This window comes from Micromonospora sp. CPCC 206061 (assembly GCF_036906915.1).
Taxonomy (GTDB): Bacteria; Actinomycetota; Actinomycetes; order Mycobacteriales; family Micromonosporaceae; genus Phytohabitans.
Window position 1 is genome coordinate 1 of record NZ_JBAKHX010000064.1, and the last position, 49,604, is coordinate 49,604.

Here is a 49,604-nt window from a genome sequence, read left to right on the forward strand (position 1 = left end):
CGCTCGGCGGGACGCGGTCGCGGCGGGCGGTCGCGGCGGGCGGCGAGGTGCGGCGGCCGCGGCGCGGCGGCGAGGTGCGGTCGCGCCGGTGGCGGCGGTTGGGGTGCGGCGGTTGGGGTGCGGGTGGGTCTAGGACCTTGTCACCGTCGCGGCCACCGCGGTGGCTACGGCTGGGGAGACGCGGGGGTCGAAGACGCTGGGGACGATAACCGTGGGGTTGATCTTTTCCTCACCCACTACGTCGGCGATGGCGCGGGCTGCCGCGAGGGCCATCTCCTCGGTGAACTCGGTCGCGTGGGCGTCCAGCATGCCCCGGAAGACGCCGGGGAACGCGAGCACGTTGTTGATCTGGTTCGGCTGGTCGGAGCGGCCGGTCGCCACGACCGCGGCGTGCTTGCGGGCCTCCCGCGGGTCGACCTCGGGATCGGGGTTGGCCAGGGCGAACACGATCGCGCCGGGCGCCATCGCGGCGATGTCGTCGCCGGTGAGCAGGTTGGGCGCGCTGACGCCGATGAACACGTCCGCGCCGCGCATCGCGCCGGGCAGGTCGCCCGAGTACCCCTCCTTGTTGGTGTTTTCGGCCAGCCACCGCCAGGACGGGGTTAGGTCCGGCATACCGAGGTGAAGGGCGCCCTTCCGGTCGTACGCGATGATGTCGCCGACCCCCTGCCGCAACAGCAGCTTCATGATCGCGGTGCCGGCGGCGCCGGCTCCGGAGACGACCACCCGCACGTCTTCGAGGCGCTTGCCCACGACGCGCAGCGCGTTCGTCAGCGCGGCCAGCACGCAGATCGCGGTGCCGTGCTGGTCGTCGTGGAAGACCGGGATGTCGAGCAGCTCGCGCAGCCGTGCCTCGATCTCGAAGCAGCGCGGCGCCGCGATGTCTTCCAGGTTGATCCCGCCGTACGCGGGCGCGATCGCCTGCACGATCCGCACGATCTCGTCGGTGTCCTGGGTGTCGAGCACCACCGGCCACGCGTCGACCCCGCCGAACCGCTTGAACAGGGCAGCCTTGCCCTCCATGACCGGTAGCGAGGCGGCCGGTCCGATGTTGCCAAGGCCCAGTACGGCGGTGCCGTCGGTCACCACGGCGACCGTGTTGCGCTTGATGGTGAGGCGGCGCGCGTCTTCCGGGTTTTCGGCGATGGCCAGGCAGACCCGGGCCACGCCGGGGGTGTACGCCCGGGACAGCTCGTCGCGGTTGCGGAGCGCGACCTTCGGGGTGACTTCGATCTTGCCGCCGAGGTGCAGCAGGAACGTGCGGTCCGAGACCTTGTGCACGGTGACGCCGGGCAGCACCTCGAGCGCCTTTACCACCTGATCGGCGTGGCCGGAGTCGGCCGTGTCACAGGTGAGGTCTACGGTGACCCGGACGTGGTCGGAGTCGACGACGTCGAGCGCGGTGACGATCGCGCCTGCCTCCCCGACACAGGTGGTCAGCCGTCCGATCGACGAGGCGTCGGCGGTGACGCTGACCCGGATGGTGATGGAGAAACCTGCGCTGGGCAGGCGGGTTGTCGGCACGCTGTTCATTGTTACCAGCGCCCGTTAAGCAGGTGCGATCCGGGGACCGGCGTGCCACCATTGACGGGTCGGACCAGACCAAACGGACAGGAGACAGGCTTGCCGGACTTCGTTCTATCCAGCGATGACGCCACGACGGGTGAGCTGGAGCTGGAAGATCGGCACGCACTGCGCCGGGTCGCCGGGCTTTCGACCGAACTCACCGATGTCACCGAGGTCGAATACCGCCAGCTGCGGCTGGAGCGGGTCGTGCTGGTCGGCGTCTGGACCGAGGGCACCATGACCGACGCGGAAAACTCGCTCGTCGAGTTGGCCGCGCTCGCCGAGACGGCCGGCTCTCAGGTGCTCGAAGGGCTGATCCAGCGGCGTTCGCGTCCCGACCCCGCCACCTACGTCGGCCGGGGCAAGGTCGACGAGCTGGGCACGGTGGTCGAGTCGACCGGCGCCGACACGGTGATCTGCGACGGCGAGCTCTCCCCGTCCCAGCTGCGCAATCTGGAGCAGCGCACCAAGGTCAAGGTGATCGACCGCACCGCGCTGATCCTCGACATCTTCGCCCAGCACGCCAAGAGCAAGGAGGGCAAGGCGCAGGTCGAGCTGGCTCAGCTCGAATACCTGCTGCCGCGCCTGCGCGGTTGGGGTGAGGCGCTGTCGCGGCAGACCGGCGGCAGCGGGCGTGGCGGCGGCGCCGGTGGCGGCGTGGGCCTGCGTGGTCCCGGTGAGACCAAGCTCGAGACCGACCGGCGGCGCATCCGCATGCGCATCTCCCGGCTGCGCCGGGAGATCAAGGGCATGCGCACGGTGCGCCGGACCATGCGCGCCGGCCGCGCGAAAAACCTGGTGCCCGCGGTCGCGATCGCCGGATACACCAACGCGGGTAAGTCCAGCCTGCTCAACAGGCTGACCGGCGCTGGCGTACTGGTCGAAGACGCGCTCTTCGCCACCCTCGACCCGACCACGCGGCGGGCGGAGACCGGCGACGGGCGGGTCTACACGCTCGCCGACACGGTCGGTTTCGTCCGGCACCTGCCGCACCAGATCGTCGAGGCGTTCCGTTCGACCCTGGAGGAGGTGGCCGACGCCGACCTGGTCGTGCACGTGGTCGACGGCGCCGACCCCGATCCCGAGGGGCAGGTGCGGGCGGTGCGGGAGGTGCTGGCCGAGGTCGGCGCCGACAAGCTGCCCGAGCTCCTGGTCGTCAACAAGATCGACGCGGCCGACGAAGAGACGCTGCTGCGACTGAAGCGCACCTGGCCCGAGGCGGTCTTCGTCTCGGCCCGGCGGGGCACCGGCATCGACGAGCTGCGCGCCACGATCGAGGGACGCCTGCCGCGACCGGCCGTCGAGGTGCGGGCCACCGTGCCGTACGACCGGGGTGACCTGGTCGCGCGGGTGCACCGCAGGGGCGAGGTGCTCGGCACCGAGCACACCGGCGCGGGCACCGAGCTGCACGTGCGGGTCGACGAGGCGCTGGCGGCGGAGTTGGCTCCCTACGCTCACGCCGGGTGACTGATCAAATCGGCTACCCGGCGGTAGGCGTCGACATGCGACACTGAACGGATGCGTCGTGTGGTTGCGTGCAGCCTGGCTGCCCTTGGCCTGGTGGGACTCAGTTTGGTGGCTTCGGCCACTCCCGCGTTGGCCGCCGGTAAGAAGGTCTGCACCATCGCGGACAGCAAGCTCGACGAGCTGTCCGGGTTGATCGCGACCTCCAAGGGCTACATCGTCATCAACGACAGCAGCGAGCAGGCCAGCCGCAAGCGCATCTTCTACCTCGGCAGCAAGTGCGCGGTCACGAAGAGCGTGCAGTACAGCGGCGCCGGGCCGCGTGACACCGAAGACCTGGCGGTGTCGCCGGACGGCAAGACGCTGTGGGTCGCGGACATCGGCGACAACCCCGACAGCACCGAGCGGCGGTCGAACGTCGGGCTGTGGAGCATGCCGATCGACGGCTCCAAGAAGCCGACCCTCCACCGGCTCAGCTACCCGGACGGCAAGCACGACGCCGAGGCGCTGCTGATGAACGGCGACGGCACCCCGATCATCATCACGAAGACCGGTGGCAAGGCGGGCCTCTACAGCCCTGCGGCGGGTGCCATGAAGGCCAACAACGAGACGCCGGTCGCGATGACCAAGGTGGGCGAGGTCACGCTGCCGAAGACCACGACCGACAACCCGTTCGGCGCGATCGGGCGGCTGATGGTCACGGGCGCGGCCCGCTCGCCCGACGGCAGCAAGGTCGCGCTGCGCACCTACGCCGACGCGTTCGAGTACGAGGTGTCGGGCGGTGACGTGGTCAAGGCGCTCACCAGCGGCGAGCCGCGGGTGACGGCGCTCGTCAGCGACCAGTTCGGTGAGGCGCTGGCATACAGCGCGGACGGCAAGAGCTTCCTCACGGTCTCCGACCTGGGCGAGCTCGACTCCGATGTGGACAACAACGTGTATCAGTACACGCCGTCCACGGCTGCGCCCAAGGCGACCACCGCGGCCACGGTGGGTGGCGCCGACAATGCGGCCAACTCCCGGTCATGGATCGACGAGCTGACGCTGAAAGACATCACGTACATGATCGGCGCGGTGGGTGTGCTCGGCGCGCTACTCGTGGGCGCCGGGGTCTTCGGCATCCTGCGGGCCCGCGGCCGGCCGCCCGCCGGCCCGGCTGGCGCCAAGGGCAAGAAGAAGGGCGGTCCTGATCCGACCGTGGGGCGGCAGCCGGTGCCCGGGGCGAGCAGCGCGGTGTCCGCGGTGGGTGCCGACCGGCCGTACGCGGGCAGCGGGTACGACGACTACGACCGGCAGAACGTCCGGCCGGACCGGCCCGCCGACGACTACCAGCCGGCGGGCCAGGTTTACGGCTCGCGACCCGGCGGTGGCTCCGGAGGTTCGGGGGGCGTTTACGGCACCCCCCGACCGAACGTCTACGGCGGCCCGCCGAGCCAGAACGGCTATCCGGAAAGCCGCCCGTACTAGGGTCGCCTTCGGGTCCAGCTAGGAGCCGTGGCGACCATCTATTTGACTCGGCGGAGCACTGCTACGACGCGACCCAGGATCGTGGCGTCGTCGCCGGGGATCGGGTCGAATGCCGGGTTTTGCGGCATCAGCCACACATGTCCGTCGCGGCGGCGGTAGGTCTTCACGGTCGCCTCGCCCTCGATCATCGCGGCCACGATGTCACCCGCGTTGGCGGTCGGCTGCTGCCGGACGACCACCCAGTCGCCGTCGCAGATGGCCGCGTCGAGCATCGAGTCGCCCTTGACTTGGAGCATGAAGACCTCGCCCTCGCCGACGAGCTCGCGCGGCAGCGGGAAGATGTCTTCGACAGCCTGCTCGGCGAGGATCGGGCCACCGGCGGCGATCCGGCCCAGCATCGGCACGTACGCCGGCGCGGGGCGCTGCGCCCGAGCCGTCTCGTCGTCCATGAGGTCGCTCGGTGGCCGCACGTCGACGGCGCGCGGCCTGTTGGGGTCGCGCCGCAGGAAGCCCTTACGCTCCAGCTCCTTCAGCTGGTAGGCGACGCTCGACGGGGACACCAGCCCCACCGCCTCGCCGATCTCGCGGACGCTGGGCGGGTACCCGTACCTCTCCACCCAGTCGCGGATGAACTCGAGGATCCGGCGTTGCCGGGCCGTGAGGTCGGCGTTGACGAGGTCGGGGAAGGAGCTGACCACGGGCGTGACGGCGCGCAACTGCGGCTGCTCACCGGTGCGCGACCGCGCCGAACTTCGCCGCCGGCCTGCGGGCGCCGGAGCCGCTGCCTTGGCGGCCTTCTGCTGCTGCGGTTGCCGGCTGCTCCGGTCGTTGGTCGCCACGGGTCCGTCCTCCCTCTCGTCGGTATGTCCCGCCGGCGCGTTGCCTCGGTATTGCCTCATGGTTCCAGCGGTTGCCTCACGGTATAGCTGAGATCGGTTAGTTTCAAACATCTGTACGACCTCACCCCGGCGTGTCGCGTCGCTGGGCTCGACATCGCACGCGTGTTCTGATACCAATCGTACGTCCGTTCTATCGAACTTCTGTTCGATCTTGGGGGTCGATATGCACGCGGTGGGGGTACACACGCAGGTCAAGCCCAGGCTGCGGCTGACCCGGCGAGGTCGGCTCGTGCTCTTCGCCTTGTTCCTTCTGCTCTCGGCGGGCGTCATCGTGCTCGGCGCCACCGCCTCCCGCGCGGCCGATCCGCCCGCGGCGACCGTCACGATGGTCGTCCAGGAGGGTGACACCCTTTGGTCGATCGCCGGCCGGTACTTCCCGGATCGCGATCCGGTCGCCGCCGTGGAGACCATCCGCCGCGTCAACCGCCTCGACGGCTACGACGTCTACGCGGGCCAGGAGCTCGCCCTTCCGCACCGCCGGTAGTCACCTCGACACGCCTGTGTCGGATGTGCCGGTCAACTTGCGCCGGCGCCTCCGCTGGCATACCGTCGACCCCTAGATGTAGTAGTTACAGGGGTGTAAGTCCTCCACAGGTTGGGTTTAACTACCCACAGGTTTTCCACACGTAACGCGCAGCGTTGTCCACAGGCACAGGACGGCGGTGCTCGTTTTGCGTGCCCGGAAACTGTCGGTGGGTGGGCCTAGCCTGTGGACATGGAAGGGGGGTGTGTCGATGCGGTGCCCATACTGCCGACACGCTGACTCCCGGGTCGTCGACTCGCGTGAGGCCGACGACGGCCAGCTGATCCGCCGCCGCCGGTCGTGTCCGGCATGTGGCAAGCGGTTCACGACCGTCGAAGAGGCGGTGCTCGCCGTTGTCAAGCGGAGCGGGGTGACCGAGCCGTTCAGCCGGACGAAGATCATGGGTGGGGTCCGCAAGGCGTGCCAGGGTCGCCCGGTCGACGACGATGCGCTCGCGCTTCTCGCGCAGAAGGTCGAGGAGTCCGTCCGGGCTCGCGGCGCGGCCGAGATCCCCAGCCACGACGTGGGCCTGGCGATCCTGGGGCCGCTGCGCGAGCTCGACGAGGTGGCCTACCTGCGTTTCGCGAGTGTCTACCGGTCGTTCGAGTCACTGAGCGATTTCGAGCGTGAGATCTCCGCGCTACGGGCGTCGCGCGACGACGCCAGCCAGGTGGAGGAGTCCGCTACATCCGCTTAGTACGTGTTTTTGATCTAGCTGTGGTTCGAGGGGGCATGTGAGATGTCGGGGGAAGGCGTGACAGCAGGCAAGGGGCGGTCAACCGCGCGCGGAGCGTCGCCGGTTGGGCTCAAGGTCGAGCGCGTGTGGACCACCGAGGGTGTCCACCCGTACGACGAGGTCGCCTGGGAGCGGCGCGACGTCGTGATGACGAACTGGCGGGACGGCTCGATCAACTTCGAGCAGAAGGGCGTGGAGTTCCCGGAGTTCTGGAGCGTCAACGCGGCCAACATCGTCACGACCAAGTACTTCCGCGGTGCGGTCGGCACACCGCAGCGGGAGTGGTCCCTGCGGCAGCTCATCGACCGGGTGGTGAAGACGTACCGGGCGGCGGGGGAGCAGCACGGCTACTTCGCCAGCTCCGCTGACGCCGAGGTGTTCGAGCACGAGCTGACCTGGATGCTCATGCACCAGGTGTTCAGCTTCAACTCGCCGGTGTGGTTCAACGTCGGCACCGCGTCGCCGCAGCAGGTCAGCGCGTGTTTCATCCTCGCCGTCGACGACTCGATGGACTCGATCCTCGAGTGGTACAAGGAAGAGGGCCTGATCTTCAAGGGCGGGTCCGGCTCCGGGGTCAACCTGTCGCGCATCCGCTCCTCGAAGGAGCTGCTCTCCAGCGGCGGCACCGCCTCCGGCCCGGTGAGCTTCATGCGCGGCGCCGATGCGAGCGCCGGCACCATCAAGTCCGGTGGCGCCACCCGCCGGGCGGCCAAGATGGTCATCCTCGACGTCGACCACCCCGACATCGAGGAGTTCGTGGTCACCAAGGCGCGCGAGGAAGACAAGATCCGCGCCCTGCGCGACGCGGGCTTCGACATGGACCTCGGCGGTAAGGACATCGTCAGCGTCCAGTACCAGAACGCCAACAACTCGGTGCGGGTCTCCGACGAGTTCATGCGGGCCGTCGAGCAGAACGGCCCGTTCGACCTGCGGGCGCGGCTCGACGGTTCGGTCGTCGAGACCATCGAGGCGGAGAAGCTGTTCCACGCCATCGCGCAGGCAGCGTGGGAGTGCGCCGACCCGGGCCTGCAGTACGACGACACCATCAACGACTGGCACACCTGCCCCGAGACCGGCCGCATCACCGCGTCCAACCCCTGCTCGGAGTACCTTCACCTCGACAACTCCTCCTGCAACCTGGCCTCGCTCAACCTGCTGAAGTTCCTGCGGGCCGACGGCGGGTTCGAGGTGGAGAAGTTCGTCCGGTCCGTCGAGTTCGTCATCACCGCGATGGACATCTCGATCTGCTTCGCCGACTTCCCGACGCAGAAGATCGGCGAGACCACGCGGGCATACCGTCAGCTCGGCATCGGCTACGCCAACCTCGGCGCGCTGCTGATGGCCACCGGCCTGCCGTACGACTCGGACGGCGGCCGCTCCGTCGCCGCGGCGATCACCTCGCTGATGACCGGCACCGCCTACCGCCGCTCCGCCGAGCTTGCCGGCGTTGTCGGGGCGTACGACGGGTACGCGCGCAACGCCGAGCCGCACAAGCGGGTCATGCGTAAGCACGCCGCCGCCAACGATGCCATCAAGCCGACCGGCGCGGTCGCCACCGCCATCGTCCGCGAGGCCACCAAGCAGTGGCAGCAGGGCAACAAGATCGGCGACAAGAACGGCTGGCGCAACTCGCAGGCCTCGGTGCTGGCACCGACCGGCACGATCGGCCTGATGATGGACTGCGACACCACCGGTGTCGAGCCCGACCTGGCGCTGGTCAAGTTCAAGAAGCTGGTCGGCGGCGGCTCGATGCAGATCGTCAACCAGACCGTGCCGCGGGCGCTGCGCTCCATCGGATACCCGGAGGAGCAGGTCGAGGCGATCGTCGAGTTCATCGCGGAGCACGGCCACGTCGTCGACGCGCCGGGGCTCAAGTCCGAGCACTACGCGGTCTTCGACTGCGCGATGGGCGAGCGCTCGATCGCGCCGATGGGACACGTGCGGATGATGGCGGCGGTGCAGCCGTTCATCTCCGGCGCGATCTCCAAGACCGTCAACATGCCCGAGTCCGCCACCGTCGAAGACGTCCAGAAGATCTACTTCGAAGGCTGGAAGCTCGGCCTCAAGGCGCTGGCCATCTACCGCGACAACTGCAAGGTCGGCCAGCCGCTGTCGGTCGCCAAGAAGCCGGCCGCCGCTGTCGAGGTCGCGGCCGCGCCCGAGCCGGTCGTCGAGTATCGGCCGGTGCGCAAGCGGCTGCCGAAGAAGCGCCCCTCCGAGACGGTCTCCTTCTCGGTCGGCGGTGCCGAGGGCTACCTCACCGCCTCGTCGTACCCCGACGACGGCCTCGGAGAGGTCTTCCTCAAGATGTCGAAGCAGGGCTCCACGCTGGCCGGCGTGATGGACGCCTTCTCGGTGGCCATCTCGATAGGGCTTCAGTACGGCGTGCCGCTGGAGACGTACGTCAGCAAGTTCACCAACATGCGGTTCGAGCCGGCGGGCATGACCGACGACCCCGACATCCGCATGGCCGCCTCGGTGATGGACTACATCTTCCGGCGGTTGGCGCTCGACTTCCTGCCGTACGAGCGCCGTGCCGAGCTGGGGATCTTCACCGCCAAGGAGCGGGCCGCGCAGATCGCCGCCGAGGCGGAGGCCAGCCTCGACCTGGCCGGCATGGCGGCGTCCGCCCCGGTGTCGGCACCGGTCGTGTCGTCCACGGCTGCCGAGCCCACCGAAGCACCAGCGGCCGCCAAGCCGGTGGCCAACGTGGGTTCGTCGACCGAGCTTCTTGAGGCCGTGATCGGCAAGGCGGCCGACGCGCCGCTGTGCTTCACCTGCGGCACCAAGATGCGCCCCGCCGGCAGCTGCTACGTCTGCGAGGGCTGCGGCTCGACAAGCGGCTGCAGCTAGCAGGTCGGCGCCAGCTCCGCCCGTCATCCCGTCGATCAAGGGCAAACGCACATGGTTGGATCTCTAAGCCACGTGCGTTTGCCCTTGACAGACGGATCAAGCCTCGGCGCGCTCGACGGCCTTGGCCAGCTCGACCAGCTTCACCGACAGCTCCTCGGCGGTGGCCTTCGGCTCGTCTCTCACACACGTGTACCGCAGGGTGATCAGCCGCTTGTCACCGGTCAGCCACCCCACCTCGGCGGTTGGCCCGGTCTTGCCGGCCGCTGTCCGGGCCGTCCGGTACGCGGCCTTGCCCAGCCCCTTGACCGTCTTCGCACCGTCCGGTGCGATCTCCGAGGTGAACGTCGCCGCATCCGCGGCGGTCTCCGTCACCGACAGCATCAGGTCCGGGTGCGGCGCGCCGTTCGCCTGCACCACGCAGGTGGCCGTGTCCTTGTGCGCGCTGGCGGCCGCGACGTCGAACCGGGTGCCCAGCACCTCTTCGATCGCGCCGTAGTCGAGCAGCCCGCACACGCCGCCCGCCGAGGCGGCCGGAAACGTCGCGACAGCGGGTGCCGGAGCCGGCGGGGTGGTCACCTCCGCCTCGTCGCCGCACCCGGCGGCCGCCACCAGCAGCAACCCCGCGCCGAATCTACGCGCAGCCATACGCACGGCGGACACCCTAGATGCTCAACGCGGCACGCGAAAGCCCGGCAGCTCAGCGACGATGTGCTTGGCGATCTCCAGCGAGCTGGTCGCGGCCGGCGACGGGGCGTTCAACACGTGCACCTGCCGGTCGCGAGCCACGATGAGGAAGTCGTCGACGAGCGCGCCGTCGGGCGCGATGGCCTGCGCGCGCACCCCGGCCGCGCTCGGCTCCAGGTCCGCGGCGGTCACATCTGGTACCAGCCGAGCCAGGCTCTCCGCGAACCGCTGGCGCGACAGCGAGCGGCGCACCTCGGTGAGCCCGTACCGGAGGTGCTTGCGAGCCAGCCGCCACAGTCCTGAGTAGACGGCGAAGTCGGCGACGTCGCGCGGGTTGACCCTGCCCCACGAGTACCCTTCCCGGGCGAGCGCGAGCACCGCGTTCGGGCCGGCGTGGACGCTGCCGTCGATCATCCGCGTCAGATGCACGCCCAGAAACGGAAACTGCGGGTCCGGCACCGGATAGATCAGCCCGCGCACCAGGGCACGCCGGTCGGGGCGCAGCTCGAAGTACTCTCCGCGGAACGGGACGATCCGGGCCGGCGGGTCGATGCCGGCGAGTCGCGCCACCCGGTCGGCGTGCAGGCCGGCGCAGTTGACCAGGACGTCGGCGACGAGCTCGCCGGTGGTGGTCTGAACGACCTGGGTGCCGCCGCGGTTGACGATGCCGGTGACCCGCGCGCCGAACCGGATCTCCGCGCCCGCCTTCTCCACCAGCGCGGCCAGTGTCGCGCACACCGCCGTGAAGTCGACGATGCCGGTCGACGCCACATGCATCGCCTCGACGCAGCGCACGTGCGGCTCGTAGTCGGCGGCCTCGGCCGGGCCGACCAGCCGCACGGGCAGCCCGTTCGCGGTGGCGCGCTCGTGCAGAGCCCGCAGGCGCGGCAGCTCGGACTCCTCGGTCGCCACGATCAGCTTGCCGCACACCCGCACCGGGATGCCGTGCTCGGTGCAAAAATCGACCATCGACTGGCTGCCCGCGCGGCAGAGCTTGGCCTTGAGGCTGCCCGGCTTGTAGTACACGCCGGCGTGGATCACCCCGGAGTTGTGCCCGGTCTGGTGCGCCGCGACCCTGTGCTCCTTTTCGAGCACGGTGACCTGGGCGTCCGGGTGGTCCAGAGTGATCCGGTGTGCGGTCGCCAGCCCCACGATCCCGGCCCCGACCACCACAAACTTCGCCATGCGCCGGACCCTACCCGCCTCGCTAGACCCCCAACATCATCTGTCACCTGCCCGACCCCGACTCCCTCCCCGCGGCCTACGCGTCGTCGTCGGCGTATGGGCAGTGGCGGCAGCCGCGGCCGCAGCAGGTGCCGCGCCGGGTCAGGAACGCGGCCGTCAGCACGAACAGCCCCGTCTGGGGATCCAGATAGCCGGCCTCGTCCGCAGCCAGCGCACGGTCGTGGGCGGCGATGATCTCGCGACGGCGCGGGTGGTCCGGCGGGAGCCGCGACGGATGCGGCTCCCGCAGACGATCCCTCACGTGCTGGAGGCTACCCGCCGTTGGCCCTCGCGGTGCCGGCTACCGCCGCCAGCATGAGCGCACCCCCGACCACCGCGGTGACGGTGAGCCGCTCCCCGAAGGCGCAGACGGCGATGGCGGCGGCCGTGACCGGTTCGAGCAGGGCGACGACCGAGGCGGTGGTGGCTCGCACCACAGCCAGCCCGGCGAAGAACAGCCCGTACGCGAGCGCCGTCGGCACCGCGCCCAGGTACAGCAGCCAGCCGACCGACTCCGCCAGTCCGGTGCCGGACGGCACCACCCCCTCGGCGAGCGCCAATGGCAGCAGGCACAGCCCACCGATGACGAACCCGACCAGCGCGGTCCGGTACGGGTCGCTGGCGGTGCCGGTGGCTCTGGTCATGAGCGTCACCGCCGCGTACCCGACGGCCGACACCAACGCCAGCCCGATTCCGAGCCAAGGGCGCGGTCCGACCGCGCCCATGCCGCCGGTGAGCAGCACCAGCCCGACCAGGCCCAGCACGACGGCGGCGGTGCCACCGCGCCCGAGGCGCTCACCGGTCGTGAGGCGGCCGCCGATCGCGATGAGGATAGGACCCGCGCCGAGCGTCACGATCGTCCCGACTGCGAGGCCGGCGTACGCGATCGCGCCGAAGAAGGCGGTGTGATAGACCGCGAGCCCGATGCCGGTGAGCACGAGCACCGGCCGCCGCTCCGGAAGGCGGCGAGGTCCTCGGCGGACGGCGAGCAGCGCGGCGAGGATGGCGCCGCCGATGACGAAGCGCCAGTACGAGACGGCGACGGGACCGAGACCGCTGGTGCGGTACAGGAACACCGCCGCGGCGGCACCGGTGCCCCAGCTCGTCGCGGCGACGGAAATGAAGAAAAGACCACGTGCGGGCACGATGAGACTCCACTGTGGATGGTTGACAGGGCCGCGGAAGCGGGCGACAACCATCGACCGCCGGACCTGGATCGGTCCGGCGGTGTGGGTCAGTGGAGACGCCGCCCGCTCAGCGAGCGGGTGGCGAAAGCACGATACGAAGCACGCCGAAACGCTAGCGGCATCCCGACCGCGCCGTCATCCGAGTTTGGGCGACGCGTCAGGACCCGTCGGCCCAGTACTGGTTCAGGCGGGCGACGGCGTCGACGTACCTAGCGTTCGCGGCGATCAAGGGCCCTGAGGGGGAGGGTGTGGCGTGCGCCCGTGGCTGGGGGCGTTAGCGGGCGGCTACGAAGACTCGGGACGCCACCTCGCGGGGGAGGCGGATCTTGTCGCCGGAGCGGTCGATGGTGACGCCGTCGCGCTCCTGCGCCACCGTCACCGTCACGCCCGGGTCGACGCCCGCGGCGTGCAGCTGCCGCAGCACCTCGGCGTCGGTCTGCACGCTCTCGCAGATGCGACGCACGGTCACCTGACCGGTGAGGCCGGGAAAGGCCAGGTTGCGCTCGACGTCGTCGGCGACGGAGAGGGACTCGGGCACGTTACCGAGCTCTTCCAGACCGGGGATCGGGTTGCCATACGGCGAGCGGGTCGGCCGGTTGAGCAGCTCGTAGACCTTTTTCTCCACCGAGTCGCTCATCACGTGCTCCCACCGGCAGGCCTCCTCGTGCGCCTGCTCGTAGGGCATGCCGATGACGTTGACCAGCAACAGCTCGGCCAGGCGGTGCTTGCGCATGACCGAGACCGCGTACTTGCGGCCGGCGTCGGTCAGGAGCAGGTGCCGGTCGCCCTCGACCGTGAGCAATCCGTCGCGCTCCATCCGGGCCACGGTCTGGCTCACGGTGGGACCACTCTGGTGCAGCCGCTCGGCGATGCGCGCGCGCAGCGGTGTCACACCCTCTTCTTCCAGCTCGAGGATGGTCTTCAGGTACATCTCGGTGGTATCAATAAGGTCGTTCACGACGTTTGCCCTCCCGTCACACGATGCTACCCTGCGCGACCGGCACCCTGCGGTCCCGCAGGTGACCGCGGGCACACTGGTTGCCATGACTCTCGTTGACGTGCCGGCGCTCGCCGCGGAGATCGCTGACCAGAAAAAGCCAACGCTACTTGATCTCCGTTGGCACCTGTCCGGCCCGGTCGGTCGAGACGAGTACGCCAAGGGACACCTGCCCGGCGCGGTCTTCGTCGATCTCGACAAAGAGCTGTGCGGCGCGCCCGGTCCGGGCCGGCACCCGCTGCCCGACCCGGACACCCTGCAGGGGGTGCTCCGCGCCGCCGGCGTCCGCACGGGTCACCCGGTCGTGGTGTACGACGCCGGCGACGGCCTGCCCGCGGCCCGCGCCTGGTGGACGCTGCGCTGGGCCGGCCACGAGGCGGTCCGGGTGCTCGACGGCGGCTACGCTGCGTGGATCGCCGCCGGCCAGCCCGTCACGACCGAGGTGCCGGCGCCGGCGCCGGGCGACATCACCGTTCGGCCGGGCGGCCTGCCCGTGCTCGACGCCGACGGTGCCGCGGCGCTCGCCGCCGAGGGCGTGCTCATCGACGTCCGGGCGGCGCCGCGTTACCGGGGGGAGGTCGAGCCGATCGACCCGGTCGCCGGCCACATCCCGGGCGCGGTGAACCTGCCGGCCACCGACCACGTCGACCCGGACGGCCGGTTCCGTGCCGCCGACGCCCTCCGGTCGCGGTTCGTCGAGACCGGTCTCGCCGATGGTGTACCGGTGGGCGCCTACTGCGGATCGGGCGTGACCGCCGCTCACACCGTCCTGGCACTGCACCTGACCGGCCGCACCGACGCGGCGCTCTACGTGGGCTCCTGGAGCGACTGGATCACCGACCCCTCCCGCCCCATAGCGTGATTGATCTCCTGACCGCCCTGACCCGGCTGCACCGCAGGCGGGGTGAGATCGCCCGCATCCCGATCCCCGGGGCGCGGGCATACCTGGTCAGCGACCCGGACGCGATCCAGGACGCGCTGACCCGGACCCAGCGCGAGTACGCCAAAGGCGTCGGCTCGAAAGGACTGGAGCCGCTGAAACGGGTGCTCGGTCAGGGCCTGCTCACCAGCCCGCCCGACCTGCACCGCCAGCAGCGCCGACTGATCCAGCCGCTCTTCCACGGCGGGCGGGTCGCCGGTTGGGCGGATACGTTCACCACGCTCGCCGAGGCGGCCAGTGCCTCGTGGCGTGACGGCGAGGTGCGTGATCTGCACCGCGACATGACCGAGTTGACCCTCGCGATCGTGGCGCGGACGGTCTTCGACGTGTCCGTCGACGCCGGCGCGATCACGACGATCAGCCGCGCTATCGGCCGCAACCAGCGGGCGCTGCGCCGCGAGGTCCTCCCCGGCGGCCGGCTGCTCGACCGGCTGCCGCTGCCCGCGACCCGCCGGTGGCGCGAGGACAGCGAAGCGGTCGACGCGGTGGTGCGTGCACTGATCGACGCCAAGCGCGCCGAGCCCGGTGACGACCTGCTCAGCCTGCTGCTCGCCACCGGCATGCCGGACAGCCAGGTGCGCGACGAGGCGATGACCCTGCTGCTCGCCGGGCACGAGACGACCGCCAACGCGCTCGCGTGGACGTTCCACCTGCTGTCCCGGTACCCGATGGAGCAGGACCGGATCGCGGACGGCGACCCGGATTTCACCACCGCGGTGGTCCGCGAGGCGCTGCGCCTGTATCCGCCGGCCTGGGCGATCTGGCGCCGCCTGGTCACGGACCGCGAGGTGTGCGGGCGGCGGCTGCCGGCCGGGTCGACCTTGATCCTCAGCCCGTGGGTCGTGCACCGCGACCCGCGCTGGTGGCCCGAGCCGGACGCGTTCCGTCCGGAGCGCTGGCTCGGTGGCGAGCCGCCCCGTCGGTACACGTACTTCCCGTTCGGCAGTGGGCCGCGGCAGTGCGTCGGCAACGGGTTCGCCGAGTTGGAGGCGGTCCGCGTGACCGGTGCGATCTGCCGGCGCTGGCGGCTCACGCCCGCGCCCGGCGCGCCGCCTGTCGTGCCGCAGCCGCTGGTCACGCTGCGCCCGCGGCACGGGGTGGCCCTCACGGTGCGCGTGCGACGATGACCGTCATGGCGGACGGCACGGTCGTGGTGTGGGACGAGACCCTGCTCGGGTACGACATGGGCGACCATCCGCTCGACCCGGTGCGCGTCGAGTTGACCATGGCGCTCGCCCGCGAACTGGGCGTGCTCGACCGGCCCGGCGTCCGCGTCGTCGCGCCCACGCCGGCCGGCGACGCCGCGCTGACCCGGGTGCACCGCCCGGACTACCTCGACGCGGTCCGTGCCGCCCCCGACGACCCGTTCTTCTCCGGTTGGGGGCTCAACACGCCCGACAATCCGGTGTTCGACGACATGCACGCGGCGAGCGCGCTGATCTGCGGCGCCACGCTGGCGGCCGCCGAGGCGGTGTGGCGCGGCGAGGCCCGCCGCGGCGTCAACATCGCCGGCGGCCTCCACCACGCGATGCCCGCGCGGGCGGCGGGCTTCTGCGTGTACAACGATCCGGCCGTCGCCATCGCCCGGCTGCTCGACCTCGGTGCCGAGCGGATCGCGTACATCGACATCGACGTGCATCACGGCGATGGCGTGCAGGTGATCTTCTACGACGATCCGCGGGTACTAACGGTCAGCCTGCACGAGACCCCGCTGGCCCTGTTTCCCGGCACCGGGTTTCCGGAGGAGACGGGCGGGCCCGGTGCCGAGGGCAGCTCGGTCAACGTGGCGCTGCCTCCGGGCACCGGCGACGCGGGCTGGCTGCGCGCGTTCCACGCGGTGGTGCCGTCGGTCGTGCGGGCGTTCCGGCCACAGGTGCTCTTCACCCAGTGCGGCGCCGACAGCCACCGCCTCGACCCGCTGGCCGACCTGCGGCTGTCGGTCGACGGTCAGCGCGCAGCCCACCTGGCGCTGCGGGCGCTGGCCGACGATCTGTGCGACGGTCGTTGGGTGGCCACCGGCGGCGGCGGATACGCGCTGGTCGAGGTCGTGCCCCGGACCTGGACGCATCTGCTGGCGGCGGCCACCGGCGAGCCGATCGCACCGGCCACGCTCACCCCGCTCGGCTGGCGCGACCTGGCACACGAGCGGTGTCCCCGGCGCGACATCCCGCTGCGGATGACCGACGACGCCGACACCTCGCACCGGCCGTGGCAGCCGGAAGGGGAGCCGGACGCCGTCGACAGGGCGATCATGGGGACCCGACGTGCGGTGTTTCCGCTGCTGGGCCTCGACCCGTACGACCCGAGAGACTGAGGCCGCACTCGGCCTGGCCTTATTCGACTTCGATCGTGCCGTACTCCGGCTCTCCCACCCGGTCGAGCACCTGGATCGTGACGCCGGTCGGTGTCGAGCGCACCTCGGTGAGCGCGAAGCGGGTGGGCGTACGCCCCTCGGCCAGCAGCCGCCTGCCGTTACCCAGAACCACCGGCGCCACGATGAGTCGCAGGGTGTCGACCAGGCCGGCATCGAGCAGCGACTGCACGAGCGCGCCGCTGCCGTGCAGCTGAAGTTCCCTCCCGGGCTGCTTCTTCAGCTCGGTCACCGCGGCCACCACATCACCGCTCAGGATCTGGCTGTTGTGCCAGTCCGCGCTGGGCAGCGAGGCGGAGGCGACGTACTTGGGCAGCGTGTTGAGCTTCGCCGCCACCACGTCGTTCGGGTCGGTCGAGTTGGGCCAGCTCGCCGCGAAGATCTCGTACGTGTTCCGGCCCAGCAGGAACGCGTCGACCTCGCCGAACACCGAATCGATGAAGGTGCCCAGCTCACCCTCGAAGAACGGGACGAGCCAGCCGCCCTGCGTGAAACCTCCGCTCCCGTCCTCCTCGGGGGCGCCCGGCCCCTGGTAGACGCCGTCGAGGGTCAGGAACATCTGCGCTGTCAGTCTCATGCCAGTTAGACGTACCAGCCGGTCGGAACTCATCGCAGCTGTATTGACGCGATGATGGAGGGGTGACCCAGCCCGCAAGCGACCGGTCCGCCGATGTGCTCCTCCGGGACGGGATGGCCGTCCACCTCAGGCAGATCCGTCCGGACGACGCGGCGGGCATCGTCGCGATGCACTCGCGGTTTTCCGAGCGCACCCGCTACCTGCGGTACTTCTCGCCGTACCCGCGCATCCCCGAGCGCGACCTGCAGCGGTTCGTCAACGTCGACCACGAGGCGCGGGAGGCGTTCGTGGTCTCGTCGGGCGATCGCATCCTGGCGGTCGGCCGGTACGAGCGGCTCGGGCCGGACGCGGCCGACGCCGAGGTCGCGTTCGTGGTCGAAGACGCGTACCAGGGGAGGGGGGTCGGCTCGGTGCTGCTGGAGCACCTGGCGGCGGCCGCCCGCGACGCCGGCATCACCCGCTTCGTCGCCGAGGTGCTGCCCGAAAACGGCGCCATGCTGAGGGTCTTCGCCGACGCGGGTTACCAGGTGCAGCGCGAGTACGCCGACGGCGTCGTGCACCTGACCTTCCCGATCGCGCCCACCGAGCGCTCGCTGGAAGTGCAGTGGCGCCGGGAGCAGCGCACCGAGGCCCGGTCGATCGCGCGGCTGCTCGCACCGCGCGGCGTCGCCGTCTACGGTGCCAGCTCCAGCGGCCACGGCATCGGCGCGGCCCTCCTCGGCCACCTGCGCGACGGCGGGTTCACCGGCGCCGTGTACCCGATCCACCCGACCGCCGCCTCCGTGGCCGGACTGCCCGCGCTCCGCACCGCCCGCGACGCCAGCCAGCAGGGCGACGTCGACCTGGCGGTGGTCGCGGTGCCGCCGGAGGCGGTGCCCGACGTGGTCGCCGACGCGGCCGCCGCCGGGGTGCACGGCCTCGTCGTGGTCTCGGCCGGCTTCGCCGAGACCGGCGCCCCCGAGGGCGCTGCCGCGCAGCGCCTTCTCATCCGCGCCGCACACAGCGCCGGCATGCGCGTCGTCGGCCCCAACTGCCTGGGGGTGGCAAACACCGATCCTCGAGTACGCCTGAACGCCACGCTCGCCCCGAGGCTGCCGCTGCCTGGGCGTGCCGGCTTCTTCAGCCAGTCGGGCGCGCTGGGGGTGGCGCTGCTGGCCGAGGCGCACCGCCGCGGGCTGGGGCTGTCGAGCTTCGTCTCCGCCGGCAACCGGGCCGACGTCTCCGGCAACGACCTGCTCCAGTACTGGGAGGACGATCCCGGCACGGACGTGATCCTGCTGTACCTGGAGAGCTTTGGTAACCCCCGCAAGTTCGCGCGGCTGGCCCGGCGCATCGGCCGCACCAAGCCGATCGTGGCGCTCGCGTCTCCCGCCCGCCCCGCAGACCATCGCGGGCCGGATCGGGGCGCGGTGACGGCGCTGTTCGCGCAGGCCGGTGTGGTGCGGGTGGACACGGTGGCGGAGCTGTTCGACGTGGGTGTGCTGCTCGCGAGCCAGCCGCTGCCCGCGGGTCGCCGGGTGGGCGTCGTCGGCAACTCGCCGGCTCTCACCGTGCTCGCTGCGGCGGCGTGCCGCGACGCCGGCCTCGCAGTCGGGGCCGGCTATCCGCGCGACGTGGGACCGTTGGCGAGCGCGCACGACTTCGGCGACGTCCTGGCCGACGCGGCGACCGACCGCGATGTCGACGCGCTGGTGGTGGTCGTCGCGCCGCCGCTGCCCGGCCAGCTCTCCGACGAAGACACCGACTTTGCCGCCGCGCTGGCCAGCGTCGCGCTCGCCGGAGACAAGCCGACCGTGGCGACGTCCCTGGTCGACAGGCTGCCCGCCGGGGTGCCGGCGTACCCGTCGGTGGAGGAGGCGGTGCGGGCGCTTGGGCGGGTGTGCGGGTACGCCGACTGGCTCCGGCAGCCACCCGGCATCGTGCCCACGATCTCCACAGTGGAGTCTCCCGATCTCCTTGCCGCGTATGGCATCGACGTGGTGCCGACGGTGCCGGCCGACTCGGCTCGGGCCGCTGTGGCGGCCGCCGACGTGCTCGGGTACCCGGTGGCGCTGAAGGCGGCCGGCGAGGCGCTGCGGCATCGGCTCGACCTCGGCGCGGTGCGGCTCGGGCTCGCGGACGCTGCGGCGGTCGCAGCGGTGTACGAGGAGATGGCGGGGCCGTTCGGTGCCGGGGTGCTCGTGCAGCCAATGGTGCCGCCGGGCGTGGCGTGCGTGGTGGAGATGGTCGAAGACCCGGTGTTCGGGCCCGTGGTGGGCTTCGGGCTGGGTGGCGTCGCCACCGACCTGCTCGGCGACCGTGCCTGGCGGGCTGCTCCGCTCACCGACCGCGACGCCGCGGCCCTGGTCGACGAGCCGCGTGCGGCGCCGCTCCTGCACGGCTACCGTGGCGCCGGCCAGGTCGACCGGACCGCCCTGGCCGACCTGCTCGTGAGGGTCGGCCGGCTGGTCGACGAGCAGCCCCAGGTGCGCGCGCTGCGCCTCAACCCGGTGCTCGCGCGCCCGGACGGCCTCTCCGTCCTGCACGCCGAGATCCGCTACGGCGCCCCGACCCCCCGCCCCGACGAGGCTCCCCGCCGCCTCTAACCCCGCCCGTCGCACCCGCCCGCCCTCTCCTCGTCGATCAAGGGCAAACGCACGTAGTTCGATCTCCTTTTCGCGTGCATTTGCCCTTGATCGACGCAGATCCCCTTGATCAACGTCGTTGAGTTCGGCGATCTGGCGCCGCGTCAAGGTGCGGGTGTCGCAGATCGCGGCGGCCGGCTGGCCCGCGAAGGAGATCGCGCGCGAGCTGCGCCCATGATATGGGACGGAAATCTCTGATAGTGGGAACGGGCGTATGGTCGAGCGCATGGTTTACACGCATGGGCATCACGAGGCGGTGCTGCGGTCGCACCGGTGGCGTACGGCGGAGAACTCGGCGGGCTACCTGCTCGGCGAGTTGCGGCCGGGGATGTCCCTGCTCGACGTGGGCTGCGGTCCGGGCACGATCACCCTCGACCTCGCCGCGCGCGTGGCACCCGGCCGCGTCGTCGGCATCGACGCCGCCCCGGACGCGCTGGCGGCCGCGCCGCAAGCGGCCACAGTGGACTTTCAGGCTGGTGACGTCTACGCCCTCGCGTTCCCCGACGGCGCCTTCGACGTGGTGCACGCCCATCAGGTGCTCCAGCATCTCGCCGAACCCGTCGCGGCGCTGCGGGAGATGCGGCGGGTCTGCCAGCCGGGCGGGTTCGTGGCCGCGCGCGACGCCGACTACGCGGCCATGACCTGGTACCCGGAGATCCCCGCCCTCGGCGAGTGGCTGGCCCTGTACCGCCAGGTGGCCCGGCACAACGGCGGCGAGCCGGACGCGGGCCGCAAGCTGCTGTCGTGGGCGCGTGAAGCGGGCTTCACCGATGTGCGGGCCACCGCTTCGGCTTGGTGCTTCGCCGCCCCGGAAGACCGGGCGTGGTGGAGCCAGAGCTGGGCGGACCGAGTGTCCAAGTCGGCGTTTGGCGCGACGGCGCTCGCGGCGGGGTACGCCACGGAGGCGGATCTGGCGCGGATCGTAGACGCGTGGCGGGAATGGGGCGCCGTGGAGGACAGCTGGTTCGCCGTCCTCCACGGGGAAGTCCTCTGCCGCACCTGACGCCGCGGGTCAGCTGGCGTACGTCTCCAGGCGCTTGGAACGCGACGGGTGGCGCAGCTTCAGCAGCGTGACCTTTTCGATCTGGCGGATGCGCTCGCGGGACAGGCCGAACTCGCGGCCCACCTCGTCGAGCGTGCGCTGCCGGCCGTCGTCGAGGCCGAAGCGGAGCCGGATCACGGCCTGCTCACGCTGGGACAGTGTGGACAGTACGATCTCGACCTCGTTGCGAAGCTCGCCCTGCGTCACGCTGTCGCCGGGCTCCTGGCGCGGGTCGACGGCCGCGACGAAGTCGCCGAGGGCGCTCTCGCCGTCTTCGCCGACCGCCTGGTCGAGACTGACGGGCTCCCGGTCGTACGAGATCAGCTCGATCACCTGGAACTCCGGCACGCCCATCGCCTGCGCGATCTCGGCGATCGAGGGCTCGCGGCCCAGTGACGTGCTGAGGTCGCGCCGGGCGCGGACCATCCGGTTGACCTGCTCCACCATGTGGACGGGGATGCGGATGGTGCGGGCCTGGTCGGCCATGGCTCGGGTGATGGCTTGGCGGATCCACCAGGTGGCGTAGGTGGAGAACTTGTAGCCCTTGGTGTAGTCGAACTTTTCGACGGCGCGGATGAGGCCGAGGTTGCCTTCTTGGATGAGGTCGAGGAAGGCCATGCCCCGCCCGGTGTACCGCTTGGCGATGCTGACCACGAGCCGCAGGTTGGCCTCCAGCAGGTGGTCCTTCGCGGCGCGCCCCTCCGCGGCCACGACAACGAGGTCAGCCGCCGCCTCGTGCGAAGGCGAGGGTGAGGCCAGCTTCTCCTCGGCGAACAGTCCCGCCTCGATCCGCTTGGCAAGCTCGACTTCCTGCACGGCCGTCAGCAGTTTGGTGCGGCCGATACCGTTCAGGTACGCGCGGACGAGATCCGCGGAAACGCCACGCTCGTCGGTGGCGTCGAGGTCGGCATCGAGACAGAGCTCGTTGTCGTTCATGTGCAGGACCACCTTAAGTCGCCTCCCCGCGTCGACAAGTGGCACGCGTCCCAGTCGCCGAGTGGCGCTGGTGAGAAAAGCTTGGCGGTTACCGCGTGAAGCGGCGGTGAGGAGAACGCCTGGGTGGCACTAATCCGGTAGTCTGTTCGCCCTCTTTGAGAAAAAGAGGCTAAATGTCGAGCAGAATCGTCCGCGGACCCACGTTGACGCTTTCGACCAGCATGTGCGCCCGGAAGCGTCCCGTCGCCACCTTCGCGCCCCGTGCCCGCAGCGCCTCGGCAAAGGCCGTGACCAGCGGCTCGGCCACCTCAGCCGGCGCGGCGGCGATCCAGGTGGGCCGGCGACCCTTGCGCGCGTCGCCATACAGTGTGAACTGGCTCACTACGAGGATCGGTGCCCCTACGTCCGAAGCCGACTTTTCGTCGTCGAGGATTCGCAGCTCCCACACCTTGCGGGCCATCGTGTCGGCGATAGCAGGGGTGTCCGAGTGGGTCACGCCGAGCAGCACCAGCAGCCCGTCGTCGATCGCGCCGACCACTTCGCCGTCGACCGTAACGCTCGCGCGGCTCACCGTCTGCACAACGGCCCGCATCAGTCCTCCACCGGTCGCAGGATCTCGCGCTCCACCAGGTGCGCCACGATCGGCACCGCCGCCTCCGCCAGTTCCGCCTCCTCGACCTCGTGCGCCATCGCCAGTACCGCGATCGCCTCGCGCAACGGCACCTCGCCGTCGCACGCCCCGACGAGGGCGAGCACGAGCGGATCGGTCTGTTCGGTCCAGCGCAACCCGTGCGGCATCGCGAGCACCTGGCGGTCGACCGCCCAACCCTCCTCGCCGATGGTCGCCTCCTGGCGCAACTGCAGGCCGTCCGCCGCCCGGTACCGAGCTGAGAGCAGCGCGCCCGCGTCGCGTACGCGAAGCCAGTCCTGACGGTCGAACCAGGCCGCGACGTGCCGTCCCAGCAGGCCCTCGACCTGCTGGCGCAGGTCTTCGACGCGCACCACCGGGTCGGCCGCGCCGCCGCGCCGGACAGTGACCAACCCGAAGCCGACGGCTTCGATCTTCTGCGCGTCGAACCAGTCCAGCCACGCCGCCTTGCGCGCCGGGTCGGCGGCCTCGCCGGCGTCGGTCAGCCACAGGTCTACATAGGACATCGGGTCGGCCACCTCACGTTGGATCACCCACGCGTCCAGCCCGGTGCCCGCGAACCAGCCCGCCACCCGGTCGCCCCAGTCTTCGCCAGCCACGTGCGCCCAGTTCGCCAGGTACTGCATCGTGCCGCCCTCGGTGAGCAGCGCGGGCGCGGCGGCGGCCAGCTCCGCGCAGACGCCGTCGCCAGCGCGACCGGAGTCGCGGTAGGTGAAGGCATCATCGCCAGAAAAGCCGGGACCGACCACGAACGGCGGGTTGCTGACCACAAGGTCGAAGCGGCGCCCCGCCACCGGCGCGGTCAGGTCGCCCGGCAGCAGCTCCCACGAAAGGCCGTTGAGCGCCGCGTTGGTCGCCGCGAACCACAGTGCGCGCCTGCTCAGGTCGGTCGCCGTGACGGCGCCCGCGTGCCGTGACAGGTGCAGCGCCTGTACGCCACAGCCGGTGCCCAGGTCGAGCGCGGTGCCGACCGGACGGCGCACCGTGGCGCCCGCCAGGGTGCTCGACGCGCCGCCCACGCCCAGCACGTGGTCGTGCGCGACCGGCTGCCCCGGGTGGGCGTCGGCTGGCAGGTCGGCCAGCACCCACCAGTCGCCGTACGCCTCCAGGTCCAGGCCCTGCCGCAGCCCGTCCGGCGCCTCGACGAGCAGGCCTGCGGTCAGCGCGGCCGAAAGCGGCAGCGGCGCGAGCGCGTCCCGCACGGCGGCGACCGGCTCGGTCTGCCCGCACACGAACAGCCGGATCAGGGTGCCCAGCGGGTCACGGTCGGCCGTGGCGCGCAGGGCGGCCCGGTAGTCGTTGCGCGCGACCGCGGCCGTGGCGGCCTGGCCGAGCCGCGCGGCGATGCCGCTGGAGGTGTATCCCGCGAGTGCCTCGCGGAGCTGTGCGATCCCGGAAGCCGTGAACATCACGCCATCCTGAAGTCGGCGAAGTCGAATCCGGGCGCCACCACACAGCTCACCAGCACCGGCTCGTCACCGGCGGGCGCCGCGGCCTGCCACACGCCGCCCGGCACCAGGGCCTGCGGGCGCTGGCCGGCGGCCACGTCGTCGCCCAGCAGCACCGTCTCGCGGTCGCGTAGGCGCAGCTCCAGCGGCCCGCCCGAGTGCCACAGCCACAGCTCGTCCGAGCGCACCACGTGCCACCGCGACTCCTCACCGGGGTTGAGGAGGAAGTAGATCGCGGTCGCGGCCCGGCGCGGCCCCTCGTACCCGTCCGGCGTGAACGCGTGCTCGCTGCGCCATGTCTCGCGGTACCAGCCGCCCTCCGGGTGGGGTGCGAGGTCGAGTTGCTCCGCCAGGGCGGGGCGTGGTGGTGTGGTCATGCGCTCATTTTGCCTCTGGCATGGTCAAGCCTTGGCGGCGTGGCGCAAGATCCGGTCATCACCGTCCTGAACATCGCCGCGACCGTCGCGGTTCGACGTGGTCACCCATAGCGCGCCGTCGGGCGCGACCGCGACGGTGCGCAGCCGACCATATCGCCCCTCGAGCTCCGCGCGCGGCTCACCCGCCGCGCCATTTTCCAGCGGTACCGTCCAGAGCCGCTCGCCCCGCAGCGCCGCCACGTAGAGGGTGTCGCCCGTGATGGCCGCGCCGGACGGCGACGCCTCGTCGGTCGACCAGGTGACGATCGGATTGGTGTACCGGCCGCCGTCCGTGTCGCCGTTGCCCTCCACCTCGGGCCAGCCGTAGTTGTTGCCCGCCTCGATGAGGTTGACCTCGTCGAGCCGGTTCTGGCCGAACTCGGTCGCGTAGAGCCGCCCCGCCGAGTCCCACGCCAGCCCCTGCACGTTGCGGTGACCGAGGCTGTAAACCGGCGAGCCGGCACGCGGGTTGCCCGGCGCGGGCTCGCCCTCGGGCGTGAGGCGCAGGATCTTGCCGCTCGGGTTGTCGGCGTCCTGCGACGAGCTTCTCTGCGCGGCGTCGCCGGTGCCCACGTACAACATGCCGTCCGGCCCGAAGGCGATCCGCCCTCCATTGTGGTTGGACGCCTTCGCGATGCCGTCGAACACCACCGAGGGATCGCCGCCGTCCAGCCGGAACCGCACGATCCGGTTGTCCGACTCGCCCGTGAAGTACGCGTACACGTACCGGTCGGTGGCGTAGGCAGGCGACACGGCGAGCCCCAGCAGCCCGCCCTCGCCGACCGCCGAGACTCCCCGCACCCGGTACACCTCCCGAGCCGCGCCGCCGCCCGGCGACACCCGGAGCACCCGGCCGGTCTCACGCTCGGCCACCAGCGCGTTGCCGTCCGGCAGGAACGCGAGCCCCCACGGCACCTCGATGTCGCTGGCCACCTGCTGCGGCGCCGCCAGATCGGGTGCCCCACGGGGGCTGCTGGTCGCGCCGGTCGACGTGGTCGGGGTGGGCACCGGGCTGGCTGGCGGTGGTGCCGCGTCGTCCCCGTCACCGCACGCGGTCAACGCGACCGCCAAGCCAAACGCCGTCATCGCCGTCTTCATCCGCACCGCTCTATCCAAGCAGGCTCGACCGAAAGACGGCGAAAAATCACGCTCGCCCGATGGCGTACCCCTGGCCGCGCAGCCGCCGCGCCCAGCCCGCCACGGTGTGCCGCGGCACCCCGAAGTGCTCCGCCACACCGGTGATCGTGCCGGCGGTCTGGTAGGCGGCCATCACCTCGTCGGGCTCGGGCATCCGCCGGTACGCGCGGGTGTCACTCTGCGCGGTCTTGCGCGTACGGCGCTCGGTGGTCTCCGGTGCGGCCTTGCGGCCCCGCCGCGCCTTTCGCTCCACGGGCTCGGCTTGCGCGGCGGCTCGTCGCCGGCGGGGCTGCGCCGCCGCCTTCCGTCCGCGCGGGCGGCGAATGGGCTCCGGCGCCTGCTCGACCACATCCGCCTGTTCGGGAATGAGCGGGGTGGGTTCGGCGGGCGCCGCTGGCGCGCCGGGCGTCAGGGCGGGCGTCGGCACGGTCGCGGTCAGCGCTCGCACCAGCAGGTCGAGGTCGAGGGGCGGCAGGTCGGCGGGGGCGAGCCCGCCGCCGCTCGCGGCCCGCACGGTGAGTTCGATGATCCGCGTCTGGCCGGTGGACGCGTCCACGCGGACAGTGGTGTGCGCGGCGTCCGCGCCGCCGTCGTTGTCGGGGGAGATGGTGATGACGTACCTACTCACGAAAAGCCTCCTGTCGGGGCCGGGCAGCCGCGCACCCCCGCCCTGCGGCGCTCCGCCAATCAGCGTGAGACTACCGGTCGATCATCGAATGTGGACCCTCGCGGTCCTGCTTTTGAATGGGGCCCCCTGCCGCTCGGGCTGCGGTTAGATGGGAAGCATGACGCTCACCCTGCCAATCGACGCGGAGGCCAACAAGCTGCTGCGGCGCAGCCCGCTCGCGCTGCTCATCGGCATGGTCCTCGACCAGCAGATCACGTTCGAGAAGGCGTTCTCGTCGCCCTACGAGTTGGTGCGGCGGCTCGGACATGAGCCCACCGCCCAGGAACTCGCCGACTTCGACCTCGACGCGCTGACTGTCATCTTCGCCACCCCGCCCGCGCTGCACCGCTTCCCCAAGGCGATGGCAGCCCGGGTACAGGAGGTGTGCCAGGTTTTGGTGGAGAAGTACGACGGCGATGCCGAAAAGCTGTGGTCGGGAGCCGACAGCGGCAAGGAACTGTTTCGGCGCATGACGGAGTTGCCCGGGTTCGGCAAGCAGAAGTCGCAGATCTTCGTGGCGCTGCTGGGCAAGCGCTTCGGCGTCACGCCGAAGGGATGGCGCGCGGCCGCGGGGGAGTACGGGGGCGAGGGCGTGCACCGCTCGGTGGCCGACATCGTCGACAACGACTCGCTCGTCAAGGTCCGCGAGCACAAGCAGCAGATGAAGGCCGCCGCCAAGGCCAAGAAGGGTTGAGCCGACCCTCAGGCCGCTGTCGGGTGGGCGAGCGCTGCTATCGCGCGCCGCACGTCGGCCAGCGAGACCGTCGCCGAGTCGTCGAGATCCGCCAGCCCGGCCTCGATCCACTGGCGCATCAGCGTGGTCACCCCGATGCCGCGCGCCTCGGCCGCCTCGCGCACCCGCTCGTACGTCTCGACGGGCAGTCGCACTGACCGGCTGACCATTGGCACGTCGGTGTCGGGCACCGGCAACTCGGCCGCCTGTCCGTCGCTGACGAGATCGTCGCCGCCTTCGTGAAACCTCTTGATGGCGTCGTGCCTGCTCATCGCACCCACCCCTGTAGCACTTCGTCGTACCGCTTGGACTCGGCGTCGGTCAGGTCGCGCGCGGAGAGGATGTCCCAGTCGTTGTCGGCGTGGTCGGCCTCGGCCAGCAGGATCGCCAGTCGACGGCCCTTCCTCGTCACCGCGTAGACGACCATCGCGTCGTCGCCCAGGTGCCGGATGACCCGGCGCGTGCTGCGTAGCGCCTCCCAGACCTCGCCGGGAGCCACCTCGTAGAGACGCAGGTTGCTCAGGCTCTCGTCGGTGAAGCTGAACCTGCTCCCCACGCGATCGAGCGTACCACGCGCGTAACACGCAGGCTGGGGTGCGACTATGGAAGGGTGGCGAAGCGACGGAGCGAACGGCCCATCCTGATCACCGACGCCGCCCGCAGCCAGGACGACCAACTGCGTAGCCGCCAGCGGCGGTATCTGCTGATGATGACCATCCGAGCGGTCTGCCTGGTGATCGGAGCGGTGCTCGTCGGCACCCGGGCGCCGCTGCTGTGGCTGTGGCTGCCGCTCTGCCTGCTCGGCATGGTGCTGATCCCATGGCTGGCGGTGATCCTGGCCAACGACCGGCCACCGCAGGACAAGCACCGGCTGCGCAACCGCTCGCACCCGACCCCCACCGAAGAAGCACCGCAGGCCCTCCCCACCCAACGCACCATCGACGCCGACGACTAACCCCGCGCCGCTTCGGTCGGAAGGGGTGGGCGGGCGCCTACCACTGCCACGGCGGCGGCGCCGTGCGCTGCCGCGGCGAGCAGTGCCTCGGCCGGGGAGGCACCGGATAGCCAGGCTGACAGCAGGCCGGCGGCGAAGGCGTCGCCGGCGCCGGTCGCGTCGATCACGGGGACGGGGTGGCCGGGGGCGGCAACCACGTCCGGGTCGGCCCACACCGCGCCGTCGGGGCCCCGTTTCACCACCGCCACCCGTGCCACCTCGGCGAGCGTCCTCGCCTGGACGGTCGCCTCGCCGGGGCCGGCTAGTACGGCGGCTTCGTCGGCGTTGGCCAAGAGCAGGTCGACACCCCGTACCCAGTCGAGGAAGGCGGTGGCGCGCCGCAACGGGGCCGCGGACGCCGCGTCGACGCTCGCGGTGATACCGCGTTCGCGCGCGGCGGCCAGGGCGCGCAAGCCGGCGTCGCGCGACGCCGGATCCAGCAACGTGTATCCGGACACGTGCACGTGCCGGGCCGCTGGCACGCCGGCCAGTGCGGCGTCGATGTCGGCGGGGGACAGGAGCAGGTTCGCGCCGCGGTCGGTGATCATCGTGCGTTCGCCGTCGCGGGTCAGCACGATGACGGTGCCGGTGGCGGCGTGATCGTGTCCGCGTACCAGGCAATGGACTCCGGTGGCGGTGAGCTCGGCGACGCGAGCCCGACCCGCCTCGTCGTCGCCCGCCGCCGCGACCAGGGTGACCGGCGTGCCCTGCGCGGCCAGCCACGCGGCGGTGTTGGCGGCCTGGCCGCCGCCGGTGAAGCGCACCGCGGCCGGAGTGTCCGAACCGGTGGCCAGCGGCCCGTCGAGCACCGCCACCACGTCGGTGACCAGGTCGCCGACGACGACGATCATCTGGCGGCCGCGGCCACCGCGATGCGGGCGGCGAGTTCGGCGTTGCGCAGGATGATCCGCACGTTGACGGCGAGGCTCTCGCCGTGGGTGGCGGAGTGGAAGTGGGACAGCAGGAACGGGGTCACCGCCTTGCCGGTCACGCCTTCCCGCTCCAGCAGGGCCAGGCCGTCGGCGAGCGTGCGGTCGTGCAGGTCGGGGTCGAGCTGCTGGTCGGGCGGGAGCGGGTTGGCGACCACGGTGCCGCCGCTGTGCACACCGTGGGCGAGACCGGCGGCGATGACGTCGGCCACCTCCTCGGGCGAGTCGACCGACCAGTCGACCTCGAAGCCGGAGTCGGTGATGAAGAATCCCGGGAACCGCCGCGTGCCGTAGCCGAGCACGGTCACGCCGAGCGATTCGAGTCGCTCGAGGGTGGCGCCGACGTCGAGGATCGACTTCACGCCCGCGCAAACCACCACGATCGGCGTGCGCGCGAGGGTCACCAGGTCGGCTGACTCGTCGAACGTCTGCGCCGCCTCGCGGTGCACACCGCCGAGCCCGCCGGTCGCGAAGATGGGTATCCCGGCGGCGACGGCAACGGCGCTGGTCGCGGCCACGGTCGTGGCCCCGTCGGCGCCCGCGGCGGCGGCGACCGCGATATCGCGTACCGAGAGTTTCGCCACACTGTCGGCGCTCGCGAGGTGCGACAGCTCCTCGTCATTGAGGCCGACGGTCAGCCGCCCAGCCACCATCCCGATCGTGGCCGGCACCGCGCCGGCTGCCCGTACCGCCGACTCGATCTCCCGGGCCACCCGCAGGTTGTCGGGCTTCGGGAGCCCGTGCGAAACGATCGTGCTCTCGAGTGCGACGATTGGGCGGCGGTCGCGGCGGGCATTCGCCACCTCGGCCCCGTAGGCGATGTCGAAGTCTCTCACGATCTTTACGGTATGCCGTTCGAATGGACCCGTTGGCCGTGAGGTGGGAAACTAGAGGGCTGGAGGTGTTACTCGACGTGAGCACACAGGTTCTCGAGCGTCCGGAACTCAAGGACGCCGACACTGGTCCTGAGATGTTCCACTACGTTCGCAAGGAAAAGATCGCCGAGAGTGCGGTCATGGGAACGTTCGTGGTGGCCCTCTGCGGCGAGACCTTCCCGGTGACCAAGGCGGCCAAACCGGGCTCGCCCGTCTGCCCGCAGTGCAAGGAGATCTACGAGTCGATGTCGGACTAGTCGCCGGCACCACGTAGCACGCCGCCTTCCACCCGCAAGCTAGCTCGCAGGCCGCGTCGCACGATCTTCGTGTTCGACGCGGCCCGCGTCATGCTGTTCACGCTGCGCCGGGGTGAGCTTCGCGGGCTGGTGTCGGTCGGTGTGGTTATGCTGAAGGCCGCCTTCGCGCCCCGTCGCGGGGGCGCTTTCGTGTGTGTAGGGGGGTCTGGTGCGGCTGGCGTTGGAAGGCTTTCCGCCGCTGCGAGCGTGGCAGCGCAAGGCGATGGTCGAATACCTGCGGCGTCGCACCGAAGACTTCATGGCGGTCGCCACGCCGGGCGCGGGCAAGACCACGTTCGCGTTGCGCATAGCGGCTGAGCTGCTCGTTGACGGCACCGTCGAGGCGGTCACGGTGGTCGCGCCGACCGAGCACCTCAAAAACCAGTGGGCCGCCGCCGCGGCGCGGGTGGGCATCCAGTTGGACTCGGCGTTCCGCAACGCCGACATTCACTCCTCATCGGACTTCCACGGCGCCGTCGTGACGTACGCCCAGGTGGGCATGGCGCCGCACGTGCACCGGCGGCGCACGATGACGCGGCGCACGATGGTGATCCTCGACGAGATCCACCACGCGGGTGACTCGCGGTCGTGGGGCGACGGCGTCCGGGCCGCCTTCGAGCCCGCCGTACGCCGCCTGATGCTCACGGGCACGCCGTTCCGGTCCGACGACAACCCGATCCCCTTCGTGACGTACGAGCGGGGCAATGACGGCCTCCAGCGGTCCCGCTCCGACTCGGTCTACGGGTACGCCGACGCGCTCCGCGAGGGCGTCGTGCGTCCGGTCATCTTCCTCGCGTACTCGGGGGAGACCCGGTGGCGCACCAGCGCCGGCGATGAACTGGCCGCTCGCCTGGGCGAGCCGATGACCCAGGATCTCGTCGCGCAGGCTTGGCGCACGGCCCTCGATCCGGCCGGCGACTGGATGCCGCAGGTGCTGCGGGCCGCCGACGCGCGCCTCCAGGTGCTCCGGATTGGCGGCATGGCCGACGCGGGCGGCCTGGTCATCGCGAGCGACCAGCAGGCCGCGCGGTCGTACGCGAAGCTGATCGAACGGGTCACCGGCGAGAAGGCGGTCGTGGTCCTCTCCGACGACGCCGGCGCGTCTGCCCGGATCGCCTCGTTCTCCGCCTCCAACGAGCGGTGGATGGTGGCGGTGCGGATGGTGTCCGAGGGCGTCGACATCCCGCGCCTGGCCGTCGGCGTGTACGCCACCAGCGCCTCAACCCCGCTGTACTTCGCCCAGGCGATCGGGCGGTTCGTGCGGGCGCGGCGGCCGGGCGAGACCGCGACGGTGTTCCTGCCGAGCGTGCCGCACCTGCTCGGGCTGGCCAGCGAGATGGAGGCCGAGCGCGACCACGTGCTGGGCAAGTCGGGCGCCGAAGAGGAAGACCTGCTCATCGAGCGTGCGCAGCGCGCCGAACAGGCCAGTGGCGAGCTGGAGAAGCGGTTCGAGGCGCTGTCCGCGACCGCTGAGCTCGATCAGGTGATCTTCGACGGGGCGTCGTTCGGCACGGGCGCCCAGGCCGGCACGCCCGAGGAGGAGGAGTACCTGGGACTGCCCGGCCTGTTGACGGCCGACCAGGTGTCGCTGCTGCTCAACAAGCGCCAGGCCGAGCAGTTGGCCGCCCAGCGGCGCACCCGGGTGGCTGCTCCCACGCAGACGGTTCCCGCGCAGCCGGCTGGTCCTCGCACGGCGGGGGAGAAGCGAATCGCGCTGCGGCGGCAGCTCAACGCCCTGGTCAACGCCCACCACCACCGCACCGGCCTGCCCCACGGGAAGATCCACGCGGAGCTGCGGCGGCTGTGCGGCGGCCCGCCGAGCGCCCAGGCGACGATCGAGCAGCTCGAAGAGCGCATCGCGACGGTCCAGTCCCTGTAGCGCCGCGCCCTGGGGGTAGGGAAACCGGCCGGAGGCACACCTCCTCCGGCCGGTTTATCGAGTCTCTGTCGCTCTGCTCAGTTCGGGTTGGCCATTAGATCGGCGCCCCGCCAGGTGAACTCCGGGTCGGACACGAACTGCACCGTGATCTTGACGAGATCCTCGGCGTACTTGTTCGCGTGGTGTCCACAGAACACCAGCTCGCTCCCACCCGCGAGGGTGATGCGGAGCTTGCCGGCAGCGTTGCAGCGGTCGCACCGTTCATCGGCGGCTGGGGGCGCCGCCGTTTCGGGCGGCGGCGTGAGAGTCGGGGTCATCGCCTTCCTCCTCTGGTCGTCACCGATGAACACGTTCTTCGGTCCTTGCTCACCTATCGTGCAACACCTTTGGGGGGTGCTGCCTTCCCAATGTGCCCTCGGGGGACCGAGGTCACACGTAGGTACGGACAGTGTGCCGTGCCACAAGGGTGCCACGTCAACGATCAAAGTGGGCAACGAGAAGATGACCACAGCCCTATATACATCTGGTGATCAAAGCGACACGCACTGTTGACGAATCGCCCTCAATCGAGGTAATCCCGCAAAACCTGGGACCGGGACGGGTGTCGCAATTTTGACATCGTCTTCGACTCGATCTGGCGAATGCGCTCACGGGTGACCCCGTACACCTGGCCGATCTCGTCGAGTGTGCGCGGCTGCCCGTCGGTCAGGCCGAACCGGAGCCGCACCACGCCCGCCTCGCGCTCTGAGAGCGTCTGAAGCACCTGCTGGAGCTGGTCCTGCAGCAGCGAGAAGCTGACGGCGTCGACGGCCACGACCGCCTCGGAGTCTTCGATGAAGTCGCCGAGCTGGCTGTCGCCCTCGTCGCCGATGGTCTGGTCGAGCGAGATGGGCTCCCGGGCGTACTGCTGGATCTCCAGCACCTTTTCCGGTGTGATGTCCATCTCCTTGGCCAGCTCCTCCGGCGTGGGCTCGCGGCCCAGATCCTGGAGCAACTCGCGCTGGATGCGACCGAGCTTGTTGATCACCTCGACCATGTGGACGGGGATGCGGATGGTGCGGGCCTGGTCGGCCATGGCTCGGGTGATGGCTTGGCGGATCCACCAGGTGGCGTAGGTGGAGAACTTGTAGCCCTTGGTGTAGTCGAACTTTTCGACGGCGCGGATGAGGCCGAGGTTGCCTTCTTGGATGAGGTCGAGGAAGGCCATGCCCCGCCCGGTGTACCGCTTGGCGAGCGACACCACGAGCCGCAGGTTTGCCTCCAAGAGGTGGTTCTTCGCGCGCTCACCGTCGCGAGAGATCCAGCTCAGGTCGCGGAACATCTGCGTGGGGAGCTTCTCCTCGCCCTCCTCGGCGGCCCGCAGCCGCTCCGAGGCGTACAGGCCGGCCTCGATCCGCTTGGCGAGCTCGACCTCCTGCTCGGCGTTCAGCAGGGGGACCTTGCCGATCTGCTTGAGGTAGGCGCGTACCGAGTCGGCGGACGCCGTCAGCTCGGCGTCCCGCCGGGCCTGCTTGAGCGCCTCGGACTCCTCATCGTCCCACTCGAAGTCGTTGCTGTCGGCCGTAGCGTCGGCCTGCGCGGCCTCGACCAGCTCGGTGGTCTCTTCGACCACCACGTCCTCGATTTCGGCGGCTAGCGCCTCGGGGTCGATCTCCTCGCCGCCGCCCTCGCCGCCCTCCGGCGTCGTGCCGTCACCCTTCACAGCGCCCTTGGGCGCGGCCTTGGTGCTCTTCGCCGGGCCGGGCTTCGGCGCGCCCTTCGCGGGGGTCGCCTTCGGCGCGCCCACGGCCGGCGCCTTGCCGGTGCTCTTCGTCGGCTTGGGGGCCGTCGCGGGCTCGGCGCCCTCTTCGGCGGTGGCGGACTCGGCCGCGGGGGCGGCCTTCTTCAGCGGAGTCACGGTGGCCTCCTCGGGCGACGCCTGGTTGGGCGCCGCGGCCTGCTTAGCCGCCGTCTTGGTCGCCTTGGCGGTGGTCGCCTTGGACGCGGGGGTGGCCGAGCGGGCGGCGGAGACCCGGCGGCGAGTGCTGGCCGAACCGTCCACCACCACCGTGATGCCGGCTTCGGCGAGAGCGCGAAGAATCTTCTTGGCCTGGGCCGGGGTCACCTCGGCGGTCTCCACGGTGCGCGCGACCTCAGCCGACGTCAGCTGGCCGCCGGCACGCTCGGCGTGGGCGATCAGGGTGTCGGTGATCGAGCGAACGTCGGCGCCGGTGTGGCGAGGCTCTGTCACGAATGACCTTCCGGAGGCGATGAACGAGCGCGGCCGTACCGGTCAGCACAGCACAAAGCGATGCGTGGCCGGTGGTTTTGGGGGCCCTCGCGCCGCGTACCGGCCGGCGGTGGCGGTCCGTGTCACGTGGGCAGGCGTGAATTGTAACGCTGTCAGCCGCGATCATCCTGCCGCGCACGCCGACAGGACCTCACAAGGGGCCGGAGCGGACCGGTGCCGGAGGGCTTTGACAGGATGATACGGGGTTTGAGGGGGTACGGATGCGCGACGCGGCGCCGATGCCGGAAGAGTTGCTTGAGATCGCAATAAAGATTGTCCGGGAGGCTGCCGACACCGCCAGCCGGATGCGGGCCGAGGGTGTTTCGGGGGTCACCACAAAGAGCACCGACACCGACGTGGTGACCGCGGCGGACCGGGCCGTGGAGCGCCAGGTGGTCGGCGCGCTGCGCGAGGTGCGCCCCGGCGACACCGTCCTGGGTGAGGAGTACGGCGCGACCGCCGTTACCGCGTCCGGGGCGGTGCGGTGGATCCTCGACCCGATCGACGGCACCGTGAACTACCTGTACGGGCTGCCCCAGTACGCGGTCTCCCTGGCGGCTGAGGTCGGTGGCGAGGTGGTGGCGGGCGTGGTGCGTAACGCGGCGACGGGCGCCGAGTGGACGGCCACCCGCGGTGGCGGCGCGTACCGCGACGGCCGGCCGCTGCGCGGCTCGGGTGAGACCGATCTTGGCCAGGCCTTGGTCGGCACCGGGTTCGGGTACGACGCGGCGCGGCGGGCGCATCAGGCGACGGTGCTCGCCGGGCTGCTGCCGCAGGTGCGAGACATCCGGCGGTTCGGGTCGGCGGCGCTCGACCTGTGTGCGGCGGCTGAGGGCATGTTGGACGCGTACTACGAGAAGGGTCTCAACCCGTGGGACCACGCCGCGGGAGGGCTGGTGGCCACCGAGGCGGGATTGCTGGTGGGCGGCCTCTCCGGCGCGCCGCCCGGGCTGGCCATGGTGGTGGCGGCGCCGCCCGCGCTCTTCAAGCCACTCCACGACCGCCTGGTCGAGCTGGACGCGGCCGGAGGGCCCTAGGCGGCGTCCAGGGCGCAGGACTGCGGCGGCAGCACCGGGCTGCCCAGCTCGACGAGCGCCTGGTTTTTCTCCGTGGTGGTGGCGAGCTGCTTGAAGGCGTCGCCGATCACCACGTCGACCACGTCGTCTTCGCGCTTCGGGTCGTACTCAGGGTCGGCCTCGCGCAGGAAGTACGCCTGGAGTACCTGAGCCGAGCCGACCCCCTTCGGTCCGTACCGCAGCACGGCCACGCCCGCGACGGCCTTCTTCGCCGGGTCGTTGCCCTTCTTCTTGACCTGGAACTTCCGGTTCGCGAAGTCGGCGCCCACCGAGTTGGCCAGGTTCGGCGTGTCTGTCGCGTTGAAGACGTTGATCTTGATGTCTTTCTCCTGGCGCAGCGCCAGGTCGGCGCGCGCCCATCCGTCCGGGCACTTCGCGACCGGCGCCTCGCCACGCTGGGTGTCGCGCGTCAGCGCGACCACCACGAAGACCAACGCACAGACCACGAGGAGCCCGACGACTACAAGCGCCCGCACACGCGCAAAGGTCATTGGTGGTGCTCCCCGTCCAGGTGGCAGTGGTATGGCGATGAGGTTAGCGTCTGACGCCACACCCGCGCGGAAAGGAGCGCAGACTACCGGCGCGTTGACGCTGATCCCGCCACCGGTGCCCCTATCTTCGTGTCGCCTGAGTCACATTGGGAACAACTTCGCGCGCGCGGGCGTACAAGCATCCCACAGGGGCGGTATACATGCCTCGCCTCAAGGGCGGTAAGGTACCGCGCTCGCAGGGGGAGTTTCCTTCCGGCGGGTGCCGCCACGGGCCGGCACGGCGATGTGCCAGATCGGACCAGGCGGGTTACCCGGCGGCCAGCCGGGAACCGAAACACTGTCGTCCGGCGTTACAACCGGGAAGCGACACATCGAAACAGGAGAGTGACATCCGATGGCCACCGACTACGACGCCCCGCGTCGCGACGAGGTAGACCTCGGCGAGGACAGCCTGGAGGAGCTCAAGGCACGGCGCGTCGACTCACAGTCGGGCGCTGTGGACGTGGACGAGGCAGAGGTTGCCGAGAGTTTCGAACTCCCCGGGGCCGACCTCGCCGACGAGGAGCTGACCGTCAAGGTCCTTCCGATGCAGCAGGACGAGTTCCGCTGCGCCCGGTGCTTCCTCGTCCACCACCGCAGCCAGCTAGCCTTCGAGCGCAACGGCGACCTGATCTGCCGCGAGTGCGCCTAGGGCCGCTGATCCAAGGGCGACCTCGCTGACGAGGTCGCCCGCCGGGCCGACCCGTGGGGAGGTGAGGACGGTATGAGTGACCCCGAACTGAGTGCAACCGTCGCCGCCTTGGCCGACGAGGAGGTGCCGGGCGGCGAGCGCAAGCAACTACTGCGCCGCCTGGCCGGCCAGGTGCGGCGAGACGGGCTCAGCAGCCTGTTCCGGCCGAAGGCGATGGCTCGCCGTCTGGTCGACGTGGTGACCGAGGTCGCGCCGCACATTCCGGTACGCGATCTCGCGACGCTGCGGCGGCACTACCCAGGGCTTTCAGGCGAGGCGCTCGCCGACCGGCTCGTGCGCAACGCGGCTCGGGCCACCGGCGGCGTGGGCGCGGCTGGCGGCGGCATCGCGGCGGTCGAGTGGGTGGCCACGCCGACCCTGCTATCGGCTCCCGTGCTGCTGGCCGCGGAGACAGTCGCGGTGGTCGCTGTCGAGATCAAGCTGATCGCGGAGCTGCACGAGGTGTACGGGGAGCCGGTGCCGGGCAGCCCGATGGAGCGGGCGATCAGCCTGCTCCAGGCGTGGGCCGCCCAGCGCGGGGTCAACCCGCTGGTGCCGGGCGTCGGCGTGGCTGCCGTGCTCAGCACCGCTGCCCGCAAGGAGCTGCGCGACATGCTGCTGCGCCGCTTCGGGCGGCACCTCACCACGCTGGGACCCCTGCTCACGGGAGCGGCGGTGGCGAGCTACCTCAACCGCCGCGCGACCCAGTCGCTCAGCAAGCGGGTCCGCGACGACCTCCGCCGCGCACTGCCTCCGGGGGTCAGCTAGGGCTCGACGGTGACGCCGCGTGCGGCGTCGCGGGCCGCAAGCAGCGCCGTGGCCAGCTCGTCCGGGCGCCGAGAGCTGACCACCCAGTACGGCGTGGGGTCTGCCGGATCGTCGAGCACGACCTGGACCGCGCCACCGATCCACGGGCGCTGCACGACGAACGCCAGCGGGTCGGCGCCCACGCCCAGCACCTCGCGGCGACCCTCGGCGTCGAGCGGGACGACGTCGGCGACGAAGCGCACCGGCAGCCGAGCGTCGTCGACGAGCAGCTCGTCACCGGCCACCCGGACCCGGATGCGGCCGAGCCACCACAGGCCCGCGGCGGCCAGCGGCAGCAGCACGACGAACGGCAGCCAGGCCCGCACACCGCTGGACCCCAGCCAGATCTCGGTCGCGAGCAGGGCAGCCCCGCCGAGGCCGGGGAGCCAGAGCCACCACGGTACGGTCAGTCGCTCGGCGTATCCCATGGTGGTGAGGGTAGTCCGCGAACCGGATACGGCAGGATGGTGGGACCACCCCGTACCCGCGTGACACGAAGAGAGTGGAAACCGTGACCGACGCTGTGTCCGTAGCCGTGCGCCGGCTGGACCCGGACCTGCCGATGCCCGCATACGCCCACCCGGGAGACGCCGGCGCCGACCTCGTGGCGGCCGAAGACGTGGAGCTCGCGCCGGGCGCCCGTGCCCTCGTGCGGACGGGCGTCGCCATCGCGCTGCCGGAGGGGTACGTCGGCCTGGTGCACCCGCGGTCCGGGCTCGCAACCCGGCTGGGCGTGACGGTGCTGAACGCACCCGGTACGGTCGACGCCGGCTACCGGGGAGAGATCCTCGTCAACCTGATCAACCACGATCCCGGCGCGACCGCGAAGATCTCCCGAGGCGACCGCATCGCCCAGCTCGTGGTGCAGCGGGTGGCACACGCAAACTTCCACGCCGTCGACGAGCTGTCCGAGTCCGTACGAGGCGCGGGCGGGCACGGGTCGACAGGCGGTCATTCGGGACTGGAGGCACGACAGTGAGGTTCTCGCGACGCCGGGAGGGCGGACGGCACGCTCGCTCCGACGACGAGTTCTTCGAGGCGGAGGAGGCTCCGGCAGCGGCGCCCTCGGCGTACGGCCCGTACGACGTGTCCGAGGCTCCGGAGGGTGTGCGCCGGCTAGACCTGGGCAGCCTCCAGATCCCGGCGATCGACGGGGTCGAGGTGCGCGTACAGGCCAACCCGGACGGCGTGGTGCAGCAGGTGGTGCTGGTGCACGGCGACAACGCTCTCCAGCTCGGCGTGTTCGCGGCGCCCCGCTCGGAGGGCATCTGGGAGGAGGTTCGCGCCGAGATCCGCAAGTCCCTCTTCGACGACGGTGTCGCCGCGGAGGAGACCGAGGGCGAGTACGGCGTGGAGCTGCGCGCCCGGGTACGCACCCCGGATGGCCTGACCGACCTGCGGTTCATCGGCGTCGACGGTCCGCGGTGGATGGTGCGCGGCGTGTTCCAGGGCCCGGCCGCGGTCGACCCCGGCCGGGCGGGCTCGCTGATCGACTGCCTGCGCGGGCTGGTCGTCGACCGGGGGCACGAGGCGAAGCCGGTACGCGAGGCGCTGCCGCTGCGCCTGCCGCGCGAGGTGACCGACGAGGCGAAGGCGCAGGGTGCCACCGTCCAGGAGCCGCCGGCCGCTCCGGAGATCAACGGCGAGCGTCCGGGCGGCCAGGCGCCGCCGCGCCGCAGACCATCTCCGCGCCCCCGCCACTGAAGCCGTACTCCTACCGCCGGCCGCGCGACGGCCGGCGGTAGGGATGGCGCGTGATCGACAAGCCGACGTACGCTGAAGTCCGGGGGCTTGTCGAGGAGGGGACGCCGAGGTCATGGCGACCGACCAGAGCCGCTCGTCGATGCGTAGGTTCCTCAAGCGCCTCACGGCGAGCGAGGCCGAGCTCGACGCAGAGCAGTTGCAGCGGGAAAGTGTCGTTTCGGGTTGTACCCTGGCCGGACAGTGCCGGCGAGGGCAACTCGTCTCCGTGTCCGGCCGGCTGCGTACCGTGGTTTACACTCCACGCACCAACCTGCCCACTCTGGAGGCAGACCTGTACGACGGCAGCGACGTGATCACGTTGGTGTGGCTCGGCCGGCGGCACATCGCCGGGATCGAGCCCGGCCGGCAGCTGGTCGCCCGCGGCCGGGTGGCTGTCCGAGATGACCGAAAAGTCATCTACAACCCGTACTACGAGTTGGAAGCGTCCCGGTGAGCATGACGGAAACCCCACCTGAGGAAGACGAACAGCTCCCTAGCTTCGCCGAGCAGATGGCCGACCAGCTCGGCGGCTGGCGCGGGCTCGTGGAGTCGAGCGTCCCCATCGTCGTCTTCGTGCTCGTCAACGTCGTCGCCGACCTCAACCCCGCGCTGATCGCCTCGGTGGGTCTCGCGGTCGCGATCGCGGTCATGCGGCTGGCGCAGCGCCGCCCGATCCGGCACGCCGTCAACGGCCTCGTCGGCGTCGGCATCGGCGCCGCCATCGCCTGGCGCACCGGCGACGAGAAAGACTTCTACCTGCCCGGCATCCTGTACGGCATCGCTTATGGGCTGGCGCTGCTCGGCTCGGTCGCGGTTCGCCAGCCGCTGGTGGGCTGGATCTGGTCGGTGATCGTGGCGGGCGGCAAGTCCGAGTGGCGCGGCGACCAGCGGCTGATCCGGATGTTCAACTGGCTCACGATCCTGTGGGGCGTGGTGTGGTTGGCCAAGGTCGGCGTGCAGGCCGGCCTCTACCTGGCCGACATGGACACCGCGCTCGGCGTGGCCCGGCTGGCGCTCGGCTACCCGCCGTACCTGCTGCTCCTCGCCATCACGGTCTGGACCGTCCGGCGGACGATGCGCACGGCGGACGCCGAGGTCGCCCCCGCCTAGAAGGACCTATTCCGGGTCGCCCAGGATCACCGCGCGGACGGCGTCTTCGACCTCGGCCGTGCACACGAAGATCAGCTCGTCGCCGCCCTCGATCGGGTCGTCGGGCGACGGCACCAGCACCCGCTTTCCGCGCACGATCGCGACCAGCGCGGAGTCGCGGGGCAGCGGCACCGAGTGCACCGGCTTGCCGACGTGCGGCGCGGACGGCGGCAGCGTGATCTCGACGAGGTTCGCCTCGCCCTGCCGAAACGTCATCAGCCGCACCAGGTCACCCACGGTGACCGCCTCTTCGACCAGTGCGGCCATAAGGCGCGGCTTGCTCACCGCGACGTCGACGCCCCACTGCTCATTGAAGAGCCACTCGTTCTCCGCGCGGTTGACCCGGGCGACCACCCGCGGCACGGCGAATTCGGTCTTCGCGAGCAGCGACACCACCAGGTTGACCTTGTCGTCGCCGGTGGCCGCGACCACCACGTCGCAGCCGGCCACGTCGGCCTCTTCGAGGCTGGACAGCTCGCAGGCGTCGGCCAGGATCCACTCGGCCGCGGGCACTCGCTCGGGGCGCAGCATGCCCGGCTGGCGGTCGATGAGCATCACCTGGTGACCGTTTTCGATCAACTCCTGTGCGATGGACCGCCCGACGTTGCCGGCCCCCGCGATCGCGACCCGCATGATCACTTACCTCCCTTGGGAGCCGTGCACGCGGTGCTGACCTGCATGGCGATGTCGTCGGTGATGAGCATGAAGACCTGATCGCCCTCTTGAAGGATGGTGTCCGGGTTGGCCAGGGTGCCGATGCCGAAGCGCATCAGGTATGCGACGCGGGTGCCGGCCGTGGCCTCAAGGGCGCGCAGCGGCTGGCCGTACCAGTCCTTGTGGAGCGGCGCCTCGATGATCGCGACGGTGCTGGTGGGGTCGCGGAAGATCTCGACGGTGCCCTCCGGAACGAGTTGGCGCAGGATCCGGTCGGCCGTCCAGCGCACGGTGGCGACGGTGGGGATGCCCAGCCGCTCGTACACCTCGGCGCGCTTCTGGTCGTAGATCCGGGCCACCACCCGAGACACGCCGAACGTCTCGCGGGCCAGCCGGGCCGAGATGATGTTGGAGTTGTCGCCGCTCGACACCGCCGCGAAGCCGTCGGCCCGCTCGATGCCGGCCTGGCGCAGCACGTCACGGTCGAACCCGATGCCAGTCACCGTGACGCCAGCGAACTCGGGGCTCAGCCGGCGGAAAGCGTCGGAATTCTGGTCGATGACCGCGATCGAATGACCCCGTGACTCCAGGTTGTGTGCCAGCGTGGACCCCACTCGTCCACACCCCATGATCACGACGTGCACCCGTGACTCCCCTCAGCGCGCCCTACACCTGAAGGGTCGCACGCCAGCGGCGCGCGTGTGGTGGCGGATGGCGGGCGCCGTACGATCTGCGCTTGTGGTCAGTCCCACCTCGCTGCTGAAACGGCTGCTCGTCGGCCGGCCGTTCCGCTCCGACCGGCTCCAGCACACGCTGCTGCCCAAGCGGATCGCAATGCCGGTCTTCGCCTCCGACGCGCTCTCCAGCGTGGCGTACGCCCCCGACGAGATCCTGCTCACGCTCTCCATCGCAGGCGCGGGGGCGTACGTCTACTCGCCGTGGGTGGCCCTGGCCGTCGTCGTGGTGATGCTCACGGTGGTGGCCAGCTACCGGCAGAACGTGCACGCGTACCCGTCCGGCGGCGGCGACTACGAGGTGGCCACGGTCAACCTGGGACCCAAGTTCGGCATAGGGGTAGCCAGCGCGCTGCTGGTCGACTACGTGCTGACGGTGGCGGTATCCGTCTCGTCCGGCGTCGCGAACCTAGGCTCGGTCATCCCGTTCGTCGCCGAGCACAAGGTGGGCATCGCGGTCACGGCCGTCGTGCTGCTCACCGCAATGAACCTGCGCGGCCTCCGCGAGTCCGGCACCGCGTTCGCGATCCCGACATACGGGTTCATGATCGTCATCATCGGGATGCTGGTGACCGGACTGATCCGCATCTTCGTGCTGGGCGACGACCTCCAGGCGCCGAGCGCAGGCCTGGTCATCGCGGCCGAAGAGGAGCACCTGACCGGGTTCGCGATGGCGTTCCTGCTGTTACGAACATTCTCGTCCGGCTGCGCGGCGCTCACCGGCGTCGAGGCCATCTCCAACGGAGTACCGGCCTTCAAGCAACCGAAGAGCCGCAACGCCGCGACGACCCTGCTGATGCTCGGCGTCACGGCCGTCACCATGCTCGTCGGGATCATCTGGCTGTCGCGCCTGACGCACCTTCAGTTCGTCGAGGATCCGGCTCGCCAGATCATCGAGGGTCCGGCGGGGTACGTGCAGAAGACCGTCACGACCCAGCTCGGCACGGCGGTGTTCGGCGACGGCTCGATCCTGCTGTACGTCGTCGCCGGAGCGACCGCGCTCATCCTCTTCCTGGCCGCGAACACCGCGTTCAACGGGTTCCCCGTGCTCGGCTCGATCCTCGCTCAGGATCGTTTTCTGCCACGCCAGCTGCACACCCGCGGCGACCGGCTGGCCTTCTCGAACGGCATCGTCTTCCTGGCCGTCTTCGCGATCGTGCTGATCGTCGCCTTCCAGGCCGAGGTGACCCGGCTCATCCAGCTGTACATCGTGGGCGTTTTCGTGTCGTTCACGCTCTCGCAGGCCGGCATGATCCGGCACTGGAACAGGCTGCTGAAACGGGAGCGCAACGCCGAGCGCCGAAACCGGATGATCCGATCCCGAGCCATCAACACGTTCGGTGCGGTCCTGACCGGCGCCGTCCTCGTCGTGGTGCTCATCACCAAGTTCCTGCTCGGCGCCTGGATCGCGATCGCCGCCATGGCCGTGATCTATGTGATCATGCTGGGCATCCGGCGGCATTACGACACGGTCGCGCGGGAGCTGACTCCCGCCGAAGACCGGCCCGTGCTGCCCGCCCGCAATCACGCCATCGTGCTGGTCAGCAAGGTGCACATGCCCACGCTGCGGGCGGTCGCGTACGCCCAGGCCACCCGGCCGGACACGCTCACCGGGCTCACCGTCAACGTGGACGAGAAGGACACCCAGGCCATCCAGCGGGAGTGGGAGCGCCGGCAGGTGCCGGTGCCGCTCACCGTCATCGACTCGCCCTACCGGGAGATCACCCGGCCGATCATCGAGTACGTCAAGTCGGTGCGCCGGGACGCGCCGCGCGACGTGGTGACTGTCTTCATCCCCGAGTACGTCGTCGGCAAGTGGTGGGAGAACCTGCTGCACAACCAGAGCGCTCTGCGGATCAAGGGCCGGCTGCTCTTCGAACCCGGCGTGATGGTCACCAGCGTGCCGTGGCAGCTCGCCTCCAGCGCCGGCCGCAACCTCGACCGCTTCGACCGCGAACTTTCCCGCGGCCCCGCCCGCGGCCCGCGGTCCCGCGGCTCCAACGAAGACGAGGCCACCCGCCCATGATGCTGCTCGACCAGATCGAGCTCACCGTCGGCGCGCCCGCGCACGGCGGCCACTGCGTCGCGCGCGTCGGCGAGCCGCCGGGCCGGGTCGTCTTCGTGCGCCACGCCCTGCCCGGCGAGCGAGTGATCGCCGAGATCACCGAGGTGCACCCCGGGTACCTGCGGGCCGACGCGGTCACCATCCTCGACGCCTCGCCGGACCGGGTAGAACCGCCATGCCCCTTCGCGGGACCTGACCGCTGCGGGGGCTGCGACCTCCAGCACGCGACCCCTGCCGCGCAGCGGCAGTGGAAGGCCGCCGTCGTGCGCGAGCAGCTCACCCGGCTCGCCGGTCTGCCAGACTTTCCGGTACAGGTGGAAGCGTTGCCCGGCGGCCCGTTGGGCTGGCGCACGCGTGTGCGGTACGCCGTGGACGCCGCCGGGAGGGCTGGTCTGCTCAAGCACCGGTCGCACGAGGTGGTGGCGATCGACCGGTGCCGCATCGCGCACCCGCACATCCAGGCGCTGCCCGTGACCGACCGGCCATGGCCGTCCGCCGCCTCCGTCGAGACCGTCGCCCCATCGGCGGGGGAAGCCATCGTCATCGGCAACGAGGTGCCGGTTCGCGAGCGTGCGGTCGGTCGCGAGTGGACACTGCCGGCGCGCGCCTTCTGGCAGGTACACCCGGCCGCACCGGACACGTTCACGTCGGCGGTGCTCGACCTGCTCAAGCCGCGCCCCGGCGAGACCGCCTGGGATCTGTACGGCGGCGCCGGCCTCTTCGCCGCCGCCCTCGCCCCGGCGGTAGGCCCGACTGGCCGCGTCACCATCGTCGAAGCCGACCCGCGCGGCGTGGCCGCTGCCCGCACCGCCCTGGCCGACCTGCCCCAGATCCGAGTCGTACCGGCCAAGGTCGAAAGTGTGCTCCGCGGCCGCCTGTCCGGCCCGGTCGACGTGATCGTGCTCGACCCACCCCGCACCGGCGCCGGGCGCGCCGTCACCCACGCCATGATCGCCGCCGGCCCGCGCGCCGTGGCGTACGTGGCCTGCGACCCGGCGGCCCTGGCCCGCGACGTCCGCACGTTCCGCGACGCCGGCTGGCACCTGGCAGAACTCCGCGCCTACGACGCCTTCCCCATGACCCACCACGTGGAGTGCATAGCCCTACTGACCCCCTGACCCCGCGTCACTCGGTGCGCATCTCACACTGCCCCCTCTCGTCGATCAAGGGCAGATGCACGTGGTTTGATCTCTTTTCCGCGTGTGTTTGCCCTTGATCGACGAACATCTCCTTGATCGACGTCTCTCGGATGCGCTGGTCGAGTGCCGCCAGAGATCCGCCGGGCGCGCGGGCCGGGATCGGTCGCCGCGACCTTCGGGATGTTGCGTGCGCCTCTCGCACAACGCGCGGTGGTCGATTCAGCAGGCGAGCTTCTCAGCCAAGGCCGCGACGCGCCGGCGGTCCGGACCTGGCCCTGTCGCTAATGCCGGCCGACAAGGCCCGGGCCCGGCCGTCGATCAAGGAGGTCTGCGTGGATCAAGGGCGAATGCGCGTGGATCGGAGATCAAAGCACGTGCGTTTGCCCTTGATCGGCGGGGATCAGGGCGCGGCGCGGGCGCGGCGGTGGCGCGGGGCGCGGGCGGTGGGTGCGGGGCTAGGGGGTGCGGGCGGTTAGGCGGTGGGCGGGCTCGGGGCGGGGGGCGCGGGCGGCGAGGCGGTCGCGGAGGCGGACCCAGGCTACGAGCAGCAGGAGTAGCGGGAGCAGTGGCAAGCAGACCAGCAGGATGGCGATCATCGCGAGCACCTGGCCGGTGGCGTAACCGTGTGTGCGACCGGGGGGCATTTACTCAGCCTACCGACTGTCTGTGCGATCTGTCCGTTTTGTCAACCAGACGGGTGATGCTCGTGTATCGATGGTGTAGGGAAGTAGTAGGCGATGCGGCTGAGAGGAGTAGGAGCGGCGCTGGTGGCCGCGGTGGTGCTGGTGCCGGCGGCACCCGGCGCGGCGGCGTCCACCGTTACCTGGAACGTCGCGCTCGATCAGATCGGTGACGACGACGTCAACGTGGCCTATGCGCGGGGCGGTCTCACGGTCGCCGGCGAGAGCGCCCAGTCGGCAAGTGTGCGCTCGGGGCGCGTGTCCGCGTACCAGATCACTCGTAGGACCACGACGGCGCCGGTGAATCGGGTCCGGGCGGACGTCGCGGCAGCGACGCCGGCCGGCACCGCCGTGATCGTCGAGGTGCGCGCGGAGCTTGGCCCGCAGCGGTGGTCTGAGTGGACGGCCGTGCCCGCGACGCTGCCGGATACGACGGTCCTGGAGGTGCGGATCACCCTCGACGGACCGGCCACCGTCGAGAGCGTGCGGATCATCGCCGAGCGGGGCGAGCCGCTGGTGCGGCCGTTCGGGCTCGGCGACACCTACCGGATCTTCGCGACGAGGGTAGGGCTGGTGGGCGGCGCCACGGCCAACGGCCATGTCATCACGAGCCGGGACCATTTCGTGGCGCTGCCGTCACGGCGGGGCCTCGCGCCGAAGAACACCGGCGACTACACGGTGCGGGTGTGCGCTGCCGCGGGGCGGTGCGAGTGGGCGCCGGTGTGGGATGTCGGCCCGTGGAACGTCACGGACGACTACTGGAACCCGCCGTCGGTCCGTCAGTCGTGGACCGACCTGCCGCAGGGCAAACCGGAGGTGCAGGCGGCGTATCAGGAGGGGTACAACGGCGGGAAGGACGGGTACGGGCGGAGGGTGCGCAATCCTGCCGGCATCGACCTGGCTGACGGCACGTTCTGGGACGGGCTCCGGCTGACGAACAACGCCTGGGTCGACGTCACATATCTATGGACGGGCACGGGTTTGCGCGGCACGGTGCGGACGCCGGGATCAACGCTGACGGTGCGTGACGGCCCGCGCGTCGACGCGAGCGCGGTGGGTATGGCCGCCAACCACGCACGGCTGATCATCGAGTGTCAGGTGGCGGGCGACACCGTCACGTATGGCACCACGAACCGGTGGAATCGGCTTGCGCCTGGGTATTTCGTCTCGGACGCGTACGTGAACACGGGTTCCGCACCCACCTGTTAGTGCTGACGATCTCCTGCGGCCTCGCGGGCTGCGGATAGACTCGGCGGTCATGAGTGCTGAAGTGGGTCTCGCCTCGGTTCGCGGTCCGCAGGACGTCAAGCGGATGTCACCGGAGGAGTTGGCGTTGCTGGCCACCGAGATCCGCGACTTCCTGGTGGCGAAGGTGTCGCGGACTGGCGGGCATCTCGGGCCAAACCTGGGCGTTGTGGAGCTGACCCTCGCCATGCACCGGGTGTTCGACTCGCCAAGCGACCGGTTCCTGTTCGATACGGGACATCAGGCTTATGTCCACAAAATGGTGACCGGGCGCCAGGAAGGCTTCGACCATCTCCGCCAGCGCGGCGGCCTCTCCGGCTATCCGAACCGGGCGGAGAGCGAGCACGACATCATCGAGAACTCGCACGCCTCCACCGCGCTGTCGTACGCGGACGGCCTCGCCAAGGCGTACGCCCTGCGGGGCGAGGCGCGGCACGTGGTCGCCGTGGTCGGCGACGGCGCGCTCACCGGCGGCATGTGCTGGGAGGCGCTCAACAACATCGCCACCACCCGCAATCCGCTCGTGATCATCGTCAACGACAACGGCCGGTCGTACGCGCCCACCATCGGCGGCCTCGCCGACCACCTCTCCACGCTGCGGCTCAACCCCGGCTACGAGAAGGTGCTCGACCTGGTCAAAGACGCGCTCGGCGCGACGCCACTGGTTGGCAAGCCGATGTACGAGGTGCTGCACGCGGTCAAGACCGGCATCAAGGACGCGGTCGCGCCGCAGGCCATGTTCGAGGACCTGGGCATCAAGTACGTCGGGCCGATCGACGGCCACGACATCGCGGCCGTCGAGTCGGCGTTGCGTCGCGCGAAGGGCTTCGGGGGGCCGGTCATCGTCCACGCCGTGACGCGCAAGGGGTACGGCTACCGGCCGGCCGAGGAAGACGAAGCCGACTGCCTGCACTCGCCCAGCACGTTCGACGTCGAGACGGGCAAGCTGCTCGCCGCGCCCTCGGTGAAGTGGACGCAGGTGTTCGCCGACGAGCTCGTCGCGATCGCCGACGAGCGGCCCGACGTGGTCGGCATCACCGCCGCCATGGGCGAGCCCACCGGCATCGCGACGCTGGCCCGCAAGTACCCGTCGCGCGTCTACGACGTCGGCATCGCCGAGCAGCACGCGGCCACGTCGGCCGCCGGCCTGGCGATCGGCGGCCTCCACCCGGTGGTGGCGGTGTACGCGACGTTCCTGAACCGCGCGTTCGACCAGGTGCTGCTCGACGTCGCCATGCACAAGCTGCCGGTGACGTTCGTGCTCGACCGGGCCGGGATCACCGGGCCCGACGGGCCGAGCCACTACGGCATCTGGGACATGTCGGTCTTCGGCGTGGTGCCGGGCCTGCGCATCGCGGCACCACGCGACGCCGCCACACTCCGCGAAGAGCTGCGCGAGGCGGTCGCCGTCGACGACGGGCCGACGGTACTACGCTTCCCGACCGGCTCGGTGGCGACCGACCTGCCCGCGGTCCGGCGCGTGGGGCCGGTCGACGTGCTGGTCGAGTCCGGCTCGCGCGACGTGCTCCTGGTGGCCGTGGGCGCATTCGGGCAGCTCGGCGTCGACGCTGCTGCCCGGGTGGCTGAGCACGGGTACGGGGTGACCGTGGTCGACCCGCGTTGGGTCCGCCCGGTGCCCGGTGAGCTGGTCGACCTCGCTCGCGACCACCGGCTCGTCGTGACCGTGGAGGACGGCGTACGCGCCGGCGGAGTCGGCGACGCGCTGGCCAAGGCGCTGCGCGATGCCGACGTCGACGTGCCGCTGCGCGACATCGGCGTACCGTCCGAGTGGCACCCGCACGGCAGCCGCGCGCAGATCCTCGCTGACCTGGGGCTGACCGCCCAGGACGTGGCCCGCGACGTGACAGGGTGGCTCTCCCGCTTGGACGAGACCGTCGCCCCCACCCACGTGTCCATCTAGGGCTCCTTCCCGTCCCCGGGCCTGGCTGCTTTCCGTCCTCGGGCCTGGCTGCTTCCGTCCCGCAGCCCGGCTGCTTCCCGTCCTCGGGCCTGGCTGCTTCCGTCCCGCGGCCCGGTTGCTTCCGTCCCGCGGCCCGGTTGCTTCCGTCCCGCGGCCCGGCTGCTTTCGTCGATCAAGGGCGAATGCACGTGATTGGATCTCTATTCCACGTGCGTTTGCCCTTGATCGATGAGGATGTCCTTGATCGGCGCGGGCTGTGCCCGCCCGTCCGGGCGCGCTGCGCCACGCGGATCCTGGCCGCGCAGACGGGGCGATCGGGCCTCGTCTGTGGCGACCGGCTGCCCTTCCAGGGCGCTGCTTGCTCAGAGGGCGTTGCTTGCTCAGAGGGCGCTGCTCGTCCAGAGGGCGCTGCCGCGTAGCGGGGCGGCGTGGCTCGTGGGCGGCTTGGGCGGCGGGTGGCCGCAGGTGGGGGAACTCGCGGCGTCCGATGCTGGCCGAGGTCGCGCTTTCCCGAAACCGCGGCGTCCGAACGCCGGTGATGGTTCGGCCTCGCGCGGATGCGCGGCGGTGTGCGGACGGCCTCCCCACCTGCGACGCCGATCAAGGGAAGTCGCATCGATCAAGGGCAAACGCACGCGGAAAAGAGATCCAACCACGTGCATTCGCCCTTGATCGACGGCAGAGGCGAGGGCGGCAGAGGCGAGGGCGCGACGGGCGGGGCGTGGCCGCGAGGGGCGGGGCGAGGCGGGGCGAGGGTGGGGGCGCGAGGGGCAGGCGGGTGGGGGGAGGGG

At 70.9% G+C, this 49,604-nt stretch carries 49 protein-coding genes and 1 pseudogene; 25 read left to right on the forward strand and 25 right to left on the reverse strand.

Annotated features, from left to right (window positions below):
• Positions 1–1,533 (reverse strand): annotated as a pseudogene (locus V6V89_RS30690) (NAD-dependent malic enzyme); the annotation flags it as partial.
• 90 nt (positions 1,534–1,623) lie between these two features.
• Here V6V89_RS30690 and hflX point away from each other — a divergent pair.
• Both hflX and V6V89_RS30700 read left to right on the forward strand, forming a co-directional pair.
• Entirely contained in the window at positions 1,624–3,033 is a 1,410-nt protein-coding gene (gene hflX, locus V6V89_RS30695; RefSeq protein WP_334622992.1) for a GTPase HflX, read from the forward strand.
• 93 nt (positions 3,034–3,126) lie between these two features.
• Positions 3,127–4,494, forward strand: coding sequence for a hypothetical protein (locus V6V89_RS30700; protein ID WP_334622993.1), 1,368 nt, complete (start codon positions 3,127–3,129; stop codon positions 4,492–4,494).
• 38 nt (positions 4,495–4,532) lie between these two features.
• Here the strand turns inward: V6V89_RS30700 and lexA are convergent, their stop codons facing one another.
• Entirely contained in the window at positions 4,533–5,333 is an 801-nt protein-coding gene (gene lexA / locus V6V89_RS30705; protein ID WP_334622995.1) for a transcriptional repressor LexA, read from the reverse strand.
• Positions 5,334–5,565: 232 nt separating this feature from the next.
• On the opposite strand from lexA, the gene V6V89_RS30710 reads away from it, so the two are divergent.
• The 3 genes from V6V89_RS30710 to V6V89_RS30720 all read left to right on the forward strand — a co-directional run bounded on the left by V6V89_RS30710 (position 5,566) and on the right by V6V89_RS30720 (position 9,505).
• Positions 5,566–5,877 carry a LysM peptidoglycan-binding domain-containing protein gene (locus V6V89_RS30710; protein WP_334622996.1) on the forward strand — a complete coding sequence of 104 codons (312 nt, stop codon included), beginning with the start codon at positions 5,566–5,568 and terminating at the stop codon, positions 5,875–5,877.
• A 250-nt stretch (positions 5,878–6,127) separates the two neighbouring features.
• Entirely contained in the window at positions 6,128–6,613 is a 486-nt protein-coding gene (nrdR, locus tag V6V89_RS30715; protein WP_334622997.1) for a transcriptional regulator NrdR, read from the forward strand.
• Between the two features lie 42 nt (positions 6,614–6,655).
• Complete coding sequence (locus V6V89_RS30720; RefSeq protein ID WP_334622998.1) at positions 6,656–9,505, forward strand: vitamin B12-dependent ribonucleotide reductase; 2,850 nt, start codon at positions 6,656–6,658, stop codon at positions 9,503–9,505.
• Between the two features lie 96 nt (positions 9,506–9,601).
• Here V6V89_RS30720 and V6V89_RS30725 read toward each other — a convergent pair whose 3' ends face one another.
• The 5 genes from V6V89_RS30725 to V6V89_RS30745 form a co-directional block, all read right to left on the reverse strand.
• Positions 9,602–10,150, reverse strand: a complete 549-nt coding sequence (locus V6V89_RS30725; RefSeq protein ID WP_334622999.1) for a hypothetical protein — start codon at positions 10,148–10,150, stop codon at positions 9,602–9,604.
• A gap of 24 nt (positions 10,151–10,174) precedes the next feature.
• Positions 10,175–11,374, reverse strand: coding sequence for an L-2-hydroxyglutarate oxidase (gene lhgO / locus V6V89_RS30730; RefSeq protein WP_334623000.1), 1,200 nt, complete (start codon positions 11,372–11,374; stop codon positions 10,175–10,177).
• Between the two features lie 76 nt (positions 11,375–11,450).
• Positions 11,451–11,675 (reverse strand): DUF5522 domain-containing protein, encoded by a 225-nt coding sequence (locus tag V6V89_RS30735; RefSeq protein WP_334623001.1) that lies wholly within the window; start codon positions 11,673–11,675, stop codon positions 11,451–11,453.
• Between the two features lie 10 nt (positions 11,676–11,685).
• Positions 11,686–12,558, reverse strand: coding sequence for a DMT family transporter (locus V6V89_RS30740; protein ID WP_334623003.1), 873 nt, complete (start codon positions 12,556–12,558; stop codon positions 11,686–11,688).
• Between the two features lie 316 nt (positions 12,559–12,874).
• A complete protein-coding gene (locus V6V89_RS30745) occupies positions 12,875–13,558 on the reverse strand; it encodes a metal-dependent transcriptional regulator (RefSeq protein WP_334623005.1) in 684 nt (227 codons plus the stop codon).
• Positions 13,559–13,643: 85 nt separating this feature from the next.
• Here V6V89_RS30745 and V6V89_RS30750 point away from each other — a divergent pair, with 85 nt between their 5' ends.
• The 3 genes from V6V89_RS30750 to V6V89_RS30760 are packed head-to-tail and all read left to right on the forward strand — an operon-like array spanning position 13,644 to position 16,851.
• Entirely contained in the window at positions 13,644–14,459 is an 816-nt protein-coding gene (locus tag V6V89_RS30750) for a sulfurtransferase (RefSeq protein WP_334623006.1), read from the forward strand.
• Entirely contained in the window at positions 14,456–15,664 is a 1,209-nt protein-coding gene (locus V6V89_RS30755; protein WP_334623007.1) for a cytochrome P450, read from the forward strand. Before V6V89_RS30750 ends, V6V89_RS30755 begins: the two co-directional genes overlap by 4 nt.
• Positions 15,665–15,669: 5 nt before the next feature.
• A complete protein-coding gene (locus V6V89_RS30760; protein WP_334623008.1) occupies positions 15,670–16,851 on the forward strand; it encodes an acetoin utilization protein AcuC in 1,182 nt (393 codons plus the stop codon).
• 19 nt (positions 16,852–16,870) lie between these two features.
• Here the strand turns inward: V6V89_RS30760 and V6V89_RS30765 are convergent, their stop codons facing one another.
• The gene (locus V6V89_RS30765) at positions 16,871–17,485 is read right to left on the reverse strand and encodes a dihydrofolate reductase family protein (RefSeq protein WP_334623009.1); all 615 of its coding nucleotides are present in this window, start codon (positions 17,483–17,485) and stop codon (positions 16,871–16,873) included.
• A gap of 113 nt (positions 17,486–17,598) precedes the next feature.
• Here V6V89_RS30765 and V6V89_RS30770 point away from each other — a divergent pair, with 113 nt between their 5' ends.
• Both V6V89_RS30770 and V6V89_RS30775 read left to right on the forward strand, forming a co-directional pair.
• Positions 17,599–20,070 (forward strand): bifunctional acetate--CoA ligase family protein/GNAT family N-acetyltransferase, encoded by a 2,472-nt coding sequence (locus tag V6V89_RS30770; protein ID WP_334623045.1) that lies wholly within the window; start codon positions 17,599–17,601, stop codon positions 20,068–20,070.
• Between the two features lie 265 nt (positions 20,071–20,335).
• Positions 20,336–21,112 (forward strand): methyltransferase domain-containing protein, encoded by a 777-nt coding sequence (locus tag V6V89_RS30775; RefSeq protein WP_334623011.1) that lies wholly within the window; start codon positions 20,336–20,338, stop codon positions 21,110–21,112.
• Between the two features lie 9 nt (positions 21,113–21,121).
• Here V6V89_RS30775 and sigB read toward each other — a convergent pair whose 3' ends face one another.
• The 6 genes from sigB to V6V89_RS30805 form a co-directional block, all read right to left on the reverse strand.
• On the reverse strand, positions 21,122–22,087 hold the full coding sequence (sigB, locus tag V6V89_RS30780) for an RNA polymerase sigma factor SigB (RefSeq protein ID WP_334623012.1): 966 nt from the start codon (positions 22,085–22,087) through the stop codon (positions 21,122–21,124).
• A 169-nt stretch (positions 22,088–22,256) separates the two neighbouring features.
• A complete protein-coding gene (gene dtd / locus V6V89_RS30785; protein ID WP_334623013.1) occupies positions 22,257–22,679 on the reverse strand; it encodes a D-aminoacyl-tRNA deacylase in 423 nt (140 codons plus the stop codon).
• A complete protein-coding gene (locus tag V6V89_RS30790; protein ID WP_334623014.1) occupies positions 22,679–24,145 on the reverse strand; it encodes a DUF7782 domain-containing protein in 1,467 nt (488 codons plus the stop codon). The genes dtd and V6V89_RS30790 overlap by 1 nt, the downstream gene beginning before the upstream one ends.
• Entirely contained in the window at positions 24,145–24,561 is a 417-nt protein-coding gene (locus V6V89_RS30795) for a cupin domain-containing protein (protein ID WP_334623015.1), read from the reverse strand. Before V6V89_RS30795 ends, V6V89_RS30790 begins: the two co-directional genes overlap by 1 nt.
• Positions 24,562–24,585: 24 nt before the next feature.
• Complete coding sequence (locus V6V89_RS30800; protein WP_334623016.1) at positions 24,586–25,686, reverse strand: PQQ-dependent sugar dehydrogenase; 1,101 nt, start codon at positions 25,684–25,686, stop codon at positions 24,586–24,588.
• 58 nt (positions 25,687–25,744) lie between these two features.
• Positions 25,745–26,365: a hypothetical protein gene (locus tag V6V89_RS30805; protein ID WP_334623017.1), complete on the reverse strand. Its 621-nt coding sequence runs from the start codon at positions 26,363–26,365 to the stop codon at positions 25,745–25,747.
• A gap of 148 nt (positions 26,366–26,513) precedes the next feature.
• Between V6V89_RS30805 and V6V89_RS30810 the strand changes: the two genes are divergently transcribed.
• Positions 26,514–27,098, forward strand: coding sequence for an HhH-GPD-type base excision DNA repair protein (locus tag V6V89_RS30810; protein WP_334623018.1), 585 nt, complete (start codon positions 26,514–26,516; stop codon positions 27,096–27,098).
• Positions 27,099–27,106: 8 nt separating this feature from the next.
• Here V6V89_RS30810 and V6V89_RS30815 read toward each other — a convergent pair whose 3' ends face one another.
• Both V6V89_RS30815 and V6V89_RS30820 read right to left on the reverse strand, forming a co-directional pair.
• On the reverse strand, positions 27,107–27,409 hold the full coding sequence (locus V6V89_RS30815) for a ribbon-helix-helix protein, CopG family (protein ID WP_334623019.1): 303 nt from the start codon (positions 27,407–27,409) through the stop codon (positions 27,107–27,109).
• On the reverse strand, positions 27,406–27,693 hold the full coding sequence (locus V6V89_RS30820; RefSeq protein WP_334623020.1) for a hypothetical protein: 288 nt from the start codon (positions 27,691–27,693) through the stop codon (positions 27,406–27,408). Before V6V89_RS30820 ends, V6V89_RS30815 begins: the two co-directional genes overlap by 4 nt.
• A 54-nt stretch (positions 27,694–27,747) precedes the next feature.
• Between V6V89_RS30820 and V6V89_RS30825 the strand changes: the two genes are divergently transcribed.
• Entirely contained in the window at positions 27,748–28,092 is a 345-nt protein-coding gene (locus V6V89_RS30825) for a DUF3099 domain-containing protein (protein ID WP_334623021.1), read from the forward strand.
• On the opposite strand, the gene V6V89_RS30830 is transcribed toward V6V89_RS30825, so the two are convergent.
• Together V6V89_RS30830 and V6V89_RS30835 are read right to left on the reverse strand one after the other, a co-directional pair.
• Positions 28,089–28,982, reverse strand: a complete 894-nt coding sequence (locus V6V89_RS30830) for a carbohydrate kinase family protein (protein ID WP_334623023.1) — start codon at positions 28,980–28,982, stop codon at positions 28,089–28,091. The genes V6V89_RS30825 and V6V89_RS30830 overlap by 4 nt on opposite strands.
• Positions 28,979–29,896, reverse strand: coding sequence for a pseudouridine-5'-phosphate glycosidase (locus V6V89_RS30835; RefSeq protein WP_334623024.1), 918 nt, complete (start codon positions 29,894–29,896; stop codon positions 28,979–28,981). Before V6V89_RS30835 ends, V6V89_RS30830 begins: the two co-directional genes overlap by 4 nt.
• Positions 29,897–29,919: 23 nt before the next feature.
• Here V6V89_RS30835 and V6V89_RS30840 point away from each other — a divergent pair, with 23 nt between their 5' ends.
• Both V6V89_RS30840 and V6V89_RS30845 read left to right on the forward strand, forming a co-directional pair.
• Complete coding sequence (locus tag V6V89_RS30840; RefSeq protein WP_334623026.1) at positions 29,920–30,192, forward strand: DUF3039 domain-containing protein; 273 nt, start codon at positions 29,920–29,922, stop codon at positions 30,190–30,192.
• A gap of 208 nt (positions 30,193–30,400) precedes the next feature.
• Positions 30,401–32,110, forward strand: a complete 1,710-nt coding sequence (locus tag V6V89_RS30845) for a DEAD/DEAH box helicase (RefSeq protein ID WP_334623027.1) — start codon at positions 30,401–30,403, stop codon at positions 32,108–32,110.
• A 77-nt stretch (positions 32,111–32,187) separates the two neighbouring features.
• Here V6V89_RS30845 and V6V89_RS30850 read toward each other — a convergent pair whose 3' ends face one another.
• The gene (locus V6V89_RS30850; protein ID WP_334623028.1) at positions 32,188–32,427 is read right to left on the reverse strand and encodes a DUF7455 domain-containing protein; all 240 of its coding nucleotides are present in this window, start codon (positions 32,425–32,427) and stop codon (positions 32,188–32,190) included.
• Positions 32,428–32,672: 245 nt separating this feature from the next.
• Complete coding sequence (locus tag V6V89_RS30855) at positions 32,673–34,340, reverse strand: RNA polymerase sigma factor (RefSeq protein ID WP_334623030.1); 1,668 nt, start codon at positions 34,338–34,340, stop codon at positions 32,673–32,675.
• 260 nt (positions 34,341–34,600) lie between these two features.
• Between V6V89_RS30855 and V6V89_RS30860 the strand changes: the two genes are divergently transcribed.
• Positions 34,601–35,416: an inositol monophosphatase family protein gene (locus V6V89_RS30860; protein ID WP_334623031.1), complete on the forward strand. Its 816-nt coding sequence runs from the start codon at positions 34,601–34,603 to the stop codon at positions 35,414–35,416.
• Here V6V89_RS30860 and V6V89_RS30865 read toward each other — a convergent pair.
• Complete coding sequence (locus V6V89_RS30865; protein WP_334623047.1) at positions 35,413–35,931, reverse strand: LytR C-terminal domain-containing protein; 519 nt, start codon at positions 35,929–35,931, stop codon at positions 35,413–35,415. The genes V6V89_RS30860 and V6V89_RS30865 overlap by 4 nt on opposite strands.
• Before the next feature lie 409 nt (positions 35,932–36,340).
• Between V6V89_RS30865 and V6V89_RS30870 the strand changes: the two genes are divergently transcribed.
• Together V6V89_RS30870 and V6V89_RS30875 are read left to right on the forward strand one after the other, a co-directional pair.
• Complete coding sequence (locus tag V6V89_RS30870; protein WP_334623032.1) at positions 36,341–36,637, forward strand: DUF4193 domain-containing protein; 297 nt, start codon at positions 36,341–36,343, stop codon at positions 36,635–36,637.
• A 72-nt stretch (positions 36,638–36,709) separates the two neighbouring features.
• Positions 36,710–37,444 (forward strand): hypothetical protein, encoded by a 735-nt coding sequence (locus tag V6V89_RS30875; RefSeq protein ID WP_334623033.1) that lies wholly within the window; start codon positions 36,710–36,712, stop codon positions 37,442–37,444.
• Here V6V89_RS30875 and V6V89_RS30880 read toward each other — a convergent pair.
• Positions 37,441–37,911 carry a DUF3093 domain-containing protein gene (locus V6V89_RS30880; protein ID WP_334623034.1) on the reverse strand — a complete coding sequence of 157 codons (471 nt, stop codon included), beginning with the start codon at positions 37,909–37,911 and terminating at the stop codon, positions 37,441–37,443. The genes V6V89_RS30875 and V6V89_RS30880 overlap by 4 nt on opposite strands.
• An 83-nt stretch (positions 37,912–37,994) precedes the next feature.
• Between V6V89_RS30880 and dut the strand changes: the two genes are divergently transcribed.
• The 4 genes from dut (at position 37,995) to V6V89_RS30900 (ending at position 40,336) form a co-directional block, all read left to right on the forward strand.
• Positions 37,995–38,462 (forward strand): dUTP diphosphatase, encoded by a 468-nt coding sequence (gene dut / locus V6V89_RS30885; protein WP_334623035.1) that lies wholly within the window; start codon positions 37,995–37,997, stop codon positions 38,460–38,462.
• The gene (locus V6V89_RS30890; protein ID WP_334623036.1) at positions 38,459–39,187 is read left to right on the forward strand and encodes a DUF3710 domain-containing protein; all 729 of its coding nucleotides are present in this window, start codon (positions 38,459–38,461) and stop codon (positions 39,185–39,187) included. The genes dut and V6V89_RS30890 overlap by 4 nt, the downstream gene beginning before the upstream one ends.
• Before the next feature lie 112 nt (positions 39,188–39,299).
• Complete coding sequence (locus V6V89_RS30895) at positions 39,300–39,680, forward strand: OB-fold nucleic acid binding domain-containing protein (protein WP_334623037.1); 381 nt, start codon at positions 39,300–39,302, stop codon at positions 39,678–39,680.
• A gap of 2 nt (positions 39,681–39,682) precedes the next feature.
• Positions 39,683–40,336 (forward strand): DUF3159 domain-containing protein, encoded by a 654-nt coding sequence (locus V6V89_RS30900; RefSeq protein ID WP_334623048.1) that lies wholly within the window; start codon positions 39,683–39,685, stop codon positions 40,334–40,336.
• A 6-nt stretch (positions 40,337–40,342) separates the two neighbouring features.
• Here V6V89_RS30900 and V6V89_RS30905 read toward each other — a convergent pair whose 3' ends face one another.
• Positions 40,343–41,014 (reverse strand): potassium channel family protein, encoded by a 672-nt coding sequence (locus V6V89_RS30905; protein WP_334623039.1) that lies wholly within the window; start codon positions 41,012–41,014, stop codon positions 40,343–40,345.
• A complete protein-coding gene (locus V6V89_RS30910; protein ID WP_334623049.1) occupies positions 41,011–41,658 on the reverse strand; it encodes a potassium channel family protein in 648 nt (215 codons plus the stop codon). Before V6V89_RS30910 ends, V6V89_RS30905 begins: the two co-directional genes overlap by 4 nt.
• A 109-nt stretch (positions 41,659–41,767) precedes the next feature.
• On the opposite strand from V6V89_RS30910, the gene V6V89_RS30915 reads away from it, so the two are divergent.
• Positions 41,768–43,789, forward strand: a complete 2,022-nt coding sequence (locus V6V89_RS30915; RefSeq protein ID WP_334623040.1) for an APC family permease — start codon at positions 41,768–41,770, stop codon at positions 43,787–43,789.
• Positions 43,786–44,946 carry a class I SAM-dependent RNA methyltransferase gene (locus V6V89_RS30920; RefSeq protein ID WP_334623041.1) on the forward strand — a complete coding sequence of 387 codons (1,161 nt, stop codon included), beginning with the start codon at positions 43,786–43,788 and terminating at the stop codon, positions 44,944–44,946. The genes V6V89_RS30915 and V6V89_RS30920 overlap by 4 nt, the downstream gene beginning before the upstream one ends.
• Positions 44,947–45,422: 476 nt before the next feature.
• Here V6V89_RS30920 and V6V89_RS30925 read toward each other — a convergent pair whose 3' ends face one another.
• The gene (locus V6V89_RS30925; protein WP_334623042.1) at positions 45,423–45,611 is read right to left on the reverse strand and encodes a hypothetical protein; all 189 of its coding nucleotides are present in this window, start codon (positions 45,609–45,611) and stop codon (positions 45,423–45,425) included.
• A gap of 93 nt (positions 45,612–45,704) precedes the next feature.
• Here V6V89_RS30925 and V6V89_RS30930 point away from each other — a divergent pair, with 93 nt between their 5' ends.
• Together V6V89_RS30930 and dxs are read left to right on the forward strand one after the other, a co-directional pair.
• Positions 45,705–46,856 carry a hypothetical protein gene (locus tag V6V89_RS30930; protein ID WP_334623043.1) on the forward strand — a complete coding sequence of 384 codons (1,152 nt, stop codon included), beginning with the start codon at positions 45,705–45,707 and terminating at the stop codon, positions 46,854–46,856.
• 49 nt (positions 46,857–46,905) lie between these two features.
• Positions 46,906–48,813, forward strand: a complete 1,908-nt coding sequence (dxs, locus tag V6V89_RS30935; protein ID WP_334623044.1) for a 1-deoxy-D-xylulose-5-phosphate synthase — start codon at positions 46,906–46,908, stop codon at positions 48,811–48,813.
• Positions 48,814–49,604 lie beyond the last annotated feature (791 nt).

Excerpts from the sequence above, each read along its gene's own strand:
- V6V89_RS30860 (WP_334623031.1), top strand. The coding sequence starts at position 34,601 with ATGCGCGACGCGGCGCCGATGCCGGAAGAGTTGCTTGAGATCGCAATA.
- V6V89_RS30875 (WP_334623033.1), top strand. The coding sequence starts at position 36,710 with ATGAGTGACCCCGAACTGAGTGCAACCGTCGCCGCCTTGGCCGACGAG.
- V6V89_RS30850 (WP_334623028.1), bottom strand. The coding sequence starts at position 32,427 with ATGACCCCGACTCTCACGCCGCCGCCCGAAACGGCGGCGCCCCCAGCC.
- V6V89_RS30830 (WP_334623023.1), bottom strand. The coding sequence starts at position 28,982 with ATGATCGTCGTCGTCGGCGACCTGGTCACCGACGTGGTGGCGGTGCTC.
- V6V89_RS30880 (WP_334623034.1), bottom strand. The coding sequence starts at position 37,911 with ATGGGATACGCCGAGCGACTGACCGTACCGTGGTGGCTCTGGCTCCCC.
- V6V89_RS30900 (WP_334623048.1), top strand. The coding sequence starts at position 39,683 with ATGACGGAAACCCCACCTGAGGAAGACGAACAGCTCCCTAGCTTCGCC.
- V6V89_RS30720 (WP_334622998.1), top strand. The coding sequence starts at position 6,656 with ATGTCGGGGGAAGGCGTGACAGCAGGCAAGGGGCGGTCAACCGCGCGC.
- V6V89_RS30760 (WP_334623008.1), top strand. The coding sequence starts at position 15,670 with ATGGCGGACGGCACGGTCGTGGTGTGGGACGAGACCCTGCTCGGGTAC.
- V6V89_RS30725 (WP_334622999.1), bottom strand. The coding sequence starts at position 10,150 with ATGGCTGCGCGTAGATTCGGCGCGGGGTTGCTGCTGGTGGCGGCCGCC.
- nrdR (WP_334622997.1), top strand. The coding sequence starts at position 6,128 with ATGCGGTGCCCATACTGCCGACACGCTGACTCCCGGGTCGTCGACTCG.
- V6V89_RS30750 (WP_334623006.1), top strand. The coding sequence starts at position 13,644 with ATGACTCTCGTTGACGTGCCGGCGCTCGCCGCGGAGATCGCTGACCAG.
- V6V89_RS30920 (WP_334623041.1), top strand. The coding sequence starts at position 43,786 with ATGATGCTGCTCGACCAGATCGAGCTCACCGTCGGCGCGCCCGCGCAC.
- V6V89_RS30775 (WP_334623011.1), top strand. The coding sequence starts at position 20,336 with ATGGTTTACACGCATGGGCATCACGAGGCGGTGCTGCGGTCGCACCGG.
- V6V89_RS30815 (WP_334623019.1), bottom strand. The coding sequence starts at position 27,409 with ATGAGCAGGCACGACGCCATCAAGAGGTTTCACGAAGGCGGCGACGAT.
- lhgO (WP_334623000.1), bottom strand. The coding sequence starts at position 11,374 with ATGGCGAAGTTTGTGGTGGTCGGGGCCGGGATCGTGGGGCTGGCGACC.
- V6V89_RS30895 (WP_334623037.1), top strand. The coding sequence starts at position 39,300 with ATGGCGACCGACCAGAGCCGCTCGTCGATGCGTAGGTTCCTCAAGCGC.
- V6V89_RS30840 (WP_334623026.1), top strand. The coding sequence starts at position 29,920 with ATGGACCCGTTGGCCGTGAGGTGGGAAACTAGAGGGCTGGAGGTGTTA.
- V6V89_RS30790 (WP_334623014.1), bottom strand. The coding sequence starts at position 24,145 with ATGTTCACGGCTTCCGGGATCGCACAGCTCCGCGAGGCACTCGCGGGA.
- V6V89_RS30795 (WP_334623015.1), bottom strand. The coding sequence starts at position 24,561 with ATGACCACACCACCACGCCCCGCCCTGGCGGAGCAACTCGACCTCGCA.
- V6V89_RS30800 (WP_334623016.1), bottom strand. The coding sequence starts at position 25,686 with ATGACGGCGTTTGGCTTGGCGGTCGCGTTGACCGCGTGCGGTGACGGG.
- V6V89_RS30925 (WP_334623042.1), bottom strand. The coding sequence starts at position 45,611 with ATGCCCCCCGGTCGCACACACGGTTACGCCACCGGCCAGGTGCTCGCG.
- dxs (WP_334623044.1), top strand. The coding sequence starts at position 46,906 with ATGAGTGCTGAAGTGGGTCTCGCCTCGGTTCGCGGTCCGCAGGACGTC.
- sigB (WP_334623012.1), bottom strand. The coding sequence starts at position 22,087 with ATGAACGACAACGAGCTCTGTCTCGATGCCGACCTCGACGCCACCGAC.
- V6V89_RS30765 (WP_334623009.1), bottom strand. The coding sequence starts at position 17,485 with ATGAGACTGACAGCGCAGATGTTCCTGACCCTCGACGGCGTCTACCAG.
- V6V89_RS30910 (WP_334623049.1), bottom strand. The coding sequence starts at position 41,658 with ATGGGGTGTGGACGAGTGGGGTCCACGCTGGCACACAACCTGGAGTCA.
- V6V89_RS30930 (WP_334623043.1), top strand. The coding sequence starts at position 45,705 with ATGCGGCTGAGAGGAGTAGGAGCGGCGCTGGTGGCCGCGGTGGTGCTG.
- dtd (WP_334623013.1), bottom strand. The coding sequence starts at position 22,679 with ATGCGGGCCGTTGTGCAGACGGTGAGCCGCGCGAGCGTTACGGTCGAC.
- V6V89_RS30810 (WP_334623018.1), top strand. The coding sequence starts at position 26,514 with ATGGGAAGCATGACGCTCACCCTGCCAATCGACGCGGAGGCCAACAAG.
- V6V89_RS30770 (WP_334623045.1), top strand. The coding sequence starts at position 17,599 with ATGGCCGTCCACCTCAGGCAGATCCGTCCGGACGACGCGGCGGGCATC.
- V6V89_RS30870 (WP_334623032.1), top strand. The coding sequence starts at position 36,341 with ATGGCCACCGACTACGACGCCCCGCGTCGCGACGAGGTAGACCTCGGC.